The sequence below is a fragment of the Kitasatospora sp. NPDC041988 genome (genome assembly GCF_055588525.1).
In genome coordinates, this window is sequence record NZ_JBVJCO010000029.1 from 37,066 (window position 1) to 94,736 (window position 57,671).

At 71.4% G+C, this 57,671-nt stretch carries 44 protein-coding genes, 2 pseudogenes and 1 riboswitch (1 of these 47 running past the window's edge); of the genes and pseudogenes, 18 read left to right on the forward strand and 28 right to left on the reverse strand.

The genetic code is table 11. The features are described 5' to 3' along the window. Positions 1-133: 133 nt before the first annotated feature. The 9 genes and pseudogenes from ACZ6NC_RS26590 to ACZ6NC_RS26630 form a co-directional block, all read right to left on the reverse strand. Positions 134-2,254 carry a right-handed parallel beta-helix repeat-containing protein gene (locus tag ACZ6NC_RS26590; protein WP_465736278.1) on the reverse strand — a complete coding sequence of 707 codons (2,121 nt, stop codon included), beginning with the start codon at positions 2,252-2,254 and terminating at the stop codon, positions 134-136. Positions 2,255-2,647: 393 nt separating this feature from the next. Then, the gene (locus ACZ6NC_RS26595) at positions 2,648-4,750 is read right to left on the reverse strand and encodes a right-handed parallel beta-helix repeat-containing protein (RefSeq protein WP_465736279.1); all 2,103 of its coding nucleotides are present in this window, start codon (positions 4,748-4,750) and stop codon (positions 2,648-2,650) included. Between the two features lie 399 nt (positions 4,751-5,149). Further along, on the reverse strand, positions 5,150-5,839 hold the full coding sequence (locus ACZ6NC_RS26600) for an SDR family oxidoreductase (protein ID WP_465736280.1): 690 nt from the start codon (positions 5,837-5,839) through the stop codon (positions 5,150-5,152). Between the two features lie 13 nt (positions 5,840-5,852). Further along, positions 5,853-6,377 (reverse strand): LOG family protein, encoded by a 525-nt coding sequence (locus tag ACZ6NC_RS26605; RefSeq protein WP_465736281.1) that lies wholly within the window; start codon positions 6,375-6,377, stop codon positions 5,853-5,855. 75 nt (positions 6,378-6,452) lie between these two features. Next, a pseudogene (locus tag ACZ6NC_RS26610) lies at positions 6,453-6,686 on the reverse strand (NUDIX hydrolase); the annotation flags it as partial. A gap of 41 nt (positions 6,687-6,727) precedes the next feature. Then, entirely contained in the window at positions 6,728-7,741 is a 1,014-nt protein-coding gene (locus ACZ6NC_RS26615; RefSeq protein ID WP_465736282.1) for a hypothetical protein, read from the reverse strand. Positions 7,742-7,952: 211 nt separating this feature from the next. After that, positions 7,953-8,501: an NUDIX hydrolase gene (locus ACZ6NC_RS26620; RefSeq protein WP_465736283.1), complete on the reverse strand. Its 549-nt coding sequence runs from the start codon at positions 8,499-8,501 to the stop codon at positions 7,953-7,955. Between the two features lie 128 nt (positions 8,502-8,629). Further along, positions 8,630-9,187, reverse strand: coding sequence for a flavoprotein (locus tag ACZ6NC_RS26625; protein ID WP_465736284.1), 558 nt, complete (start codon positions 9,185-9,187; stop codon positions 8,630-8,632). Further along, a pseudogene (locus ACZ6NC_RS26630) lies at positions 9,184-9,960 on the reverse strand (helix-turn-helix domain-containing protein); the annotation flags it as partial. The gene ACZ6NC_RS26625 and the pseudogene ACZ6NC_RS26630, both read right to left, overlap by 4 nt. A gap of 10 nt (positions 9,961-9,970) precedes the next feature. On the opposite strand from ACZ6NC_RS26630, the gene ACZ6NC_RS26635 reads away from it, so the two are divergent. The 3 genes from ACZ6NC_RS26635 to ACZ6NC_RS26645 all read left to right on the forward strand — a co-directional run bounded on the left by ACZ6NC_RS26635 (position 9,971) and on the right by ACZ6NC_RS26645 (position 11,908). Continuing rightward, positions 9,971-10,708, forward strand: a complete 738-nt coding sequence (locus tag ACZ6NC_RS26635; protein WP_465736285.1) for a dihydrofolate reductase family protein — start codon at positions 9,971-9,973, stop codon at positions 10,706-10,708. Between the two features lie 138 nt (positions 10,709-10,846). Continuing rightward, positions 10,847-11,314, forward strand: coding sequence for an excisionase family DNA-binding protein (locus ACZ6NC_RS26640; RefSeq protein WP_465736286.1), 468 nt, complete (start codon positions 10,847-10,849; stop codon positions 11,312-11,314). A gap of 3 nt (positions 11,315-11,317) precedes the next feature. Continuing rightward, the gene (locus tag ACZ6NC_RS26645) at positions 11,318-11,908 is read left to right on the forward strand and encodes a PIN domain-containing protein (protein WP_465736287.1); all 591 of its coding nucleotides are present in this window, start codon (positions 11,318-11,320) and stop codon (positions 11,906-11,908) included. Between the two features lie 151 nt (positions 11,909-12,059). On the opposite strand, the gene mnmA is transcribed toward ACZ6NC_RS26645, so the two are convergent. Further along, positions 12,060-13,196 carry a tRNA 2-thiouridine(34) synthase MnmA gene (gene mnmA, locus ACZ6NC_RS26650; protein WP_465736288.1) on the reverse strand — a complete coding sequence of 379 codons (1,137 nt, stop codon included), beginning with the start codon at positions 13,194-13,196 and terminating at the stop codon, positions 12,060-12,062. A 45-nt stretch (positions 13,197-13,241) separates the two neighbouring features. Beyond that, on the reverse strand, positions 13,242-14,429 hold the full coding sequence (locus tag ACZ6NC_RS26655; RefSeq protein ID WP_465736289.1) for a cysteine desulfurase family protein: 1,188 nt from the start codon (positions 14,427-14,429) through the stop codon (positions 13,242-13,244). A gap of 206 nt (positions 14,430-14,635) precedes the next feature. On the opposite strand from ACZ6NC_RS26655, the gene ACZ6NC_RS26660 reads away from it, so the two are divergent. After that, positions 14,636-15,391, forward strand: coding sequence for an IclR family transcriptional regulator (locus tag ACZ6NC_RS26660; RefSeq protein WP_465736290.1), 756 nt, complete (start codon positions 14,636-14,638; stop codon positions 15,389-15,391). On the opposite strand, the gene ACZ6NC_RS26665 is transcribed toward ACZ6NC_RS26660, so the two are convergent. The 8 genes from ACZ6NC_RS26665 to ACZ6NC_RS26700 all read right to left on the reverse strand — a co-directional run bounded on the left by ACZ6NC_RS26665 (position 15,327) and on the right by ACZ6NC_RS26700 (position 24,652). Further along, the gene (locus tag ACZ6NC_RS26665) at positions 15,327-15,986 is read right to left on the reverse strand and encodes a trimeric intracellular cation channel family protein (RefSeq protein WP_465736291.1); all 660 of its coding nucleotides are present in this window, start codon (positions 15,984-15,986) and stop codon (positions 15,327-15,329) included. The genes ACZ6NC_RS26660 and ACZ6NC_RS26665 overlap by 65 nt on opposite strands. 200 nt (positions 15,987-16,186) lie before the next feature. Continuing rightward, on the reverse strand, positions 16,187-17,257 hold the full coding sequence (locus tag ACZ6NC_RS26670) for an ABC transporter ATP-binding protein (protein ID WP_465736292.1): 1,071 nt from the start codon (positions 17,255-17,257) through the stop codon (positions 16,187-16,189). A gap of 34 nt (positions 17,258-17,291) precedes the next feature. Next, complete coding sequence (locus ACZ6NC_RS26675) at positions 17,292-18,359, reverse strand: ABC transporter ATP-binding protein (protein ID WP_465736293.1); 1,068 nt, start codon at positions 18,357-18,359, stop codon at positions 17,292-17,294. Further along, positions 18,356-19,366 (reverse strand): ABC transporter permease, encoded by a 1,011-nt coding sequence (locus ACZ6NC_RS26680; protein ID WP_465736294.1) that lies wholly within the window; start codon positions 19,364-19,366, stop codon positions 18,356-18,358. The genes ACZ6NC_RS26675 and ACZ6NC_RS26680 overlap by 4 nt, the downstream gene beginning before the upstream one ends. Positions 19,367-19,464: 98 nt before the next feature. Further along, on the reverse strand, positions 19,465-21,231 hold the full coding sequence (locus ACZ6NC_RS26685; RefSeq protein WP_465736295.1) for an ABC transporter substrate-binding protein: 1,767 nt from the start codon (positions 21,229-21,231) through the stop codon (positions 19,465-19,467). A gap of 54 nt (positions 21,232-21,285) precedes the next feature. Then, positions 21,286-22,275 carry an ABC transporter permease gene (locus tag ACZ6NC_RS26690; RefSeq protein WP_465736296.1) on the reverse strand — a complete coding sequence of 330 codons (990 nt, stop codon included), beginning with the start codon at positions 22,273-22,275 and terminating at the stop codon, positions 21,286-21,288. A 455-nt stretch (positions 22,276-22,730) separates the two neighbouring features. Further along, a complete protein-coding gene (locus ACZ6NC_RS26695) occupies positions 22,731-23,669 on the reverse strand; it encodes an enhanced serine sensitivity protein SseB C-terminal domain-containing protein (RefSeq protein ID WP_465736297.1) in 939 nt (312 codons plus the stop codon). 179 nt (positions 23,670-23,848) lie between these two features. Continuing rightward, positions 23,849-24,652 (reverse strand): enhanced serine sensitivity protein SseB, encoded by an 804-nt coding sequence (locus ACZ6NC_RS26700; RefSeq protein WP_465736298.1) that lies wholly within the window; start codon positions 24,650-24,652, stop codon positions 23,849-23,851. A gap of 148 nt (positions 24,653-24,800) precedes the next feature. Further along, a riboswitch (glycine riboswitch) is annotated at positions 24,801-24,907 on the forward strand. 232 nt (positions 24,908-25,139) lie between these two features. Here ACZ6NC_RS26700 and gcvT point away from each other — a divergent pair. The 4 genes from gcvT to ACZ6NC_RS26720 all read left to right on the forward strand — a co-directional run bounded on the left by gcvT (position 25,140) and on the right by ACZ6NC_RS26720 (position 29,642). Next, positions 25,140-26,261, forward strand: coding sequence for a glycine cleavage system aminomethyltransferase GcvT (gene gcvT / locus ACZ6NC_RS26705; protein ID WP_465736299.1), 1,122 nt, complete (start codon positions 25,140-25,142; stop codon positions 26,259-26,261). An 89-nt stretch (positions 26,262-26,350) separates the two neighbouring features. Continuing rightward, the gene (gcvH, locus tag ACZ6NC_RS26710; protein WP_396320912.1) at positions 26,351-26,728 is read left to right on the forward strand and encodes a glycine cleavage system protein GcvH; all 378 of its coding nucleotides are present in this window, start codon (positions 26,351-26,353) and stop codon (positions 26,726-26,728) included. A 132-nt stretch (positions 26,729-26,860) separates the two neighbouring features. Next, positions 26,861-28,129: a serine hydroxymethyltransferase gene (gene glyA / locus ACZ6NC_RS26715; RefSeq protein WP_465736300.1), complete on the forward strand. Its 1,269-nt coding sequence runs from the start codon at positions 26,861-26,863 to the stop codon at positions 28,127-28,129. A 145-nt stretch (positions 28,130-28,274) separates the two neighbouring features. Then, positions 28,275-29,642 (forward strand): L-serine ammonia-lyase, encoded by a 1,368-nt coding sequence (locus tag ACZ6NC_RS26720; protein WP_465736301.1) that lies wholly within the window; start codon positions 28,275-28,277, stop codon positions 29,640-29,642. 89 nt (positions 29,643-29,731) lie between these two features. On the opposite strand, the gene ACZ6NC_RS26725 is transcribed toward ACZ6NC_RS26720, so the two are convergent. Next, a complete protein-coding gene (locus ACZ6NC_RS26725) occupies positions 29,732-30,349 on the reverse strand; it encodes a MerR family transcriptional regulator (RefSeq protein WP_465736302.1) in 618 nt (205 codons plus the stop codon). A gap of 95 nt (positions 30,350-30,444) precedes the next feature. Between ACZ6NC_RS26725 and ACZ6NC_RS26730 the strand changes: the two genes are divergently transcribed. Beyond that, positions 30,445-30,852 (forward strand): DUF3291 domain-containing protein, encoded by a 408-nt coding sequence (locus ACZ6NC_RS26730; protein ID WP_465736303.1) that lies wholly within the window; start codon positions 30,445-30,447, stop codon positions 30,850-30,852. 12 nt (positions 30,853-30,864) lie between these two features. On the opposite strand, the gene ACZ6NC_RS26735 is transcribed toward ACZ6NC_RS26730, so the two are convergent. Next, positions 30,865-31,596: a S1 family peptidase gene (locus ACZ6NC_RS26735; protein ID WP_465736304.1), complete on the reverse strand. Its 732-nt coding sequence runs from the start codon at positions 31,594-31,596 to the stop codon at positions 30,865-30,867. Positions 31,597-31,922: 326 nt separating this feature from the next. Here ACZ6NC_RS26735 and ACZ6NC_RS26740 point away from each other — a divergent pair, with 326 nt between their 5' ends. Then, the gene (locus ACZ6NC_RS26740; RefSeq protein ID WP_465736305.1) at positions 31,923-33,179 is read left to right on the forward strand and encodes a helix-turn-helix domain-containing protein; all 1,257 of its coding nucleotides are present in this window, start codon (positions 31,923-31,925) and stop codon (positions 33,177-33,179) included. 103 nt (positions 33,180-33,282) lie between these two features. Here the strand turns inward: ACZ6NC_RS26740 and ACZ6NC_RS26745 are convergent, their stop codons facing one another. Next, positions 33,283-34,782 (reverse strand): MFS transporter, encoded by a 1,500-nt coding sequence (locus tag ACZ6NC_RS26745; protein WP_465736306.1) that lies wholly within the window; start codon positions 34,780-34,782, stop codon positions 33,283-33,285. A gap of 133 nt (positions 34,783-34,915) precedes the next feature. On the opposite strand from ACZ6NC_RS26745, the gene ACZ6NC_RS26750 reads away from it, so the two are divergent. After that, the gene (locus ACZ6NC_RS26750; RefSeq protein WP_465736307.1) at positions 34,916-35,650 is read left to right on the forward strand and encodes a TetR/AcrR family transcriptional regulator; all 735 of its coding nucleotides are present in this window, start codon (positions 34,916-34,918) and stop codon (positions 35,648-35,650) included. A 58-nt stretch (positions 35,651-35,708) separates the two neighbouring features. Here the strand turns inward: ACZ6NC_RS26750 and ACZ6NC_RS26755 are convergent, their stop codons facing one another. The 5 genes from ACZ6NC_RS26755 to ACZ6NC_RS26775 all read right to left on the reverse strand — a co-directional run bounded on the left by ACZ6NC_RS26755 (position 35,709) and on the right by ACZ6NC_RS26775 (position 41,627). Then, on the reverse strand, positions 35,709-36,143 hold the full coding sequence (locus ACZ6NC_RS26755; RefSeq protein WP_465736308.1) for a MarR family transcriptional regulator: 435 nt from the start codon (positions 36,141-36,143) through the stop codon (positions 35,709-35,711). A gap of 561 nt (positions 36,144-36,704) precedes the next feature. Next, positions 36,705-37,262 (reverse strand): ATP-binding protein, encoded by a 558-nt coding sequence (locus ACZ6NC_RS26760; RefSeq protein ID WP_465736309.1) that lies wholly within the window; start codon positions 37,260-37,262, stop codon positions 36,705-36,707. A 117-nt stretch (positions 37,263-37,379) separates the two neighbouring features. Further along, positions 37,380-38,639: a L,D-transpeptidase gene (locus ACZ6NC_RS26765; RefSeq protein WP_465736310.1), complete on the reverse strand. Its 1,260-nt coding sequence runs from the start codon at positions 38,637-38,639 to the stop codon at positions 37,380-37,382. A gap of 238 nt (positions 38,640-38,877) precedes the next feature. Continuing rightward, positions 38,878-40,170, reverse strand: a complete 1,293-nt coding sequence (locus ACZ6NC_RS26770; RefSeq protein WP_465736311.1) for a L,D-transpeptidase — start codon at positions 40,168-40,170, stop codon at positions 38,878-38,880. A 218-nt stretch (positions 40,171-40,388) separates the two neighbouring features. Then, positions 40,389-41,627: a L,D-transpeptidase gene (locus ACZ6NC_RS26775; RefSeq protein ID WP_465736312.1), complete on the reverse strand. Its 1,239-nt coding sequence runs from the start codon at positions 41,625-41,627 to the stop codon at positions 40,389-40,391. A gap of 411 nt (positions 41,628-42,038) precedes the next feature. Here ACZ6NC_RS26775 and glgX point away from each other — a divergent pair, with 411 nt between their 5' ends. The 4 genes from glgX (at position 42,039) to ACZ6NC_RS26795 (ending at position 48,929) form a co-directional block, all read left to right on the forward strand. After that, a complete protein-coding gene (glgX, locus tag ACZ6NC_RS26780) occupies positions 42,039-44,252 on the forward strand; it encodes a glycogen debranching protein GlgX (RefSeq protein WP_465736313.1) in 2,214 nt (737 codons plus the stop codon). A 97-nt stretch (positions 44,253-44,349) separates the two neighbouring features. Further along, positions 44,350-46,191: an ABC transporter ATP-binding protein gene (locus tag ACZ6NC_RS26785; protein WP_465736314.1), complete on the forward strand. Its 1,842-nt coding sequence runs from the start codon at positions 44,350-44,352 to the stop codon at positions 46,189-46,191. After that, on the forward strand, positions 46,188-48,056 hold the full coding sequence (locus tag ACZ6NC_RS26790) for an ABC transporter ATP-binding protein (protein ID WP_465736315.1): 1,869 nt from the start codon (positions 46,188-46,190) through the stop codon (positions 48,054-48,056). Before ACZ6NC_RS26785 ends, ACZ6NC_RS26790 begins: the two co-directional genes overlap by 4 nt. Positions 48,057-48,176: 120 nt before the next feature. Then, a complete protein-coding gene (locus ACZ6NC_RS26795) occupies positions 48,177-48,929 on the forward strand; it encodes a class I SAM-dependent methyltransferase (protein ID WP_465736316.1) in 753 nt (250 codons plus the stop codon). A gap of 51 nt (positions 48,930-48,980) precedes the next feature. Here ACZ6NC_RS26795 and glgP read toward each other — a convergent pair whose 3' ends face one another. After that, positions 48,981-51,701, reverse strand: a complete 2,721-nt coding sequence (gene glgP, locus ACZ6NC_RS26800; RefSeq protein WP_465736317.1) for an alpha-glucan family phosphorylase — start codon at positions 51,699-51,701, stop codon at positions 48,981-48,983. Between the two features lie 1,086 nt (positions 51,702-52,787). On the opposite strand from glgP, the gene ACZ6NC_RS26805 reads away from it, so the two are divergent. The 3 genes from ACZ6NC_RS26805 to ACZ6NC_RS26815 all read left to right on the forward strand — a co-directional run. After that, entirely contained in the window at positions 52,788-54,743 is a 1,956-nt protein-coding gene (locus ACZ6NC_RS26805) for an alpha-1,4-glucan--maltose-1-phosphate maltosyltransferase (RefSeq protein ID WP_465736336.1), read from the forward strand. Further along, on the forward strand, positions 54,740-56,464 hold the full coding sequence (gene treS, locus ACZ6NC_RS26810; RefSeq protein WP_396320892.1) for a maltose alpha-D-glucosyltransferase: 1,725 nt from the start codon (positions 54,740-54,742) through the stop codon (positions 56,462-56,464). The genes ACZ6NC_RS26805 and treS overlap by 4 nt, the downstream gene beginning before the upstream one ends. Positions 56,465-56,743: 279 nt before the next feature. Continuing rightward, a protein-coding gene (locus ACZ6NC_RS26815; protein ID WP_465736318.1) for a maltokinase N-terminal cap-like domain-containing protein crosses the window boundary here: on the forward strand, positions 56,744-57,671 show its 5' portion. Its footprint extends 560 nt past the window's final position; 928 of the gene's 1,488 nt are visible here — the first part of the coding sequence; it begins with the start codon at positions 56,744-56,746; its stop codon lies off the right edge, out of view.

Genomic DNA, 57,671 nt, shown 5'->3' on the forward strand with positions numbered 1-57,671 from the left:
CGACACAAGGGGGTTCGCCCTTCTTTCCCCCCCCATCTTTCTCTACCCTCTGGTTTTGTTTCTTGGGTCCTCCCTTCCCCCCGCGGGAAAGAGCCCCCCCCCCCCCCCCCCCCCCCCCCCACGGGCGGCGCGATCAGTACGCCTGGAAGCCGAAGAAGTCGACCACGAGGTGCAGCGGCGCACCGCTCGCGTTGTACAGGGAGATCATGCCGTCCTTCACCGGCACCACGACCTGGTTGGGGATGGTCTCCCCGGCCAGGAAGTTGAGGTTCGAGGCGTTCGGCGCCGCATCGCCGTGCGGGTAGACGGTGAGGTGGCCCTCGGCGCCGGGCTCGGTGACCGTGACGTTCAGGGTCGCCGCGGCCAGGTACGGCACGTCGCCGACGTAGACGTCGAGGGTGCCCCAGGCCGGAACGGTGCCCGCCGGACGGTCGCCGTTCTCGCGGTGGGTGTCCTCGCGGGTGTCCATGAACCGCACCGGCCCCGCGGAGTAGTAGGTCAGCCGGCCCTCGGCGGCGTAGTAGCCGGCCAGGTCGGCGATCACGTGCACCGTGCCGCCCGAGGCGTTGAAGAAGGACACCTTGCCGTCCTTCACCGGAACCGTCACCAGGTTCGCGATCGTCCGGCCGGCGGGCCAGTTGAGGTTCGACGCGTTGGGCGCCTTGTCGCCGTGCGGGTAGACGGTGAGGTGGCCGTCCGCCTTCGGCTCGGCGATCGTCACGTTCATCGTCACGGCCGTCACGCCCGTGGCCGGCACCCCGGCCACACCCGCGACCTGAAGATCCACCGTCCCACCGGCCGGAACCGCCTGCGCACTCGGTACGCCGACCGGCTCCCGGGTGTCCAGCAGCCGCGCCGGACCCTGCGGGTGGAAGAGATCGCCCTTGGCGCTGTAGTAGCCCGCCAGGTCGGCGATCACGTGCACCGTGCCGCCGGAGGCGTTGAAGAAGGACACCTTGCCGTCGTTCACCGGGACCGTCACCAGGTTCGGAATCGTCCGGCCGGCAGCCCAGTTGAGGTTCGAGGCGGTCGGCGCGACGTCACCGTGCGGGTAGACCGTGAGGTGGCCGGCCTGCGTCGGCTCGGTGACCGTGACGTTCATCGTCACCGCCGTCACGCCCGTGGCCGGCACTCCGGCCACACCCGCGACCTGAAGATCGACCGTCCCACCGGCCGGAACCGCCTGCGCACTCGGTACGCCGACCTGCTCCCGGGTGTCCAGCAGCCGCGCCGGACCAGCCGGGGTGAACAGGCTGCCGAAGGTCAGGGACTCGTACGCGCCCCGGTCGCGGAAGCCGCTGCCGGTGCCCGTGTTGGGCACGGTCGGGTCGTCGGCGGGCGCCTTGCCCCAGTAGTCGGTCTTCAGCATGCCCGGCGCGCTCTCGTCGGCCGAGTCGACCAGATGGTCGAGCGGCGCGTCCGGGCCCTTGTGGACCCAGGTCGACGCGACGAAGTCGTGCGCGCCCTGACCGCTCGCCGCCGTGAACTCCGGCTGGGCGGCGTACGTGGCGCCGGCCCAGCTGTAGGCGGCGGCGCCGCTGATCGGGTCGACGACGTTGTAGTCCACCTTGGTGCCGGCGACGGCGCCCGCGGCGACGGTGATCCCGGCGGCCCGTGCGGTGTTCTCCCCGCACGACGTCGTGCCGGCCTGCGCGGTGTTCACCACGTTGTTCTCCACGACGGCACCGCCCGAGGCGCCGTTGAGCGTGATGCCCGCGAAGCACTCCGTGCGGACGTTGTTGCTCACCACGACGGTGTCGGGGGCGCCGTCGACCAGGATCCCGGGTCCGTCGGGGCTGCCGCCGGTGTCGATGATGTTCGTGCTCAGCACGGTCCCGGTGGAACCGCCGTCGACCCGGAAGGCCGGGCCGCGCAGATTGTGGAGGAAGCCGCCGGCGAAGGTGACCTGGCCGGAGCCGTTGGTGATGTGCACACCGCTGCCGCCGGAGCCCCAGACGCCCGTGAAGGACACGTCGTGGCCGCCGTCGACCACCACGACCGGGTTCTGGTACGAGCCGAGGGCCAGGTTCTCGAACCTGATGTGGTCGGCGCCCCGGACCACGACGGCGCTGTCCGGGTGGTTCGGTGCGCCGCCGGTGATGTTGGCGTTGCCGCGCTGCTTGTCCGGGCCGCGGAAGGTGATCGGCGCCGCCGCCGTTCCCGAGCGCGTCACGGTCACCGCGGTGTCGACGTAGCTGCCCGCGGCGATCTCCACGGTCTGCCCCGGCTGGACGACGGCGGCGGCCGCGGACACGTGGCAGAACGGGGCGTTACGGGTGCCGGCGCCGGCGCCGCTGTCCGTGCAGTGGGCCTCGGCCGCGTTGTTGACGTAGAGCGTGGTGACCGCTGCTGCCGCGCCGCCCGCACCGACGGCCGGCAGGCCGATCGTGCCGAGCAGCGTGGCCCCGACGGCCAGGGCTGTGCGAAGTCTGGAAATGGGATGCCCCCCTGGGCGGAAATGCGGACGGTGCCGCGTGCGAGCCCTCGTCGGCCTGGGGTTTCCCGGCGGAGGGCCTGGGTCTCCCGGCGGAGGGTCGATCGGGATCATGTCACAGGGGGTGGGAACCGCACCACGCGGAAATCCGAAGCGGCCCCGGCACCGAGCACGGGGCTCGGTCCGGGGCCGCTGCGGTGCCACGAGGGTCGGTCAGTACGCCTGGTAGCCGAACAGGTCGACGACGAGGTGCAGCGGGGCGCCGCTCGCGTTGTAGAGCGAGATCATCCCGTCCTTGACCGGGACCACGACCTGGTTGGGGATGGTCTCCCCGGGCAGGAAGTTGAGGTTCGAGGCGTTCGGGGCCGGGTCGCCGTGCGGGTACACGGTGAGGTGGCCCTCGGCGCCCGGCTCGGTGACCGTGACGTTCAGGGTCACCGCGGTGACGTTGGGGATGTCACCGACCGGGATGTCCAACGTGCCCCAGGCCGGGACGGTGCCCGCCGGACGCTCGCTGCTCTCCCAGCGGGTGTACTCACGCGTGTCGATCTGCCGCCACGGCCCGACGGGGCGGTAGCTGACCTTGCCCTCGGCGGTGTAGTAGCCGGCGAGGTCCGCGATCAGGTGAACGGTGCCACCCGAGGCGTTGAAGAAGGACACCTTGCCGTCCTTCACCGGGAGCGTCACCAGGTTCGGGATCGTCCGCCCGGCCGTCCAGTTGAGGTTGGAGGCGTTTGGTGCCTTCTCCCCGTGCGGGTAGACCGTCAGGTGGCCGGCCTCCTGCGGCTCGGTCGCCGTCACGTTCATCGTCACCGCGGTCACGCCGGTGGCCGGGATCCCCGCGACGCCGGCGACCGGCAGGTCGACGGTGCCCCACGCCGGCACGGCCTGCGCCGCCGGGACACCGATCGGCTCACGGGTGTCCAGCAGACGGGTCGGGCCCTGGGCGTGGAAGAGGTAGCCCTTGGTGCTGTAGTAGCCGGCGAGGTCCGCGATCAGGTGAACGGTGCCACCCGAGGCGTTGAAGAAGGAGACCTTGCCGTCCTTCACCGGGACCGTCACCAGGTTCGGGATCGTGCGACCCGCCGCCCAGTTGAGGTTGGACGAGGCCGGCGCCTCGTCGCCGTGCGGGTAGACGGTGAGGTGGCCGTCAGCCTGCGGCTCGGTCACGGTCACGTTCATCGTCACCGCGGTCACGCCGGTGGCCGGGATCCCCGCGACGCCCGCGACCGGCAGGTCGACGGTGCCCCACGCCGGGACGGCCTGCGCCGACGGGACACCGATCGGCTCACGGGTGTCCAGCAGACGGGTCGGGCCGGCCGGGGTGAACGCGCTGCCCACGTCGAGGTTCTCGTAGGCGCCGCGGTCGCGGATGCCGCTGCCGGTACCCGTGTTGGGCACCGTCACGTCGTCCGCCGGCACCCAGGCGCCACGGTCGGACGGCAGCATGCCAGGGGCGCTCTCGTCGGCCGAGTCGACCGTGTGGTCCAGCGGCGCGTTCGGGCCCTTCTGGGACCACGACGGCACCACGAAGTCGTGCGCGCCCTGACCGGTGGCCGCGGTGAAGGCGGCCTGGGTGGCGTAGGTGGTGCCGGCCCAGTTGTAGCCGGCGCCACCGCTGCGCGAGTCGACGACGTTGTAGTCCACCTTGGTATCCCGGGTGGAGTTCGCCCCGACGGTGATCCCGGTGGCCCTGGCGGCCTTGTCACCGCAGGACTTGTCGAGGTCCGCGGCGGCGTTCACCACGTTGTTCTCGACCACCGCGCCGGTCGACGCGCCGTCCAGCACGACACCGGGGAAGCAGCGCGTGTTCATGGAGTTGCTCACCACGACGGTGTTCGGGGCGTCCTTGACCAGGATGCCCGTCTCGTCGTCCACGGAGCCGGGCTGCAGGACGTTGGTGGTGACCACCGTTCCGGTGGAACCGCCGTCCACGATGAGCCCCGGGCCCGCCGTGTTGATGTCGCCTCGCCCGAACAGCACCTTGTCGGACCCGTTGGTGATCCGGACGCTGTTGCCTCCGGAGATTCCGATGTTGTCGAACGCCACGTCACGGGCGCCGTCCACCACCACCGACGGCCCCCGGTAGACCGGGGTGATGACCAGGTTCTCGAAGCGGACGTGCTCGGCACCCTTGACGAAGAAACCGTTGACCGGCTTGTCCCAGCTGCCGAACCGGGCGCCGCCACCCGAGGTGTTCTCGTTCTTCTTCGCGCGGAAGGTGACCGGCGCGTCCGCGGTGCCCGACCGGGTGATGGTCAGGGTCTCGTTGTAGGTGCCGTCGGCGATCTCGACGGTCTGCCCCGACTGGACCACGGCCGCCGCCGCACCCACGGTGCAGAACGGCGCCGCCTGGGTGCCGGTGCCGCTGTCGGTGCAGTTGGCGCCCGCGGCGTTGTCGACATAGAGCGTGGTGGCCGCGGCGACCGCGCTGCTCGCTCCGACAGCCGGCAGGCCGACCGTGCCGAGCAGCGTCGCGCCGACGGCCAGCGCTATGCGGGTTCTGGAAATTGGGATGCCCCCCTGGGCGGGAAATGCGGTCGAATGCCGCGTTCATACCCTCGTCAACCTGGGGTTTTCCCGGCGGAGGGCGGAGGGATCATGACACAGGGGGGAAGTCATCGCCAAGGCGGTTTCAGGGGCCCGTCGTAGCACCGCGGAGCAGGAAGTCGGCCGGGCCGACTTCCTGCTCTTCTGCCCTACTTCTCTTGTGCCCTACTTCCCCGGGCGGACGGTGATCTCGGTGATCTCCGCGTCGCGGGAGGCGTCGAGCGCGGCGAGGATCGCCTTCGCCACCGACTCCGGCTCGATCCAGCGGTCCGCGTCGTACGCCTTGCCCTCCTGCTGGTGCACCTTGACCTGCATCGCGGTGGCGGTACGGCCCGGGTAGACCGAGGTGACCCGGACGCCGTTGGCGTGCTCCTCCTGGCGCAGCGAGTCGGCGAGCGCCCTCAGCCCGTGCTTGCTCGCCGCGTACGCCGACCAGTCGGCATGGGCGTTGAGGCCGGCACCGGAGTTCACGAACACCACGTGCCCCTTGACCAGCCGCAGCGAGGGCAGCAGCAGGCGGGTCAGCTCGGCAGGCGCGACCAGGTTGACGTTCAGGGTCTCCTGCCAGGCCTTGACCGGCAGTTCACCGACCTGGCCGAGCTCGACCACGCCCGCCACGTGCAGCAGCGAGTCCAGTTCGACCGGCAGCGCCTGGTGCCCGAAGGCCCAGGAGAGCTTGGCCGGGTCCTTGAGGTCCCCGACCAGCGTCCGGGCGTCGGGGAAGCGCTCGCGCAGCTCGGCGGCCCGACGGGCGTCGCGGGCCAGCAGCCAGAGTTCGTCCCCGCGCCCCGCGAGACGTTCGGCGAGGACGGCGCCGATGCCGGAGCCCGCGCCGGTGATCAGATGTGCAGCCATGGCCCTGATCCTCTCAGGCCTTGAGCTGGTCGAAGACCTGAGCCGGAGTGTCCGCGAAGTTGATCAGCTCCCCGAGCGGGCGCGGCAGGAAGCCCTCGGCGTCCATCCGCTCCAGCTGCGTGCGCAGGCCCGCATAGAACCCCTCGGTGTCGAGGACGATCACCGGCTTGTCGTGCAGCGCGTGCTTCTTCAGCTCCAGCACCTCGGTCACCTCGTCCAGCGTGCCGAGGCCACCGACCAGCACGACGACCGCGTCGGCCCGCATCAGCAGCTGCGCCTTGCGCTCGGCGAGGTCCTTGGTCATCACCAGCTCGTCGGCACCCTCGTACCCCTTGTGCCTGAGCAGCTCGACCAGGACACCGACCAGCTTGCCGCCGGCCGCCTTCACCTCGTCGGCGAGCAGGCCCATCAACCCGGCATTGGAGCCACCCCAGACGAGGGTGTGGCCGCCCTCCCCGAGAAGCCTGGCGAACTCGGCAGCGGGGCCGGTGTAGCGGTCGTCGAGGGAGTACGCGGAGCAGAAGACAGTGATATTCATAGTGCTCCCCGGTCTATCACGCCCCGATGATCCTTCTCACCGGCATTACGCGCCACCGGCCGAACAGGGCGGGCGCCGGCAGCGGAAGACCAGGGCGACGATGCCACGGCTGGTGTTCTTGTACACCCCGGTCAGCCGGTCGACTGCGATCTCGATCCCCGTCTCCTCGTGGACCTCACGCCGCACCCCGTCCTCGATGGACTCGGACAGCTCCAGCACCCCGCCCGGGGGCTCCCAGGTGCCGTTGTCGGCCCGGCGGATCGCCAGCACCCGGCCGTCCTCGCGTACGACGACCCCGGCGACGGACATCGAGTGGAGCGGCGTTGGCTGGTGCTTCCCGGCGTCGTTGCTCATGCGCAGGAGGACAGGAGCCCCGACCCACCGCGGGCATGCCGGTCCGAGAGGACACACAGGACGGCGACCAGACCGGCGGCGAGGCGGTCCGCAGGGGCGGCGGCGGGGGCATCCTCCGGCCGGTGGGACGCCAGGCGGGCGGCGAGCCACCCCGGGGACGCCCAGCCGGCCTGGATGGCCATGGTGGTGACCCGGCGCAGCAGGTCGTCCTCCGGGACGGCGCGGGCGGGCTCCTGGAGGTCGGGCGGCAGATGCTCGGTCATCCGCTCCCAGCCCGTGCGGTCGGACGGCGGCAGCGGTACCGGCGTGGGCTCTTCGCCCGCGCGCGGAGTGGTACCTGTCACCACAACAGCAGCCATCTTCTCTACCTGGTAAGGGACTTCCTGGTTCTGCCCGCACGTGCGGAGCTTCGAGCCTTCACGTGCGGACTTTCCCGACTCCGCACGTGCGGATGTCCGCTCCCCGCAACGCGGTTGCGGCAACACCGCACGTGCGGACTTCGCTGACTCCGCACGTGCGGGCTTACCGGCGTCGCAGCGGAGCAGCTCCTGCTTGACCCGCCGGGCGTCGGCGCGCAGGACGGCGAGGGCGGCGTCCCAGTCGGGGACGCCGCCCAGGGGCATGGTGACGGCGTAGCCGCGCACCCGGGTGCCGGAGGGGCCGTGGATGAGGGCCAGGACCCCGGCGGCCTCGGCGGCCCGGTAGAAGCCGGGGACGGAGTCCTTGGAGACCCGGCAGGCGCGGGAGAACCAGAGGTTGGACGGCGGGCAGTGGAGGTTGGTCCCGTCCGCGTCGGCCTTCTGAGCGGCGTGCATGAGGAAGAGGACGAAGGACGGCCCGAGCGACTTCCAGGGCCCGCCGGTCGGGACGCTCTGCATCCACTGCCCGACCCGGATCCGGAACTCGTTCGCGGGTGGGGTGCCGGTGGGGCGGGCGAGGGCGAGAGCCTCGGTGATGGCGACGTGCACGTTCAGCCTTTCGTGGCCGATATGCGAGCCGGAAGACAGCACGGCTGGCATACTGGCCGAGTTCGGTATGACGCGTGCGCCGGAACCGCCAAGTTGTAGGCGTACGCGTGGAAATGGCCACCGCCCGACTGGGCGGTGGCCATTGCAGTTTACGCCGAGCGAGCAGCAGATTTGACGGACAGTCATAGATTCGCTGCGGTGAGTGCTCGCGCCCGGCGGGCTGCTCGCTACGCGAGGTGGGTTCTCCGCGCCATCAGGCTTTGCCGTGAGCGATCCGGTACGGCCCGAGGTAGAAGGAGAGAGCAGCGTGCGACGGGCCATCCGGGACGCCCCCGCTGGTCAGAAGTCTCACAACCTCGGCCTCCGGCACCCACTCCACCCTCCTCGCTTCGGACACGTCGGCCGGCTCGCCGATCTTCGTGCAGCCGGTGATGTGGAAGGCGGTGAAGTGCATGGTCGAGATTCCGGCAAGGGCGTCGTACTCGGTGAGCGGCTCCACGCGCCCCGGCCGCCAACCGGTCTCTTCTTCGACCTCGCGTCCGATCGCCTCGGCGAGATCCTCACCCGCGTCCGCCCACCCGGCGGGGACCTCCCAGCCCCATCGGCCGGTGATGAACCGGTGCCGGTAGAGCAGCAGGAACTCGCCGGCTTCGTTGGTGACGACCGAGGTCACCGACGGCTTGGGCATGCGAATGACGTGGTGGTCGATCCGGCCGATGCCCGGGATGTCGACGTCGTCGAGCCACACTTCGACCCACGGGGAGTCGTAGACCCGCCGCCGACCGTACGACGTCCACTCCACCCCTTGTCCTCCTCAAAGCACGTGCGAGCCGGTGCTCCGACTGTCTCACGCGCCCCGCGAGCTCTCATACCGGACCGAAGGAAGCCTTCTGCTCCCGGCGGCCTGCTCCGCGAGCAGGCCGCCGGACGTCATGGGTGCTGCTGCTCGGTAATGCGGCGCGCCGCTGGGCGGAGCAGGTCGAGGACATGGGCCCAGCTGTAATTGTCACGGCCGCCGCCGGACTTGGGCTTGTGGGGAATGTAGCCACCGATCAGGACGCCCATCGAGCGGAGCCGGGTCAGGCTCTCCTCGTAGGCCGGGTGGGCGGCCTGGGCGGAGTTGACGTACGGCTGGACAGCCACTGGGATGCCGAGCCCGTACGCCTCACAGAGGATGCCGAGCGCGAGGGTGTCGGAGATGCCGGCGGCCCACTTGTTGATGGTGTTGAACGTGGCCGGGGCCACCGCGATGGCATCGGCCGGGGGCAGCGGCTGCGGGATGCTCGGGGTGCGCCAGGCTGAGCGAATCGGGTAACCGGTCTGGGCTTCGATGGCTTCCTGGTCTATGAAGCCCAGGGCGCTCGGGGTCGCGATCACACCGACCCTCCAGCCCTCGGCCTGGGCAGCGGCGATCAGTTCGCCCACACCGTCCGCGATACCCGAAGCGCAGACGACGACGTAGAGAAACGGCTCGCGATGCTCGGTCAAACCTGAACTCCCAACTCCTGGCAGAAACGGCGAAGCTCCGGGACAGCACCGCACCTGTCGCGGGCTGCCATATCACCAGCCAGCTCCAAGACACTTGGACGTCGGCGGATGTCCTCCAACGCACAGCTCTCGGCGATCCTGAGCGCCTGGTATCCCTCAGCCAGTCTGCCCTGTTGGCTATAGGCACGTGCTGCGTCCACCCAGAGTCCGGCCCGCCGCTCAGGGGCGGGGATTCGGCGGCGCATCAGGGGTTGGGCAGCCTCCAGCGCCGCGCCGGCGTCGCCGAGGACGACAGAAGCGCTGACGTCGTGGAGCGCCACGTTGGTGGGGCTGAAGTTCGCCCAGGAATCCGGGCCATCGAGGTTGACGTAGCGTGCCACCTCCCTGGCCTCGGCGAGGAGTTCAGCAGTCGTCGTGCGGTCGCCACCAGCACTCGCTGCCGTCACACCCCGGAGAAGCATGAGTCCCAGCGCGGCGAGGTACTGGGGTGAGCGGCGGTCGTAGCTGCCAGTGAGCTGGTCAGCGGTGTGCCGGATGAGAGTGATGGCAGGCGGGGTATGCCGATCGCGGGCGAGGACATGTGCCTGGACTCGCACGCTGGAGGCCAGCACCACCGGGTCGGCACTCCGCTCGGCCTCGGCCATGGCTCGGCCGACCGCAAGTCAGGCGTTTCCGTGGTCACCGAGCTTGAGCAGTAGACTCACAGCGGTCTGATAAGCCGTCGCCAGCATGCCCGACAACTCCTGGTCACCACTGCCGGCGACAGCCCGCAGGACGTCCACCATGCTGAGCGCCCCGCTGCAACGGGACACGCACTCGGCAGTCGGACCACTCGCGGCTTCGGCCGCCTTCTGTCTGCCGTATCAGCCGGAGTCTGTGGGTCAGGCTCGGCGGCTGGTCCGCAAAACGCTGACGACGTGGGGGTTGGCCCACCTGGTCGATACAGCCGCGTTGGTCACCAGCGAGTTGGTGACCAACGCGGCGAAGACCGGCTGCTGTCAGCGGATGACGGTCACCGTCGAGCCCATCGCCAAGGCTGCGGTGCGGATCTCGGTGCGTGACGGGTCTCGATCGCTTCCAGTGTTGATCCAGGCCTCGGAGGACGACGAAGGCCACCGAGGCCTGAGCCTCGTCCATCGGCTCACCGGCGGACGATGGGGGGTCACCGTCGAACCGCTCGGCAAGGTCGTCCATGCCGATCAGTCGGTGACTGAGACGCCTACGGGGCGCACCGATGACCGCGACCGGGCTGCCGAGCCCGACGACCTCGGCGGCCGTGGCGTCGAACGCCTCATGGTCGAGGGCGGCGGACAGATCCACACGCAGTTCCTCGCCCAGAACCTCGCCGACGAGGTGCACCTCGCCATCGCCCCGCTGCTGGTCGGCCAGGCCCAGGCTCCGCGCTTCATTCACCCCGCCGAGTACCCCGGCGGGAGCACGAGCCGTATGAAGCTGCTCGACGCCACGACCGTCGGCGACGTCGTCCTCCTGCGGTACGCGCCCAAGCAGCGCACCGCCTGACCGGATCAGGGCCAACGCTCCCCCAGAGGGTGCGAACACCTGACTGTCGTCACACAGAGTCGCGACATACATACAGTTGCGTTTGCTTCGTTTGTTGCGAATACTTCAGTCAGGCGACTCGAATGGGAAGGGGACCCGATGGCCACCACCACGCAGGGCCGCAAGCTGGAGCCAGGCGTCATCAAGGCCCAGGATGCCGAACGAGCACTGCGCCGCATCAACGAGCACCTCGCCCTCACCGAGGGCAGCAACGAAGACATCCAGGTACACCTGGAGATCGGCGCCCAGGATGAGGCACTGGTCCTGCCGCGACCGGCGGCCGAGCTGATCGCTGCCATGCTGGCTGCACTCGCGAGCGGCAAGGGCGTGCAGATCATGCCCTTGGACACAGAGCTCACGACTCAGCAGGCGGCCGACATCCTCAATGTGTCGCGGCCTTACCTCATCGGGCTGCTGGATGACGGAAAGATCCAGTACCGCCGTGTCGGGAGGCACCGGCGCATCCGCGTCGAGGACCTCATGCGTTTCAAGCGCGAGGACGACCAGCGTCGACACGACGCAGCCAATGAACTGGCGCAGCTCGGACAGGATTTGGGGCTTGACTGACCGATGGCCTTCGTCGTCGTGTATGACTCGTGCGTGCTGTACCCGAACGTGGTCCGTGACCTGCTCATTCGAGTGGCACAAGCGGGCATGGTGCAGGCCAAGTGGTCCGAACAGATCCTGGACGAAATGAGCCGTGCCCTGCATGAGCAAAGGGGGACCGAGCCCGACAAGCTGCAGCGCTTACGGCAGCTCATGAATGACTCGATTCGTGACGTCTGCGTCACGGGCTACGAACCTCTCATTGAGATGCTCAAGCTCCCCGACCCGGACGACCGACATGTGCTTGCAGCGGCAATCAGGAGCAAGGCACAGGCGATCGTCACCGACAACCGCAAGGACTTCCCGCCAGCCACACTCGCGGAGTGGGGCGTCGAGCCGAAGAGTGCCGATTCGTTCTTCCTTGACCTGCTTGGTCTCGACGACCGGATCGTCTATGCCTGCGTGCAACAGATCGCAGAGTCGCGCCGCAACCCTCCGGAATCGGTCGATGGCATCCTGGAGCACATGGAGCGATCCGGCCTACGCCGGACTGTCGCTGCCCTGCGCATGGGGCCGGGCTCGATCTCCCAAATGACCGACGAGGCGAACGAATAGCCCTGCAGGCGGCGAACGATCTACCTGCTCGACACCAACGTGGTCACCGAGATCACCACCCGGCCGAAGCCGGGTGGGTCCGAGGGGCCTGGTGTGTGCCATGACGCGGGCGGGCTGGGCGGCGTCCGCCCAGCCCGCCCGTTTCGTCGGACTACGCGTCGACGGTGCGGCGCTCCGTGGTCGCGATGGTGGCGGAGCCGACGACGCGGGTGCCGTCGTAGAGCACCACGGCCTGGCCGGGGGCGATGCCGCGGACCGCGGAGTCGAGCTGGACCCGCAGCTCGCCGTCGACGACCGACGCCGTCACCGGGACCTCCTCGCCGTGGGCGCGGAGTTGGGCGGTGTAGCGGCCGTCGGCGAGCTCCTCGGTGCCGCACCAGCGGGGGCGGATGGCGGTCAACCCGGTCACGTCGAGGCCTTCGACCGGGCCGACGGTCACGGTGTTGTTGACCGGGGAGATGTCGAGGACGTAGCGCGGCTTGCCGTCCGCCGCCGGGCGGCCGATCCGCAGGCCCTTGCGCTGGCCGATGGTGAAGCCGTAGGCGCCGTCGTGCTCGCCGAGCTTGGTGCCGTCGGCGTCGAGGATGTCGCCGGTGGCGGTGCCGAGGTGCTTGGCGAGGAAGCCCTGGGTGTCGCCGTCGGCGATGAAGCAGATGTCGTGGCTGTCGGGCTTCTTGGCGACGGCGAGGCCGCGGCGCTCGGCCTCCTCGCGGATGACGTCCTTGGTGGTGTCGCCGAGCGGGAAGAGCGAGTGGGCGAGCTGGTCGGCGTCGAGCACACCGAGGACGTACGACTGGTCCTTGGCGGCGTCCACGGCGCGGTGCAGCTGACGCTCGCCGGAGGGCAGGTCGACGATCCGGGCGTAGTGGCCGGTGCAGACGGCGTCGAAGCCGAGGGCGATCGCCTTGTCGAGCAGCGCCGCGAACTTGATCTTCTCGTTGCAGCGCAGGCACGGGTTGGGGGTGCGGCCGGCGGCGTACTCGGCGACGAAGTCGTCGATGACGTCCTCGCGGAACCGCTCGGCGAGGTCCCACACGTAGAAGGGGATGCCGATGACGTCGGCGGCGCGGCGGGCGTCGCGGGAGTCCTCGATGGTGCAGCAGCCGCGGGCGCCGGTGCGGAAGGACTGCGGGTTGGCCGACAGGGCCAGGTGCACGCCGGTCACCTCATGGCCCGCTTCGGCGGCGCGAGCGGCGGCGACGGCGGAGTCCACCCCTCCGGACATCGCCGCGAGCACACGCAGGCGGCCAGTGGACGGGGCGGTCGGGGCACCGGGGAAGTCAGTCATGATGCCAACAAGAGTACGTGAGCGGCACAGGCGCTCGGCCGGGATTTACCGGGCCCGGGCCGCCGCCGCGAGTCCCGCGTTGCGGGCCCGCTGGACGGCCGGGGCGATGGCCTCGGCCAAGGCGGAGACGTCCTCCCGGCTCGACGTGTGGCCGAGCGAGAAGCGGAGCGAGGCACGGGCCAGCAGCGGGTCGACGCCCATCGCCAGCAGGACGTGGCTGGGCTGCGGGACGCCGGCGGAGCAGGCCGAGCCGGTGGAGCACTCGATGCCCTGGGCGTCGAGCAGCATCAGCAACGCGTCGCCCTCGCAGCCGGGGAAGGAGAAGTGCGCGTTGGCGGGCAGCCGGCCCTCGGTGGCCGGGTCGCCGTTGAGGATCGCGTCGGGGACGGCGGCCAGCACGGCGGCGACCAGTTCGTCCCGGAGCGCACCCAGCACGACGGCGTGCTCGGCCCGCCGCTCGACCGCCAGGGCCGCCGCGGCCGCGAAGCCCGCGGCGGCGGGCGCGTCCAGCGTGCCGGAGCGGACGTCGCGCTCCTGGCCGCCGCCGTGCAGCAGCGGGACGGGGGTGGCGCCGCGCGAGAGCAGCAGGGCTCCGATGCCGTAGGGGCCGCCGATCTTGTGGCCGGTGACGGTGAGCGCGGTGAGCCCGGACTCGGCGAAGGAGACGGGGACCTGGCCGAGCGCCTGGACGGCGTCGGCGTGCATCGGGATGCCGTACTCGGCGGCCACGGCGGCGAGTTCGACGACGGGCTGGACGGTGCCGACCTCGTTGTTGGCCCACATCACGGTGACCAGCGCCACGGACGCCGGGTCGCGTTCGATCGCCTCGCGCAGTGCGGCCGGGTGCACCCGGCCGAGGTCGTCCACCGGCAGGTACTCGACGGTGGCGCCCTCGTGCTCGGAGAGCCAGTGCACGGCGTCCAGCACGGCGTGGTGCTCGACGGGGCTGCTGAGCACCCTGGTCCGGGCCGGGTCGGCGTCGCGGCGGGCCCAGTAGAGGCCCTTGACGGCGAGGTTGTCGGACTCGGTACCGCCGCCGGTGAGGACGATCTCGCTGGGGCGGGCGCCCAGCGACTCGGCGAGCGACTCGCGGGCCTCCTCGACGACGCGGCGGGCCCGGCGGCCGGATGCGTGCAGGGAGGAGGCGTTGCCGACGACCCCGAGGTGTGCCGTCATCGCGGCGATCGCCTCGGGCAGCATCGGCGTGGTCGCCGCATGGTCCAGGTATGGCATAACCACACGATTGTAGAGGGCGGCCGGCCACCGCTCGGGCCACCGGTGCAATCCGGCCACCGGGCACCGGTGACGGGCCCCCCGCCCGCCGGACACCCGCGTCCGGGGCCGGTTTGGCCGGCCGCCGGGGCGACCGGTTAGCCTGGCGGCCCACCGCACAAGAGGCCGGACGGGACAGGGCTACACGGGACAGGACTGGGGGCGCGATGTCGCAGTCGGTCGATCGCGCGCTGACCCTCCTCGGATCCCTCGGCGACGGTCCGGTGACCCTCGAACAGGCCGCGAACAGCATCGGCGTGCACAAGTCCACCGCGCTGCGGCTGCTGCGCACGCTGGAGGAGCACGGCTTCGTCCACCGCCAGTCCGACCGGCGCTACCGGCTCGGCGGCCGGCTCCTGTCGCTCGCCCACCGGGCGCTGGAGGAGATCGACGTCCGCCAGATCGCGGCGCCCTACCTGGCCGCTCTCAACCGGCGCTTCGGCGTGACCGTCCAGCTGGCCGTCCTGCAGGACGGCGAGGTGCTCTACCTGGACGAGGTGGCAGGCCGCTGGCACCCCGGGGCCGGCCGGGCGTCCCGGATCGGGCGGCGGGCCCCGGCGGCCGGCACCGCGATCGGCCGGGTGCTGCTGGCCGGACTGCCCGAGGACGGCGTCCGCGAGGACGAGCTGCCGGCGGAGCTGGCCAAGGTCCGCCGGCAGGGCTGGGCGGCGGAGTCGGCCGAGCACCGGGAGCCGGTGGCCTGTGTGGCCGCGCCGGTGGCGGGCAGTGCCGGGCGGCCGGTGGCCGCGTGCGCGGTGAGCGCCCCGACCTACGAGATGGCCCCGTTCGAGCTGGTCCGGCTGCTGCCGGAGCTGCTCTGCACGGCCGAGGCGATCTCGCTGGCGTACGGCGGTTCGCCTACTCCTCGCTGGTGCGAGAACCGTTGCGGTGCCAGGCCCGCGGCGCACGCCAACCGTATTTGAGGGCGAGCATCCGGAGCAGGAAGGCGGTCAGCGCGGCGGCCGTGCCGGTGAACGCGGTGAGCCGGTCGAGACCGATCAGCACCACCACCAGCGCGGAGCCGACCAGCGCCGGGACGGCGTAGATCTCCCGGTCCCAGCGGAGCAGCGAGGGGATCTCGCCGGCCAGGACGTCGCGCATCACGCCGCCGCCGGCGGCCGTCACCATGCCGAGCGCCACCGCGGCCACCGCGCCGAGGCCGTAGTCGTGCGCCTTGGCCGTGCCGGTGACGCAGAACAGGCCGAGGCCGAGCGCGTCGAGGGTCTGCACGGCGCGGTTGATCCGTTCGACCTCGGGGTGGAGGAAGAACACGACCAGCCCGGCCACCAGCGGCGTGACGAAGTAGCCGAGGTTCGTGAAGGCGGCCACGGGGGTGGCTCCGATGACGAGGTCACGCATCACCCCGCCGCCGAGGGCGGTGACCTCCGCCAGCACACAGATCCCGAAGATGTCCATGTTCTTGCGGACGGCGAGCAGCCCTCCGGAGAGGGCGAAGGCGAAGATGCCGATCAGGTCCAGCGACTGCTGGACGCCGGAGGGGAAGATCTGCGAGGTCACCGGACAACTATGGACCAGCGGAACCTTCCCCTCCGCATCGCGTCAGGCGGAGGCGAGCTGCTAACCCTCGGCGCCGCCGCCCGACGGCGCGTTCTCGGGCTGTGCTAGTCGTTCCCGCGCCGCTCCGGGCTGCGCTAGTCGTTCCCCTCGCGCCGCTCGGGGCTGCGCTACTTGCTCCCCTCGCGCCGCTCGGGGCTGCGCTAGTCGTTCCCCTCGCTTCGCTCGGGGAAGTGGCACGCCACCTGGTGCCCCGTCTTCAGCGCGGTCAGCGGCGGCTCCTGGGTGGCGCAGACGTCCTGGGCCTTCCAGCAGCGGGTGCGGAACCGGCAGCCGGACGGCGGGTTGATCGGGGACGGCACGTCGCCCTTGAGCAGGATCCGCTCGCGGCCGCCCTGCTGCCGGCGGCGCGGGTCGGGGACCGGCACGGCGGACATCAGCGCGTTGGTGTACGGGTGCATCGGGCTCGTGTAGAGGGAGTCCCGGTCGGCGATCTCGACGATCTTGCCGAGGTACATCACGGCGACCCGGTCGGAGACGTGCCGGACCACCGAGAGGTCGTGCGCGATGATCAGGTAGGTCAGGCCGAGCTCGCGCTGGAGGTCGTCCAGCAGGTTGACCACCTGCGCCTGGATGGAGACGTCGAGCGCGGAGACCGGCTCGTCGGCGACGACCATCTTGGGCCGCAGGGCGAGCGCCCGCGCGATGCCGATGCGCTGGCGCTGGCCGCCGGAGAACTCGTGCGGGTACCGGTTGTAGTGCTCGGGGCTGAGCCCGCACAGCTCCAGCAGCTCCTGGACGGCCTTCTTGACCCCGCCGGCCGGCTCGGCCTTCTGCAGCTTGAACGGTGCGCCGACGATGGTGCCGACGGTGTGCCGGGGGTTCAGCGAGGAGTACGGGTCCTGGAAGATCATCTGGATGTCGCGGCGCAGCGGCCGCATCGCACCGGTGCCCAGGTGGGTGATGTCGGTGCCCTCGAACTCGATCTTCCCGCCGGTGGGTTCGTCGAGCCGGGTGACGAGCCGCCCCATGGTCGACTTGCCGCAGCCGGACTCGCCGACCACGCCGAGGGTCTCCCCCGCGTTGACGGTGAAGTCGATGCCGTCGACGGCCCGCACCGCACCGGTCTGGCGGCGCAGCAGCCCGCCGTGGATCGGGAAGTGCCGCGTCAGTCCGGTCACCCGGAGCAGCGGCTCGCGGTCGGGAGCGGGCGCGGGCGAAGGCGCCGGCACCTTGTTCGAAGGCGAGGGGGCTGCCGCCTGGGTCTCCGTCATCGGTTCTCTCCAGAAAGGTGGTACGAGGCCGGGCTCACAGCCGGGGCGCGATCTCTTCGGTGAAGATGCGGTGCCGGTCGGCGGCGGCGAGGTGGCAGGCCGCGTGGTGTCCGGGCGCGGCCTCGGTCAGCACGGGGGTCTCGCTCGTGGAGCGGCCGTCGGTCAGCCCGGCGTACGGGCAGCGCGGGTGGAAGGCGCAGCCGGAGGGCACGTTGATCAGGCTGGGCGGGGTGCCCTTGACCGGGACGAGCCGTTCCTGGAGCTCGCGGTCGAGGCGCGGCATCGAGCCCAGCAGGCCCCAGGTGTAGGGGTGTTCGGGCGCGTCGAAGAGGGTGTCGGCGGGGCCGCGCTCGATGCACTTGCCGCCGTACATGACCAGGATGTCGTCGGCGAGTTCGGCGACCACCCCGAGGTCGTGGGTGATGATGATGACGGCCGAGCCGAACTCCTGCTGGAGGTCGCGGATGAGGTCCAGGATCTGCGCCTGGACGGTGACGTCCAGGGCGGTGGTGGGCTCGTCGGCGATCAGCAGCGAGGGGTCGTTGACCAGCGCCATGGCGATCATGGCGCGCTGGCGCATGCCGCCGGAGAACTGGTGCGGGTAGTCGTCGACCCGGCGGTCGGGCTGCGGGATGCCGACCCGGTCGAGCATCTCGACCGCGCGGGCCCGGGCCTGCTTCTTGCTGGCCTGCGGGTGGTGCACCCGGTAGGCCTCGATGATCTGCGCGCCGACCGTGTAGTACGGGTGCATCGCGGTCAGCGGGTCCTGGAAGATCATCGCCATCTCGCGGCCGCGCAGCTGCCGGACCCGCTCGGGACCGGCCGCGATCAGGTCCTCGCCGTCGAGGCGGATCTCGCCGCTGATCCGGGCCCGCTTGGAGCGGTGCAGGCCCATGATGCCGAGCGAGGTGACGGACTTGCCGGAGCCGGACTCGCCGACGATGCCGAGGGTCCGGCCCTTGTGCAGGTCGAAGCTGACCCCGTCGACCGAGCGGACCAGGCCGTCGTCGGTGTCGAAGTGGATCCGCAGGTCCCGGACGGAGAGGAACGGGTCCCCCGTCGGGGCGGCCACGGGCGCCGGGGTCTTCTGGAGCTCGGTCACGACAGCCTCACCCGGGGGTCGACAGCGGCGTACAGGAGGTCAACCACGAGGTTGCAGAGAACGATGAAGAATGCGGCGAGCAGGGTGACGCCGAGGATCTTCGGCAGGTCGTTGTCGGCGATCGCGGAGACCGCGAAGGCGCCGACGCCCTGGAGCGAGAAGACCTGCTCGGTGATGAGCGCGCCGCCGAGGAGCAGGCCGAGGTCCATACCGAAGATGGTGACGACCGGGGTGAGCGCGGAGCGCAGTCCGTGCTTGACGACGACCTTGCGCTCGACCAGGCCCTTGGCCCGGGCGGTGCGGATGTAGTCCTCGCTCATCGTCTCCAGCATTCCGGCGCGGGTGAGCCGGGCGTAGAGCGCGGAGTAGAGGAAGGCCAGCGAGATCCAGGGGAGGATCAGGTTGCGGGCCCACATCAGCGGGTCGTCGGTGAAGTTGACGTACTGCAGGTTGTCCAGGATCGGCCACTCGTAGCTGAAGAGCGTGAGCAGCAGCGCGCCGGTGAAGAAGACGGGCAGCGAGACGCCGGCGAGGGCGATGCCCATGGAGAGCCGGTCGAAGATCGAGCGCGGCTTGAGCGCGGAGATGACGCCGGTGGTGACGCCGGAGACCAGCCAGAGCACGGCCGCGCCGATGGCCAGCGAGAGCGTGATCGGGATGCGCTTGGTCAGCTCGGGCCAGACCTCAAGGTGGTTCTTGAAGGAGTAGCCGAAGCAGGGCACGTGGCAGGTGGCCGCGTCCGGGCCGAACTTGTACTCGGCCCCGGTGACCAGCGCCTTCAGGAAGCGCCCGTACTGGACGTAGATCGGCTGGTCGAACCCGAGGTTCTTCTTGATCGCCGCGATGGCCTCGGGGGACGGGTTCTTCCCGATGTACTGCGTGGCCAGCTGGTCGGTCGTCTCGCCGGCCAGGCGCGGCAGCAGGAAGAAGATCGCGAAGGTGACCGCGCTGACCACCAGCAGCAGCACCACGGCCGCGAGCGTCCTGCGGAGGATGTAGGCAAACACAGTTGGGCGGCTCCGGCGGCCCGCCGCCGTCCGGGATCTTCCGGACGGCGGCGGGCGCCGCTGCCTTCACCTGCCTTCAGGGATACGGAGCCAGGCTCTTACTTGGTCGTACCGATGTTCAGGTAGTCGTACTCACCCGAGAAGGCCGAGGTGGAGACGACGTTGGTGGCGGTGTCCGATCGGTACAGGAACACCTTGAAGTAGGTCAGCGGGACGTAGACCGCGCTCTCCATGACCTTCTTGTCGATCTCCGCGTAGATCTTCTCGCGGGCCGCCTTGTCGGTGTTGACCGCGGCGTCGTCGATCAGCTTGTTGATCGCGGGGTCGTTCAGCGAGGCCAGGTTGTTGTTGCCGGCCTCCTTGATGGCGCGGCCGTCGACGATCTGCTGCAGGAAGCCGTAGCCGGTCGGCCAGTCGGCGCCCCACTGCATCATCATCAGGCCGATGTTCTTCTCCTTGTTCTTCGCCGGCACGCCGACGTTGTCGGAGAGGTACTTGCCCTGCGGGAACTGCTGGATCTCGGCGTTGATGCCGACCTTCTTCAGCGCGGCCTGGATCGAGGTCGCGGCGGCGATCTCGGTGGCCCGCTCGGTACGGGCGGACAGGACGGTGGAGAAGCCCTCCGGCTTGCCACAGGCCTTGAGGGCCTCCTTGGCCTTGGCCTCGTCGCCCTTGTTGTCCTTGGTCTCGTACAGGTTGATGTCCTGGTGGCCCGGGATGTCCGCCGGGAGCACCGAGTTGGCGATCTGGCCGCGGATCGGGCCGCCGATCGCGGTCTGCACCGAGACCTTGTCGATCGCGAACTGGACGGCCTTGCGGCAGTCGACGTTGTCGAACGGCGCGACGTGGCTGTCGATCGCGGTGTAGACCAGGCGGCCGCCGTACGCGTTGTCGGTCTTGGCCTTCAGCTTCGGGTTCTGCAGGATCTGCGCCTGGGTCTGCGGGTCGACGCCGCCGCCGACGAGGTCCACCTGGGCGTTGCCGGCCAGCAGGTCCTTGTCGATGGTGGACTGCTCGATGTTCATCTTGAGCAGGATCTTGTCCGCGAGCTGCTTGCGGATCGGGTCGCTCTTCGCGTCCCAGTTGGTGTTCGGCACCAGCGTGAGCTGCTTGCCGTCCTCGTAGGACTCGAACTTGTAGGAGCCCGAGGCGAGCGGGTGCTTGACGTAGTCGGCGCCCTTGTCCTTGTCCTTCGGGACCGGGACGGTCTGCGGGGCGGAGACCAGGTAGTCGAAGTCCGCGAAGGCGTGCTTCAGGTGGAAGACCACGGTCTGGTCGTCCGGCGTCTCGATCGACTTCAGGTCACCGGACGGGTCCTTGTAGGGGCCCTCGTACGGGGTCGGGTTGTCGACCAGCAGCTCCTTGAAGTACGTCGGGCCGTTGGAGAACACGTCCGGCGCCCAGTTGGAGCGCTCCACCGCGTACTTGACGTCCTTGGACGTGATCGCGCTGCCGTCCTCGTACTTCAGGCCCGCGCGCAGCTTGTACGTCCAGGTCAGGCCGTCCGCGCTGGGCTGGCCCATCGACTCGGCGAGGTCCGGGACCAGCTTGTTGCCCTCGTCGCCGGGGCCCGGGGCGAAGGTGGTCAGCGGACGCCCGTACAGACGCGAGAAGTTGTAGATGTACGCGTAGTACGTGTTGCCGGGGTCGAGCGAGTCCGGCGTGCCCTTCATCTCGTAGGTGACCGTCCCGCCCTTCTTGTCCGAGGCGTTGACGATGCCCTTGGTGGCCGCGTCGGCGCCGGCGGAGGCGGCGGAGGACGAGTTGCTGTCCCCGCTCTTGGACGAGCTGGACGAACAGCCGGTGACGACCAGGACAGTGGCGGCGGCCACTGCGGTCAGCGCGACGGTACGGGACCTGCGCATGGTGGGATCAACCCCTTGAGGAGTGGTGGCGGATCGGAGGGTCCTGACTGGAGGTCAGTTGCTCTTGGGATCGAGGGCGTCACGCAGCCCGTCGCCGAGCAGGTTGAAGGCGAGCACCGTGAGGAAGATCGCCATACCGGGGACCACCATGTACTGGGGGTCCACCTGGTAGTACTTGATCGCGTCGTTGAGCATCCCGCCCCAGGAGGCCTGCGGGGCCTGGATGCCGACGCCGAGGAAGCTGAGGCCCGCCTCGAAGAGGATGTTGGTCGGGATCAGCAGGGTCGAGTAGACCAGGATCGGACCGACCAGGTTGGGCAGCAGCTCCTTGAACAGGATGAACGGCCCACGGGCGCCCAGGCTTCGGGCTGCGTAGACGAACTCGCGCTCGCGCAGCGAGAGGGTCTGGCCACGCACGATCCGGCCCATGTAGGGCCAGTTGAAGAAGCCGATCACGAAGATCAGCACCATGATGTGCAGCGGGAGGCCGTGCAGGCCGAAGGCGCCGCCCTGGAGCGAGGCGGAGATCGCGATGGCGAAGAGCAGCAGCGGGAAGGCGAGGAAGACGTCCATCACCCGGCTGATCAGGTTGTCGACCCAGCCGCCGTAGTAGCCGGCCATCACGCCGAGCACGGTGCCGATGGTGTTGGAGAGCAGGGTCGCCCCGAAGGCGACGAGCAGCGAGACCCAGGAGCCCTCGATGACGCGGGCGAGCAGGTCACGGCCCTGGAGCGGGTCGACGCCGAGCGGGTGGTCCGCGCTCATGCCGCCCCAGTCCCCGAAGGGCAGGCCGCCGAGGTTGGCGTCCAGGAGGTCCTGGTTGAGCGCGTCGGGGTCCAGGCCGAAGACCGACTCGATCGGCTTGGCCAGCACGGCGAGCAGGATGAGCAGGATCACCACGACGCCGCCGGCGACGGCGGCCTTGTCCCGCTTGAAGCGGGTCCAGGCGATCTGGCCGAGCGAGCGGCCCTCGATCTTCTTGGCCGGGCTCGCGGCGGCGTCTGCCTCCGGCGTGTCCCCGGCGGTCTTGATGGGTGCGGTCATGGTCAGTTCGGTCCCCTCGCCGACGGTGGCCGGCCCACGGGTGCCGGTCGCCGGGATCGGCGGTACGGCTGGTGCGGACGTGCGGAGGTACAGGGCGGTGTTCGCAGCGGTACGACGTGCGGTACTGCGTGCTCGGGTACTGCTGCCACGCGGGATGGGCATCGCGTGGATCAAGCTGTCCGCCTGCGCGTTCGCCTTTGTGAGGCGCCAACCACGCGCGGTGCGTTTGCAGAACTCTCTGCCATCCGAACTGGCTTGCGCCAGCCCTGACAACCGACAGATGCCCAACTGTGATCTGCGGACATGCACCTCTCGATCTTCGGCATATCGGTCTTCACACAGCTGTAACAGTCATGTCAAGATGCCTGCCAGCGCGAACGGGAAGTTCGTCCGGAAAACACCGAAACCGGTCCGACGGATCGTCAAACCGGTTTCGGTGATAGGCGTTTACCGCGTCAGCGGGTGGGGTAGCCGGGCCACGGCTGCTGCGGTGGCGGCTGGCCCTGCCAGCCCGGGCCGGGCGGCTGGGTGCCGTAGCCATACCCCGGCCCCGCCTGCGAGGCGTACGGCGGCGGGGGCACCGGCGGGTACGGCCCGGTCGGCGGCCGGCCCTGGGCGCCCGCCTCGCGGTCGTAGAACGGCCGGGCGTTGGCCCGCATCCAGAGCGCCACCGGGTCGTACTCGTCCCCCATCGCCACCGTGGAGACGGCCAGCCCCTCCGGCGCGACCGCGATCGCCCGCTGCATCAGCGCCCGGACGGCCTCCACCGTGGGCGGCGAACTCTCGTACAGCTCAAGACCGATGGCCAGGTACGGTTCGCCCACGGAGGGCTGCACCCAGGCCCGGCGCAGCGCCTTGACCGCCCGCACCTCGCCCGCCTGGCGCTCCAGCAGCGCGAAGAACTGCTGGGCCGGCAACTGCGGCTCACTCAGCTTCAGCGGCCCGGCCGGCAGCCGGTCCAGGCCGGCCGCGATCCGCCGCAGGTCCGCCCAGGGCACGCCGACCCCGCCACCGGGGGCGTGCGGGTTCAGCCAGAGGCCCCAGCGGGTCCGGTACAGCGAGGCGGCGATCTCGCGCCCCGAGATCACCTCGTGCGCCCGCGCCCAGCCGGACGCCGCAAGCTGCTCGGGCGAGGTGACCGCCGGCGCGTAGCCGTGGCCGCTGATCTCCATGTTCCCGTACTGGGCGTCCGGGCTGCCCGGCGTCCCGTGCCAGAGCAGCATCAGCACCTGACCCTCGGCCAGGGCGTGCAGCAGCGCCTCGTACGCCTCCCAGCGTTCCGGCGCGACCTCGCGCAGGGCGTGCTCCAGCGCTCTCGGATCCGCGCCGGGGCGCCCGGCGGGTGCCTGGCCCCAGGGCCCCGGTGCACCGCCCGCTACCGCTCCCGCACTCATGCGCCCACCTCGCTGCGCCTCTTCTTCTCTCACCTGCCGCCGGCCCGACGGGTGTCTGCACGCACCCTATGGGGCGCCACCGACCACCGCCACGCCGACGTGCCTGCCGTGGGCCCCTCCGGCCCGATGGCGGGCTGCCCGACGGCGGGCGGGGAGGGGCGCGTCGCTTTCGCGGCGGGTCACATCCGTGTGTAGAACGGCTGGACCCGGTTGAGCAACCACTCGACCACGGGGTCCTCCGCGAGGTCGAGCAGCACGAGGTGGACGCCGCCGGGCAGCGGCGCGGTTCCCAGCGCCCGGCCGAGCGCCTCGTTCACGGCGGCCGGTTCGGCCGGGGCCAGCTGGTCGAGCTGGACGCCGACGAACATCACGGTGGGCTCGCCCTCGACGCTGGCCAGCGCCCGCCGCGCGGTCAACACCCCGGGCAGCGCCGACAGCTCGTTCCGGCAGGCGGCCAGGAAGGCCTCCGGGTCCTCGCCCGGCACCGGCTCGCGCAGCGCCACCCGGCCGCCGGACGGCGCGGCGGCGTCCTCGGCGGTCTCCCAACGGGCCTCACGCGGCCCGCGCCGCAGCTCGGCCACGCCCTGTGGCGGCACCGGGATGCCGACCGGAGCCTCCGGGTTCACCGCGATGCCCACGCCCAGCGGCAGCCCGCGGGCGAACTCCCAGACCGGCGCGACCGCGAACGCCATCCCCGGCGCCTGCTGGAGGAACACCTCCTGCGAGGAGAAGACCGGCACGTACGGGTCGCCGGCCAGCTCGACGGTCGGCAGGTCCAGCGCCTGCCCCTGCGGGTCGGCCCCGGCCGGCAGCGGGATCCACACCTGGCTGCGGGCCAGCACCTCGAACACGCGCGGGGTCGCGCCCGGATCGCCGAGCGCGGCGGTGAGCACCTGCTCCAGCTCGTTGGCCGGCCATCCGCCGCCGGGCGGCGCCGACTCCGGGCCACCCCACCCCTGCTGCTGCTCCACCGGGTACCCCATGCGCCCCTTGTACCGCCTCACTGGCTCGTCGACGCGTGCAGCCTAGCGGGCCGCCCGGGGCCCCTCTCCCACACGGGCGCCGGACGTGCCATGATGTCCGCGGCTCCGCGTTCTCGCAGGGGCCGCCCCTAACTCCATACCGGCCGCTCGAACCCGCGCGGGAGAGTCCGGAGTGCCGCCGAAAGGCGGCCGAGCCGGCGCCGAAGGAGCAAGTCCTCCCCGGAATCTCTCAGGCACCCCTACCGCACGGATTAGGCACATCTGGAAAGCGGCGCACGGCCCGGTCGCGCGCCCACCCACGGTGCAAGCCGCCATGCTGTCCTGTTAGCTGTAAGAGCTGCGGGCCCGCGTGCGGTGAAGCTCTCAGGTACGACGACAGATGGGGAGACCCCGCCGCCGCATGCCCGCGCGCAGGCCAGGTCCCTCACCGAGCGGGACCGGTCCGGCGTGCGCACCCCTGAGTGCCCAGACCGAGGAGTTCCAGGCCATGTCGTCCCTCCGCCTCACCGCGCTCGACGCGCTGCACCGCGCCCTCGGCGCGACCATGACCGACTTCGCCGGCTGGGACATGCCGCTGCGTTACGGCAGCGAGCGCGAGGAGCACCTCGCCGTCCGCACCAAGGCCGGTCTCTTCGACCTCTCCCACATGGGCGAGATCACCGTCACCGGCCCGCAGGCCGGCGAGATGCTGGACCACGCGCTGGTCGGCTTCGTCTCCGCGTTGGGCGTCCTGCGCGCCCGCTACACCATGATCTGCGCCGAGGACGGCGGCATCCTGGACGACCTGATCGTCTACCGCCTGCGCGAGGACGCCTTCCTGGTCGTCGCCAACGCCTCCAACGCCCAGCTGGTCCTCGACGAGCTGATCGCCCGCGCGAAGGGCTACGACGCCGTCGTCACCGACGACCGCGACACCTACGCGCTGATCGCCGTCCAGGGCCCGGAGGCCACCGCGATCCTCACCGCCACCACCGACGCCGACCTGCCCGGCCTGAAGTACTACGCGATCCTCCCGGCCCAGGTGGCCGGCCGCGACGTGCTGCTCGCCCGCACCGGCTACACCGGCGAGGACGGCTTCGAGATCTTCTGCAACCCGGGCGACGCCGAGCAGATCTGGCAGGCGCTGACCGAGGCCGGCTCCGACCGCGGGCTCGTCCCCTGCGGCCTCTCCTGCCGCGACACGCTGCGCCTGGAGGCCGGCATGCCGCTGTATGGGCACGAGCTCTCCACCGACCTGACCCCGTTCGACGCCGGCCTCGGCCGGGTGGTCCGCTTCGACAAGACCACCAACGAGGGCACGTTCGTCGGCCGCAAGGCGCTGGAGAAGGCCGCCGCCGAGGCCGAGGCCAACCCGCCGCGGGTGCTGGTCGGCCTGGTCTCCGAGGGCAAGCGGGTGCCGCGCGCCGAGTACACCGTGGTCTCCGCCGACGGCACCCCGATCGGCCGGATCACCTCCGGCGCGCCCTCCCCCACCCTGGGCAAGCCGATCGCGATCGCCTACGTGGACGCGGCGCACGCCACCCCCGGCACCACCGTCGCGGTGGACGTCCGCGGCAAGCACGAGCCGGTCCAGGTCGTGGCGCTGCCCTTCTACAAGCGCGCCCGCTGACCTCTTCCCCTCCCGCTTTCCCCAGCCGAGGCATGCCCGGCCGCCGGGCCGCTTCGTCGTACCCGCTTCCCATCCTGGAGAATGACGCCATGAGCAACCCCCAGCACCTGCAGTACACCAAGGAGCACGAGTGGCTGACCGCCGCCGAGGACGGTGTCTCCACGGTCGGCATCACCGCCCACGCGGCCGACGCCCTCGGTGACATCGTCTACGTGCAGCTGCCCGAGGTCGGCGAGACCGTGACCGCCGGTGAGACCTGTGGCGAGCTCGAGTCCACCAAGTCGGTCAGCGACCTGTACTCGCCGGTGACCGGTGAGATCACCGAGGTCAACCAGGACGTCCTGGACGACAACTCGCTGGTCAACAGCGCCCCCTTCGAGGGTGGCTGGCTGTTCAAGGTGCGCGTCGAGTCGACCGACGAGCTGCTGAGCGCCGCCGAGTACGACGCCCTCACCAACCCGGCCTGAGCCACCCGCCGGGGCGGCCGCAGCGCGGCGGCCGCCCCGCCTGGCCTCCTCCGCCCTCCCGTCGCCCGCCGCCACCCTTCCAAGGGCGCGACACGCGCGGCACCTCCGTCTCTTCTTTGGGAAGACCACACCATGACGGTTCTCAACCAGTCCCTGCACTCGCTCGACCCCGAGATCGCCGCCGCGGTCGACGCCGAGCTGCACCGCCAGCAGACCACCCTGGAAATGATCGCCTCCGAGAACTTCGCCCCGGTGGCGGTCATGGAGGCCCAGGGCTCGGTGCTGACCAACAAGTACGCCGAGGGCTACCCCGGCCGCCGCTACTACGGCGGCTGCGAGCACGTCGACGTGGTCGAGCAGATCGCGATCGACCGGATCAAGGCCCTGTTCGGTGCCGAGCACGCCAACGTCCAGCCGCACTCCGGCGCGCAGGCCAACGCCGCCGCGATGTTCGCGCTGATCCAGCCGGGTGACACCATCCTGGGCCTGAGCCTGGCCCACGGCGGTCACCTGACCCACGGCATGAAGATCAACTTCTCCGGCAAGCTCTACAACGTGGCCGCGTACCACGTCGACGACAAGACCGGCCAGGTCGACATGGCCGAGGTCGAGCGCCTCGCCAAGGAGCACCAGCCGAAGCTGATCATCGCCGGCTGGTCCGCCTACCCGCGCCAGCTGGACTTCGCCGAGTTCCGCCGCATCGCCGACGAGGTCGGTGCCCTGCTGATGGTCGACATGGCGCACTTCGCCGGCCTGGTCGCCGCGGGCCTGCACCCCAACCCGGTGCCGTACGCGGACGTGGTCACCACCACCACCCACAAGACCCTGGGCGGCCCGCGCGGCGGCGTCATCCTCTCCAAGGCCGAGTGGGCCAAGAAGATCAACTCCGCGGTCTTCCCCGGCCAGCAGGGCGGCCCGCTGGAGCACGTCATCGCCGGCAAGGCCGTCGCCTTCAAGGTCGCCGCCACGGAGGAGTTCAAGGAGCGCCAGCAGCGCACCCTGGACGGCGCCCGGATCCTCGCCGAGCGTCTGCTCCAGGCCGACGTCGCCGAGGCCGGTGCGTCCGTGCTCTCCGGCGGCACCGACGTCCACCTGGTCCTGGTCGACCTGCGCAACAGCCAGCTCGACGGCCAGCAGGCCGAGGACCGCCTCCACGAGGTCGGCATCACGGTCAACCGCAACGCCATCCCGAACGACCCGCGCCCGCCGATGGTCACCTCCGGCCTGCGGATCGGCACCCCGGCCCTCGCCACCCGCGGCTTCCAGGCCGAGGACTTCCGCGAGGTCGCCGACATCATCGCCGAGGCGCTCAAGCCCGCCTTCGACGAGACCGTCGCCGCCGCGCTGAAGGCCCGGGTCACCGCCCTCGCCGAGAAGTACCCGCTGTACCCGAACCTGTAATTCAGTCGTAGGTGACCGGCCTCACCCCGCCGGGCCACCTGGGATTCCGGGGCACCGCGCACACTGGACAGTGCGCGCGGTGCCCCGTTCCGTGCCGGCACCCCGCCTGCTTGTCCTTCCACGAGACCAGACAAGGACGTCCTCCGTGGCCATCAGCGTCTTCGACCTCTTCTCCATCGGCATCGGCCCGTCGAGCTCCCACACCGTCGGCCCGATGCGCGCCGCCCGGATGTTCGCCCGCCGCCTGAAGTCCGAGGGCCTGCTGACGGACGTGGCGAGCGTGCGCGCCGAGCTGTTCGGCTCGCTGGGCGCCACCGGCCACGGCCACGGGACCCCCAAGGCCGTCCTGCTGGGCCTGGAGAACAACTCCCCGCGCACCGTCGACGTCGACAAGGCCGACGCGGACGTCGAGCGGATCACCGCCGAGAAGCGGCTGAACCTGCTCGGCAGCCACGCCATCGACTTCGACCCCGACAGCCAGCTGATCCTGCACCGGCGCCGCTCGCTGCCGTACCACGCCAACGGCATGACCCTCTGGGCCTACGCCGCCGACGGCTCCCCACTGCTGGAGAAGACGTACTACTCGGTCGGCGGCGGCTTCGTCGTCGACGAGGACGCGATCGGCGCCGACCGGGTCAAGCCCGACGACACCGCGCTGAAGTACCCCTTCCGCACCGGCGACGAACTGCTCCGGCTCAGCCGGGAGACCGGCCTCTCCATCTCCGGCCTGATGCTGGAGAACGAGAAGGCCTGGCGGACGGAGGAGGAGATCCGGGCCGGCCTGCTGGAGATCTGGCGGGTCATGCAGGAGTGCGTCCGGGCCGGCATGTCCCGCGAGGGCATCCTCCCCGGCGGCCTCAAGGTCCGCCGCCGCGCCGCCTCCGGCGCCCGCGCCCTGCGCGCCGAGGGCATCGGCCCGGCCAACGCGATGGAGTGGGTCACCCTCTACGCGATGGCCGTCAACGAGGAGAACGCCTCCGGCCGCCGCGTCGTCACCGCGCCCACCAACGGCGCGGCCGGCATCATCCCCGCCGTCCTGCACTACTACCTGAACTTCATCCCCGGCGCGGACGACGAAGGCATCGTCCGCTTCCTCCTCGCCGCCGGTGCGATCGGCATGCTCTTCAAGGAGAACGCCTCCATCTCCGGCGCCGAGGTCGGCTGCCAGGGCGAGGTCGGCTCCGCCTGCTCGATGGCGGCCGGCGGCCTCGCCGAGGTCCTCGGCGGCACCCCCGAGCAGGTCGAGAACGCCGCCGAGATCGGCATCGAGCACAACCTCGGCCTCACCTGCGACCCGGTCGGCGGCCTGGTCCAGATCCCCTGCATCGAGCGCAACGGCATGGCCTCCGTGAAGGCCGTCACCGCGGCCCGGATGGCCCTGCGCGGCGACGGCCGCCACCACGTCTCCCTCGACAAGGCGATCAAGACCATGAAGGAGACCGGCGCGGACATGAAGATCAAGTACAAGGAGACCTCGCGCGGCGGCCTCGCGGTCAACGTCATCGAGTGCTGATCCCGCTGCGATAGGCAGGCCAGAGCCCCCGGAACGCGATCGATCGTTCCGGGGGCTCTGGCGTACCAGGGCTCAGGCGCGCAGGTGGTTCAGGTGTTCCGCTTCGCCGACTCGTTCTCCTGGGCCAGCCGGCGCAGCGCGAGGAGGGCCGGCTCCAGGAGGACGGTGAGGACGAGGGCGCGTTCGGCCTGTTCGAGCGGGTCCTCGGTGTCGGCGATCCGGTCGAGGTCGACCACGGCGATCCGTTCGGCGAGTTCGGCGTACCGGAGCAGGGACCTCCGGTCGACCGGCTCGCCGAGGGAGCGCAGGCTCTCCAGAGTCTCCCCCAGCGCTCCACGGGCCGGGGCATGCTCGGACACCTCCCAGCCCAGCTCCGCGATCAGCGCGTCCACCTCGGCCGCACCGGGCGCGGGGGCCGGCTCCTCGTCGTCGTCGACCGGCCGGGCGCCCATGACCAGGCCGAGCACCTCGTGCCGTTCGGCCTGGTGCGCCGAGACCGCCCCCAGCACCGCCTTGGTCTCGCTCACACTGAGACCCCGGACCCCGATCAACGCCCGGACCAGCCCGAGCCGGCGCAGATGGGTCTCGTCGTACTCGGCCTGGGTCGCGGCGACGGAACGGCCCGGCGGCAGCAGCCCCTCCCGCAGGTAGTACTTGATCGTCGCGATCGGGACCTCGCTGCGGCGGCTCAACTCCGAAATGCGCACGGCACCCTGCCTTTCTCCGGCTCCCTCTGGTCATTGGATACCTTCACTGTCTAACATAGATAGTGCCACTACCCAATAACGGAGGCGGATCAGCCATGCCCACACTCCCCTGGATCACCCCGAATCCGGCCACCCCCGGCACCCGTGCCGTCGTCATGGCCTCCCGCTTCGAGGTCCGCTCGCTCGCCGACGTCCCGCGCTTCTTCCTGAAATCGCTCACCGTCTGGCGCCAGCTGCGCACCTCCCCCGGCGCCCTCGGCGCCTCCCTGATCACCCAGCCCCTGAAACGGACCTTCTACACCCTCTCCGCCTGGGAGAGCCGCGACGATCTCGACGCCTTCGCCTCCGCCGAGCCGCACCGCTCGGTGATGAGAGGCCTCCGCTCGACCACCAAGGAATCCACCTTCACCTTCTGGGAGACCCCGGTGGAACAGCTCCCGCTCCACTGGCCCGACGCCCACCGCCGGCTGGCCGAACAGCGGGCCCGCCAGGCGGCGGGGTGAATCCGTCCAGCCCTAGCGGAGGATCTCCGCCGGGACGTCGGTGGCACGGGTGAAGACGGAGACCGGCTGCTGGGAGTCGCAGAACTTGTTGCCGGTCGTGACGATGCCGATCACCACACCGTTCACGACCAGCGGCCCGCCGGAGTCGCCCTTGCAGACGCTGTCGGCCCTCCCCGGCCTGGGCACGCCGCAGACCTTGAGGCTCGGGGTGTCGGCGGGCCAGGTGTAGGCCTCGCAGTCGGCCAGCGGCGCGAGGGTGAGCGCGGCCCGCTTGAGGTGCGTGCCCGGGCCGCCGTCGCCGGTGCGGCCGTAGCCGTAGACGGTGGCCGTGCCGCCGTTGCGGTACAGCCCCTCGTCGCGCTGCCCCGCCACCCGGACGGTGCGCTGGGGAAGCGGCCGGTCCAGGGTGAGGACGGCCGAGTCGTGCTGGAGGCCCGTGGTGTAGCGGGGGTCGAGCTTGAAGCCCTTCACGTGCCGCACCTGCCCGCCGGAGCCCGTCAGGTCGGTCCGGCCGGCGATCACCCGCAGCGTGCTCGGGTCGCCGGCCTCGGCGACGCAGTGGCCGGCGGTGAGCACCTTGGTGGGCGCGATCAGGGCGCCCGTGCACCACTGTTCGCCGGTGGCGGTCTCCAGCGCCACGACGAACGGGTGGGCCGAGGTGGTGGTGTCGGATCCGCCGTGCACGGCGGCGGCCGGCCCGGCGGCGACCGCCAGCAGAGCGGCGGCGGCGAACGGGATGCTCATGTGGCGTCGCTTCGGCGTACGCATACGGATGGACTCGCTTTCGCTGAGAAATGACGGGTGGGAAGCACTGCCGGGGATCACTGCTGCGGGGTGGCACTGCCGAGGGTCACGGCCGAAGGGCGTCGGCGGGCGTCGGCCGCCAGGTGCCGACGGACGGGCCGTGGACGAAGGCCAGTACGGGCTGCCGCTGACCGCAGACTGGCTCCCGGTCCGTCCCGGCCGCCAGCCCTGCCGGGCAGTTCGGGACGCTGGAACGCCGACAGGTACCGTGAGCTGCGGATTCGGGGGAGCCTGGAACGCCGTACCGGGACGAGGGGGATGCGAACATGAGCGTGGAGACCGAGGAATTCGCGGCGATGCTGCGCGAGCTGAAGGACCGTTCGGGCCGCAGTTACGGCACGCTCGCGACCCGGCTGCACGTCAGCACCTCGACGCTCCACCGGTACTGCAACGGCGCCGCCGTCCCCAACGAGTACGCGCCGGTGGAGCGGCTCGCGCGGGTCTGCGGGGCGAGCGCCGACGAACTGGTCGAGCTCCACCGTCGCTGGATCCTGGCGGACGCGGCCCGCCGCCGGGAGCCGTCCGGCCCGCCCGCATCCGTCGCCGGGCCCGCGCCCGAACCGGCCCCCGCACCAATCCCGGCACCGGAAGCCGAGCCCGCGCCCACGCCGCAGCCGCAGCCGCAGCCGGCCGAGGACGACCGGCGACGCCGTCGGCTGCCGAACACCCGGATCCTCCTGAGCGCCGCCGCCGTGGCCGTCGTCGCCGTGGCCGCGATCCCGGTCCTCGATCTGGCGGGTCGCACCGACACCCCGGCCGCGAGCCCGCAGCCGTCGGCCACCACCGCCTCCACCCCGGCCGCCCCCGCCCCTGCCACGCCGGCCACCACTCCGGCATCCACCCCGACGTCCACCCCGACGTCCACCGGGCCGGCCTCGTCGGCGCCCGAGGACGACACACCGCCCTTCCACGTCAACGTCCTGACGGACAACTGGGGCAGCCCCTGCGGCCAGTGGTTCCTGAGCCCCCGTGCCCCGCGCGCCGTGGCAGCGCCCCCGGCGAACCAGCGGATGGAGAGCTGGGCCGCCGACCAGCAGGCCCTCCCCGGCGGGCATCTGCGGCTGCAACTGACGGCACAGGGCGAGAACGCCAAGCCCGTCGTCCTGAGCGCCCTCTACGTGGAGGTGGTCAGCACCCGGCCGGCCCCGAAGTGGAACGCCTACACCCCGGAGTCCGGCTGCGGCGGCGAGATCACCCCATCGGCCTTCGCCGTCGACCTGGACTCCACGGCCCCGCGCCCGGTGCCCGTCCCGGCTCTGGAGGGCGCCGTCAAGGGCAAGACCTCGAACTTCCCCTACTCGGTGTCGGCCACCGATCCGCAGGTGCTGAACATCGACGCCCGCACCACCTCCCAGGACGTCAGCTGGAACCTCGTCCTGGCCTGGAGCAGCGGCGACCGCCACGGCACCTTTCCCGTCAACGACCACGGCAAGCCCTTCCGCACCGTCGGCCTGAAGGGCGCGCCGGGGTACTTCTACAAGGACGAGCGCACCGGCTGGGCCCCTACCCCCGTCGACGAGTGACCGGCTGACCGGGGGCTGCCGGAGGCGCGGCCCTCAGAGGCGGTCGACGACGAAGGCCGGCACCCCGGGGAGGGGGTGCCGGCCTTCGTCGTCCGGGCGGGGGTCAGGCGGCGAGCTCCGCCTCCTCGGCGGCGGCCTGCGCGGCCTCGGGCTTGCCGTTCCGCATGACCAGGGTGGCCAGGACGGCCGCGGCCAGGATGCTGACCGCGCTGATGGTGAAGGTGGTGGACATCGAGGAGGTGAAGGCCTCCCGGGCGGCGTGGACGAGGCCCGCGTCGCCGTTGGCGGCGGCCAGCGCGTCGCCGATCGAGCGCTTGGCCTGCTCCGACGAACCGGCCGGCATCTCCTGGGCGAAGCGGCTGGAGAGCAGCGAGCCGAGGATGGCGATGCCGAGCGCGGTGCCGGCCTGCTGGATGGTGTCGTTGAGGGCGGAGCCGACGCCGGCCTTGTCGGCCGGGATGGTGCCCATCAGGGCGCCGACGGCGGCCGGCATGGCGAGGCCGGCGCCGAGGCCGAGCAGGCCGAGGGCGACGGCCGGGACGGTGAAGCCGCTGTCGGCGGTGACGGTGGTGAGGATGGCGAACGAGGAGGCCATGATCAACATGCCGACCAGGATGAGGACCCGGTTGCCGATCTTCGCGGCGAGGCCGGCGCCGGCGCCGTTGCCGATGAGGGCGGCGACGGCCAGCGGGACGAACGCGAGGCCGGCCTTGACGGGCGAGTAGCCGAGGACGAACTGCAGGTACTGGGTGAGGACGAGGAGCAGGCCGCCGTTGCCGATCTGGACGAGGGTCAGCGAGAGTGAGCCGCCGCTGAAGTTGCGGTGCTTGAAGAGGACCAGCGGGACCATCGGCGACTCGGTGACGTTCTCCCAGATCACGAACCCGCCGAGGGCGACGACGGCGACCGTCAGGGTGATCAGCGACTTGCCCTCGAAGGCGCCGTGCTGCGGGATCTCGATGATCCACCAGATCAGGGCGGTCATACCGGCGGCGGAGAGGATCGCACCCAGCGGGTCCGGCTTCTGCCACGGGCCCTTGGACTCGGGCATGAGGGTGAGGCCGGCCAGGACGGCGAGGACGACGACCGGGACGTTGATGAAGAAGATCGAGTGCCAGGAGAAGTGGTCGATCAGGAAGCCGCCGAGCACCGGGCTGCCGACCAGGCCGAGCATGGACACCGAGCCCCAGGCCGCCATGGCCTTGCTGCGCTCGTCCTCCTCGAAGACGGTGATCAGGATCGACAGGGTGGACGGCATGATCAGCGCACCGCCGACGCCCATCGCGATCCGGGAGGCGATGACCTCACCGGGGTTGGTGCAGAAGGTCGCGGCCAGTGAGGCGGCTCCGAAGAGCAGCAGGCCGATGATCATCACCTTGCGGCGGCCGAAGCGGTCCCCGAGGCTGCCCGAGGTGAGAAGGAGTCCGGCGAACACCAGGACGTAGGAGTCCAGGATCCACTGGATGTCCTGGGTGCTGGCGCCGATGTCCTCCGTCATGGAGGGGACGGCGACGGTGAGCGCCATGCTGTCGATCACCAGGACCAGCGTGCTGAGGCAGAGCACGACGAGGATCCACCAGCGACGTGGGTTGCGGGTTTCCATGGGTCTTTCCCTTTCGGCTTGCGCACGCTGTTCCTTCGATGCGCACACTGTACGCAGAGCGGAACGGTGTGCGCAAGCCCTCACGCATGTACGCTGGATGCGCACGGTGTACGCAGGAGAGTGGAGGAAGGCCATGCCCCCGAAGACGAAGCAGAACCCGGTCGCGTCCGTCTGGACCCGGCAGCAGCGCGAGCCCGACCAGCCCGCACTGAGCAGGGCGGCCATCGTCCGCGAGGCGATCGCCATGCTGGACGCCGACGGCATCGAGGCGCTCTCCATGCGCAAGCTCGGCGCCCGCCTGAACGCGGGCGCGACCTCGCTCTACCGGCACGTGGCCACCAAGGACGAGCTGATGGAGCTCGCGGTGGACGAGGTCTTCGGCGAGTTCGTCCTCCCGCCCGTGGACAGCCCCGACTGGCGGGCCGCCACCGTCGCGGCCGCCCAGTCCTTCCGCGCCACCGCGCTGGCCCACCCGTGGCTGTCCTCGGTCCTCGGCACGGCGGGCCTCGCCCACCTCGGCCCCAACCTGATGTCCTTCTCCGAGCGGCTCGCCGCGCTCTTCATCTCCTTCGGCTTCCCCGAGCCGAACCGGGCGATCGACACGGTACTGACGTACGTCATCGGCATGACCACGACGGAGACGGCCTGGCTCACCACCGTCGCCCGCTCCGGGGAGAGCGAGGCGGAGTTCATCGCCCGCCTCATGCCCGCAGCCCAGGAGGCCGCCGCCGGCCACGAGCACCTGCCCGATTCCTACGCCGCCGCCGCGGCCGCGGCCGTCGACCCCGTCGAGATCCGCGACGCCAAGTTCGCCTACGGCCTGGAGGTCGTCCTGGACGGCCTGGCCCTGCGCCTCCCGGGTGCGTGACCCGGGCCGCAGGTGACGCCCCCCGGCCGACTTCCTGTGCGGCGGGCTCCGGGAGCGGCTACGCGGCCGGCCGGCCGCCGGCGTTCCGGATCATCTGCCGCGACACCTTCGGGACGGTGACGTGGTCGGCGTCGTCGACGCCGCGGTGGGCCTGCTCGCGCGTGGCCGGGGCGCACTGCCGGAGGTCGGCGCGGGCCGCCTCGCCCGACTCGGTGATCCACAGCCGCCCCTCACCGTCCCCCGCGAGCCAGCCGAGCTCCAGCAGGGCCTCGGCCTCGGCCCCGAGGTCGTCCTCGGGGCCGAGGTGGGAACGCAGGGCCCGCCGGAGCTCGGCCACGGTCATGCCGCGGCCGTCGGGCGAGAGGTCGTGCTTCGACAGGTGGCGCAGCAGCCAGAACTGCGGCCGACTGAAGCCGAAGTCCGCCTGCCGGGCCCGGTCGAACGCGACAAGGGCCTCGTGGGCCTGCTGGTTCCGAGCCTGCTGGTTCGTCATGAACTTCCCCCCTGGACGATCGCTTGCCAGGGGCACCGTAAAACCAGAAGCCCACGTGAAGTCAACGAGATTACGTCCGGTCACGGACCCGGCACGGCGCCCGACGGCTTCTGCTCGAACCCGACAGCCCTTGATCGACCACCTGCCCGCCGGCGGCCGGCCGCAGTGGTGCGCCGCCATGCCGCCCGCACCCGGGCCGGTTTGCATCGATCATGAATAATCTCAGGCACAAGCGTTAACCTATGCAAAATCCAAAGGCGAACCAGGTTACAAACCTTGTAATCCAAGATTCCCGGTTTGCCCACATGCTGAGATTCGTGCGATAGTCAAGGAGTCCAAGCGCGGACGACAGCGAGATGATCTCGCCTCCGCCGTGGGCACCGAGACTACGGCTGGCCCGACCTGGCACAGCCGTCGCCCATCGCGCGGCACGCACCCCCTTGGCCGGCGCGATGACTTGCAGGGGCCCCCAGCTGCCGGACCACGGCGCCGTCGGGGGCCCTGCGTGTTTTCCGGGCCCGGCACCTCCGCCAAGAGCCCCCGGCGCGCCCGCCAAGAGCCTCAGTGCCGCTCGCGGACCTTCAGCTCGAACCAGACGCCCTTGCCTCGCGGCAGCAGGTCCGCGCCCCAGCGGTCGGAGAGGTCGTCGACGACCTTGAGGCCGCGCCCGCGCTCGTTGACCGGCAGCGGCTCGGCCAGGATCAGACAGGGCAGGGAGCGCGAGGAGTCCCGTACCTCGACCCGCAGCCAGCCCGGCTTGCGCGTCACCTGGAGGCCGATGGTGCGCCCGGCCGCGTGCCGCACCGCGTTGGCGACCAGCTCGCTGGTGAGCAGTTCGCCGACCTCCAACTGCTGGTGCAGGTCCCAGGATTCGAGGACCGAGAGCACCAGCCGACGGGCCACCGGACCGGACTCCGGGCGGGACGGCAACCGCACCTCGCCCGGCTCCGACTGATCGCAAAGCCTGCCGGAATACATCTGCTCCAGCTCCTCCGAGCTGAGCCGCTCCAGGGCCGCGAGCATGTCCTGGAAGCACATCCACGACGCGTCAGCAACCAAGCTGGACCCAGGAAGTGATGACTGATCTGTTTCGCCCCAACCCGCCATGCGACCCATCATTGCGGAACGCAAGCAGCCGCGTACGGACAATGAGCAAACGATCACGACCCGATCGGCATATGCCGGGTGCAACCCGGACCGGCCCGCCGTCAAGCCCGGGTTGCCGCGAACCGGCTCCTACCAGGCGCTCCAGGTCAGGTTCCAGCCGCTGAGGCCGTTGTCCGGCTCCACCTGGCCGCGCGAAGAATTCTTCACGGTCACGATGTCGCCGATCAGCGAGTCGTCGTAGAACTTGCCCGCCGAGGTGGAGCCGCCGCCGCCCTTGACGTCCTTGAGGCCGACGCAGCCGTGGCTGACGTTGTCCTCGCCGAAGGCGTCGCTCCAGTAGTTTCCGTGCACGTACGTGCCGGACGTGGTCAGCCTCATCGAGTGCGGCACCTGCAGGTCGTACGGCGCGCCGGTCATGCCGGGCATGCTGCTGGACTGCATCCGCACCACGCCCTCCTTGGACATCACGACCATCGTGCCGTTCCAGGTCGGGTGCTCCGGCGAGCCGGAGGTGATGGCGATGGTGGAGGTCTGGCCGTTGTTGACCACCGTCATCTCGTGGGTCTTGGCGTCAACCGTCGAGACCTGCGATCGCCCGATCGTGAAGGGCTCGTCCCGGTCCACGCCGCCGTACACCCCGGGGGCGATCTCCACGCTCTTCAGGCGGTAGTGGACGGTGACCTTGGTGCCGGGCTTCCAGTACGCCTCGGGGCGGAAGTCCAGCCGCCGGTTGCCGAACCAGTGGCCCTTCACCACCGTGCCGTTGTCGGTCTCGACGGAGATGCCCTTGGCGACGTCGTCCTTGTTCTTCACGTCCTTGTCGAAGTCGACCGAGACGATCATGCCGACGCCGTAGGTGGCGTTGTCCTCGATGTTGTCGCTCGCCTTCGCCTCGCGCTCGGGCGTCAGCGTGGTGAAGCTGCTGTCCGCCGAGGCGACCACGCCGTTGGCGTCCGCGGCCATCGCGCTCACCTGGTAGGCGGTGCCGACCGCGAGGCCGGCGGCCGGGGTCCAGCTGCTCCCGTCGGCGGCGATCGTGCCGGCCACCTCCTTGCCGGTCTTGTCGCTCACCTTGACCGTGGTGAGCTTGCCGCCCGCCACCGCGACCTTCAGCGCACCGCTCGGCGCGACGTCCACCGAGCCGCTCTTCGGCTGGATGTCCACCACCGCCGCCGAGGTCTTCGGCGTCGCGGCCGCCGGAGCCGTGCCGGGCGCGGAAGCCGCCCCGGACGCGGCCGCCGAGGCGGTCGACGCGGCCCCCGCGGCCGCGCCGCCCCCCAGCTCGGCCTTGGCCGCGCTCCCACTGCCGCCACCGCCGCCACAGGCGCTGGTCAGCACCATCGCGCCGCCGAGAAGGCCGGCGGCCACCACCTTGCGTATCGACCTCACGTCGACTCCCTCCCTCGATCCCGTCCCTGGTTCCGGCGGGATCCGACTGATACACGCCGCAGCCAAAGGAAAGGTTGCGCCATTCGAGGGGCAATTACCCCATGAACGACGACCGGCCCGACCCCAACGAGTGAGGATCGGGCCGGTCGTTATCGAACCGGGACTAGCAGGGCTGCTACCGGGGTAGAGCGTGTCGCCGGGACTGCCGGTCGGGCCGCCGAACGGGCCGCCGGTTCTGCTACCAGTTCGCCCAGGCGATGTTCCAGCCGCCCAGCCCGTTGTCGGGCGAGACGGTCTTCTCCTTGGTGTTCACGATGGTCACGACGTCGCCGATGATCGAGTCGTTGAAGAACTTGCCCGCCACCGAGGTGTCGCTGCCGCCCTTCACGTCCGCCATCGAGATGCAGCCGTGGCTCGCGTTGGTCTTGCCGAAGGGGCTGGCCCAGTAGTTGCCGTGCACGAAGGTGCCGGAGGTGGTCAGCCGCATGGCGTGCGGCACGTCCTGGATGTCGTACTCGCCGCCGAGACCGACGGTCTGCGAGTTCATCCGGGTGACCTTGTCCTTGGACATGATCACCATGGTGCCGCCCCAGGACGGCGTCGCGTCCGCCCCGAGGGTGACCGGCACGGTCGTGCTCTGGCCGCCCCGGACGATCGTCATCTGGTGGGTCTTGGCGTCCGCGGTGGCGACCTGCGAGCGGCCGATGGTGAACGGCTCGTCCTTGTCCACGTCACCGTAGATGCCCGGCGCGACCTCGACGTTCTTCAGCCGGTACTTGATGGTGACCTTGGTATCCGGCTTCCAGTACTCGGCCGGACGGAAGTCCACCCGGCGGTTGCCGAACCAGTGGCCCTTCACCTCGGTGGCGACACCGTCGCCGGTCTCGAAGGTGATCCCCTTGACCACCGCGTCCTTGTTCTTGACGTCCTTGTTGAACTCCACCGAGACGATCATGCCGACGCCGTAGGTGGCGTTGTCGGCGATGTTGTCGTTGGTGGAGATCTTCTTGTCGGGCGTCAGCGTGGTGAACGAGGTCGTCGACGCGGTCACCAGACCCTCGGCATCCTTGGCCTGCGCGTTCACCTTGTAGACCATGCCGACGGCCAGCGCGGCGCTCGGCTTCCAGCCGGTGCCGTCCGCCGTCATCGCCCCCGCGACCGGCTTGCCCTCCTTGTCGGTCACCTCGACCGTGGTGAGCTTGCCGTTGGCCACCGACACGTTCAGCCCGTTGGTCGGCGAGACGTCCTGGGCGCCGTCCTTCGGATCGACGGTCAGCACCGCGGCCGAGGGCTTCGGCGCCGCCGAGCTCTGACCCGGCGCCGGGGCGCCGGTGGCCCCCGCCGTCGCGGCCGCGTCACCGCCGCCGGTCCCGCTGTCACCGCCCTTGTCGTCGTTGCATGCCGCGGTGAACAGCAGCGCCCCGCCCATCGCCAGTGCCACCGCACTGCGGCGCAGGCCACGGCTACGACGGTTCTTGGTGGTGGTGGTGGTGGTGCGTATTGCGGCCTCGGCCGCCAAAACCGGCTTCACGGTTTCTCCCCTCCCGGTGTCCATCCTGATGGACGCGCATCGACCCGGACGGGTTGCACCTGACCGGCGATCTTTCGCGCCGAGCTTCGGCACGAAAAGCAGGATAGCTAAGCCGAATGAGTGAATCCTGGGGGGAGGTCCGTGGACCAGAGGTGGACTTGGGGTGAAGGGAGGGCCCAGGGCGGAGGACTCGGACCGGGGCGGAGGGCCCGGCGGGCTCAGTGCGTCCCGTGCGGGACGGCGCTGCCGGCCAGCCACTGGTCCCAGGGCAGGTTCCAGCCGTTCAGGCCGTTGTTCGGCGGGACGACGTCCCCCGTGGAGGCCTTCACCTCCAGCACGTCCCCCGGGACGGTGTGCTCGAACAACCACCCCGCCGGGGTCTCCTTGCTCGCCCCGCCCTTGGCGTCCGCCAGGCCGATGCAGCCGTGGCTGGTGTTCGCGGTGCCGAACACCTCCGGGTCGGCCCAGTAGTTGCCGTGGATGAACGTGCCCGAGTTGGTCAGCCGCATCGCGTGCGGGACGTCCTTGATGTCGTACTCGTCGCCCATCCCGACGGTCTTCGAGTTCATCCTGGTCACCTTGTACTTCTCGGAGACCACCAGCACCCCCCGGTACGTCGAGTGCTTCGGATCGCCGCCGGACACCTTCAGGGCCTTCACCACCCGGCCGCCCTGGCCGGCCCGCACGGTCAGGGTGTGGGCGTCCAGGTCCACGGTGGAGACCTGGGCCCGGCCGATCGTGAAGCGGACGTCCTTCGTCTGGGTGCCGAACTCGCCCGGCGCGCCCTGCACCTCCTTCAGCCGCAGCGCCACCGACACCCTGGTGCCCGCCGCCCAGTACTTCTGCGGGCGCAGGTCCAGCCGCTGGTTGCCGAACCAGTGCGCGGCCACCTCCACGGGCGGGTCGGCGGTCACCGCGACCGCCCTCTCGACGGCCGCCCGGTCGGTGATCGGCCGGCTGAAGCGCAGCGAGACCGGCATGCCGACGCCGACCGTGGAGCCGTCCTCCGGGGTGAAGAAGGCGACGAAGGTGTGGGCGCGGGCAGCGGTCGAGAAGTCGGTGTGCTGGGCCGCCTTCTGGCCCTGCTCGTCCTCGGCCACCGCATCCAGGGTGTACGCGGTGCCCAGCGGCAGCAGGCCGTCCGGCATCCAGGTCGAGCCGTCCTCGGAGATCGTCCCCGCCACCTCGGTGCCCTTGGTGTCGGCCAGCCGGACCGAGACCAGCCTGCCCTGGGCCACCGTGACCCGGACGGGGCCCTCCGGCGGCACGTCCTGCGTGTCGTCCGCGGGCAGCGCGGTGATGGCCGCCCGCGAGGCGGGCGGCGGCGCCGGGCGGCCCGGGCCCGGCGAGGCCGCGTCACCGCTCTCCGGGGCGCCGCCGGAGCAGCCCGTCAGCACCGCCAGGCACCAGGCCAACGCCCCCGCGCGCCGTGCCCAAACCCGTCCTCGCGGCCGCATTCCGGGGCCTCCCACCATTTCCGTCCGATACCCCCCACAACGAGGGCGATCCCGGCAGGACACGCCTCCACACCCGGAATCCCCACCCCATCGGCCTACCGCCCCCGCAGCGACATCCCGGGGGCAGGCGCCCGGTTCGCCGGGCTCCGGCGCCCCACTCCCCTGGCCGCCGCACCGCCCCACCGGCCGCCCCTCACCACCCGCTCGCCACACCCGAGCCGCAAGCCTCCGTTCAGCTGGCGTACGCGCCCCACTCCCCCGGCCGCCGCACCGCCCCACCGGCCGCCCCTCACCACCCGCTCGCCACACCCGAGCCGCAAGCCTCCGTTCAGCGGGCTTCCGGGCCGTGGGATCAGGGAAAGAGAAGGTGAACGGGGTCCGGGACACCCCGGGTCCAGGGAGGGTACGGCCATGGCGTCAGGGCAGGAGCTGGAAGCCGGAGTGCGGCCGCGCGGCGGGCCGACCGCCGAGCCGCCGTGGCCCGGCAGCTGGCAGCCGCTCGGCGCCCGCTTCCGGACGGACGCCCAGGGGCGGCAGGGCACCAACTTCGCGCTCTGGGCGGCCGGCGCCGAGGCCGTCGACCTCTGCCTCTTCGACGAGGACGGCCTGGAGAGCAGACACCGCCTCACCGAGCAGAACTTCCAGACCTGGCACGGCTTCCTGCCCGGCGTCCGCCCCGGCACCCGGTACGGCTTCCGCGTGCACGGCCGCTGGGACCCGTGGACGGGCGCCCGCTGGAACCCGGCGAAGCTGCTGCTCGACCCGTACGCCCGCGCCGTCGACGGCTGTTACACCTCGCACGACGCGGTCTGCGCCGCCGTCCGCAACTGGCCCGAGGCGGACGTCGCCGACACCGTCCGGGACAACCGCGACTCGTCCCGGTACGTGCCCAGATCGGTGGTCGTCCAGGACGACGACGACTGGTACGACGACCACCGCCCCAAGACCCCGTGGGCCGAGACCGTCCTCTACGAGCTGCACGTGCGCGGCTTCACCATGCGCCACCCGGAGATCCCGCCGCACCTGCGCGGCACCTACGCCGGCCTCGCCCACCCCGCCGCGATCGCCCACCTCACGGCCCTCGGTGTCACCGCCGTCGAGCTGCTGCCCGTCCACCAGCACGCCAGCGAGGACCACCTCCAGGCGCGCGGGCTGGTCAACTACTGGGGCTACAACACGGTCGGCTTCTTCGCCCCGCACGCCGGCTACTCCTCCTCGGGCGGCCGCGGCGGCCAGGTCGGCGAGTTCAAGCGGATGGTGCGCGCGCTGCACGCCGCCGGTATCGAGGTGATCCTCGACGTGGTCTACAACCACACCGCGGAGGCCGCCGAACTCGGCCCCTCCCTCTCCTTCCGCGGCATCGACAACGCCGGCTACTACCGCCTCCCGCTGAACCGCCCGCGCGGCTACGCCGACTACACCGGCTGCGGCAACACCCTGGACACCCGCCGGCCGCACGTCGTGCGGCTGGTCACCGACTCGCTGCGGTACTGGGTGACGGAGATGGGCGTGGACGGCTTCCGCTTCGACCTCGCGGCCGCCCTCGCCCGCGGCAACGACGGCGTCGACATGGACCACCCGTTCCTCGCCGCCGTCTCGCAGGACCCGGTACTCAGCCGGGTGAAGCTGATCGCCGAACCGTGGGACGTCGGTGCGGGCGGCTACCAGGTGGGCGGCTTCCCGCCGCTGTGGGCCGAGTGGAACGACAAGTACCGCGACACCGTACGGGACTTCTGGCGCGGGGCCCGACCGGACGTGCGCGAGCTGGGCTACCGGCTCTCCGGCTCCTCGGACCTCTACCAGCGCGGCGGGCGGCGCCCGTACGCGTCGGTCAACTTCGTCACCGCGCACGACGGTTTCACCCTGCGCGACCTCGTCTCCTACAACCGCAAGCACAACGAGGCCAACGGCGAGGCCAACCGGGACGGCACCGACGACAACCGCTCGTGGAACCACGGCGCCGAGGGCGAGAGCGCCGACCCGGCCGTCAACGCCCTGCGGCTGCGCCAACTCCGCAACCTGATGGCCACGCTGCTGCTCTCCACCGGCGTACCGATGATCACCGCCGGGGACGAGTTCGGCCGCACCCAGGGCGGCAACAACAACGCCTACTGCCAGGACAGCGAGGTCAGTTGGCTCGACTGGTCGCTGCTCGACGACCCGCGCTGGGCCGGGCTGCGCGACCTCACCGCCCGTCTGGTCCGGCTCCGCCGCGCCCACCCGGTGCTGCGCCAGCGGGCGTTCTTCTCCGGCCGGGCCGCCGTGCCCGGCGGCCAGCCCGACCTGGCCTGGTTCACCGCGCGCGGCAAGGAGATGACCGAGGCGGACTGGTTCGGTCCGACGGCCTGCCTCGGCATGCTGCTCTCCGGCGCCGCGATGTCCGAACGCGACCAGTACGGCAACCCGTTGCGTGACGACAGCTTCCTGCTGCTGCTCAACGCCGGCCCCGACGCCGTCCCCTTCACCCTCCCCGGCGAACCCTGGGCCGCACCCGACGCGCAGTACACCACCGTCCTGGACACCGCCGCGGACGAGAGCGGCAACGGCACCCACAGCCACCGCCCGCAGGACGCCGTCACCCTGGCCGGGCGCTCGCTGCGACTGCTGCGCACGCCCGCCGCCTGACATCCACCGGAACGCCCCCGCGCGGGTGGCCGATTCTCGCCGACAGGTGCGAAAAACCGGATGAGAAATGACGGGCGCCCGGCCTACCCTCACGGCGATGGCCGAGAACCAAACCCCCGCCCCCGCGCCCGCCCGCCGGTCGACCGTCCGCTCACTGCTTCGCCTGTGGCCGTACGCCCGCGTGATCCGCTGGCGGCTGGCCGCCTCGGTCGGCTCCGCCCTGCTCGCCTCGATCAGCCTGCTGGCCGTACCGACCGTGCTCGGCAGGATCGTCGACGGGCCGATCGCCGACCACGACGTCGACGCGCTCTGGCCGCTGATCGCCCTGCTGCTGGCGCTCGGCCTCTTCGAGGCGGGCCTGTTCTACGCCCGACGGGTGATTCTGGCCAGACCGCTCGCCGGGGTGGAGACCGCGATGCGCGGGGACCTCTTCGCCCGCCTCCAGCGGCTGCCGGTCTCCTTCCACGACCGCTGGGGCTCCGGCCAGCTGCTCTCCCGGGCCACCGCCGACATGTTCACCATGCGGCTGTTCCTGACCTTCCCGCTGGTCTTCCTGATCGTGAACTCGGTGACCTTCCTGGCCGGCACCGCGCTGATGTTCACCCAGGACTGGCGGCTCGCCCTGATCGTGCTGCTGCCCGCCGCGCCGCTGACGGTGCTCACCCGGCGGTTCGAGGCCGGCTACTCGGGCGCCGCCCGCCGCGCCCAGGACCAGAACGGCGACCTCGCCACCGTGATCGAGGAGTCCGTCCTCGGCATCCGCATCCTCAAGGCCTTCGGCCGCCACCGCTCGATGGCCGAGCGCTTCCACGGGCAGGCGCACCAGCTGCGCCGCACCGAGCTGCGCAAGGCCGGCCTGCTGGCCAACCTCTGGGCGGTCATCGTCGGGCTGCCCGAGCTGGCGCTCGGCTGCGCGCTCGCGGCCGGCTGCTACCTGGTCGCGCACGACGAGCTGAGCGCCGGCACCCTGGTCGCCTTCCTCTCCACCGCGCTCTCGCTGCGCTGGCCGGTGGAGTCGCTCGGCTGGCTGCTCGCCTACGCCAACGAGGCCGCCACCGCCACCGACCGCTTCTTCGAGGTGCTGGACGAGAAGCTGCCGGACGACGAAGCGCCGACCGCCAGGACAACCGACAGCGGCACACCCGATGGCGGGGCACCGGCCGCGCCCGCGGGCGCCCCCGACGGCATCCGCCTCACCGGCGTCCGCTTCCGCTACCCGGACGCCCCGCCCGACACCCCCGAGCTGCTCCGCGGCATCGACCTGCACATCCGCAGCGGCGAGACGATGGCCCTGGTCGGCGCCACCGGCAGCGGCAAGACCACGCTCACCGCCCTGCTCCCCCGGCTGTACGAGGCCACCGGCGGCACCATCACCCTGGACGGGCGGGACATCCGCGAGCTGTCCCGGGAGCGGCTGCGCGAGCTGGTCGCCGTCGCCTTCGAGGAGCCCACCCTGTTCTCCGCCACCGTCCGGGAGAACGTCCTGATGGGGGCGCCCGACGCCGACGCCGGCCGGCTGACCGCCGCACTCGCCACCGCTCAGGCCGGCTTCGTCGAAACGCTGCCCGACGGCGTGGAGACGGAGGTCGGCGAGCAGGGCCTGAGCCTGTCCGGCGGCCAGCGCCAGCGCCTCGCCCTGGCCCGCGCCGTGGTCGGCGACCCCGCCTTCCTGGTGCTGGACGACCCGCTCTCCGCGCTGGACGTGCACACCGAGGCGCTGGTCGAACAGGCGCTGCGGCAGGTGCTCGGCTCGACCACCGCGCTGGTGGTGGCCCACCGGCCGAGCACCGTGCTGCTCGCCGACCGGGTCGCCGTCCTGGCGGACGGCCGGATCGAGGCCGTCGGCACCCACCAGGAGCTGCTGCGCGGCTCGGCACGCTACCGCGAACTGATGTCGGGCGAGGCCGCCCTCGTACCGGAGGGGAGCCCCGCCCGATGACCACCACGATCGAGCCCGCCGAGAAGGCCACCACGAAGGCCGCCGCCAAGGCCACGGCCGAGGACCGGGACGAGCTCCCGCCGCCGCCGGCCGACGAGGAGGACATCCCCGTCCCGCCGGGCGCACCCCGCGCGCTGCTGCGCTCGCTGCTCGGCCCGCACCGGGCCCGGATCGCCATCGCCATGGTGGTGATCCTGGTCCAGCAGGCGGCCCTGCAGTCCGGTCCGCTGCTGGTGGCGATCGCGATGGACCGGGGCATCCCGGCGCTGCGCGACCACGACGCCGGCCCGCTGATCGCGGTGATCGCCGCCTATCTCTCCTTCGCCCTGCTGAGCACCCTGCTGCAGTGGGCGTTCATCAAGATCAGCGCCCGGATCAACCAGGACATCCTGCTGGAGCTGCGCGGCCGGATCTTCCGCCACGCCCAGCGGCTCAGCCTGGACTTCCACGAGCGCTACACCTCGGGCCGGATCATCTCCCGCGCCACCAGCGACGTGGACGCGCTGCGCGAGCTGCTCTCCGAGGGCCTCCAGGAGCTGCTGACGGTCTTCCTCTCGGTCTGTTACATCTCGGTGCTGCTGCTGGTCATGGACTGGCGGCTCGGCCTGGTCTCCCTGGCCTCCTTCGTGCCGCTCTTCCTGATCGCCCGTTCGTTCCGGAGCCGCTCGCGCCGGGTCTACCGCCGCTCGCGCACCTCGGCCGCCTCGCTGATCGTGCGGTTCACCGAGACGATGAACGGCATCCGCCCGGTGCAGGCTTTCCGCCGCGAGCGGGCCAACGACGCCGCTTTCGGCGTGGTGAACCGGCAGTCGGCCGCCGCCACCGCCGACGGCCTGCTGGAGATCGCCCGGTATGTCGGCCTCTCCCGCACCACCGCCAACGTCTGGACCACCGGTGTCGTCCTGCTCGGTGCCTTCCTGGTCACCGACGGCACGGTGGAGCTGGGCGTGCTCACCGGCTTCGTGCTCTACCTGCGCCGGCTGTACGACCCGATCGACCAGCTGGCGATGTTCCTCAACAGCTACCAGTCGGCGGCCGCCGCGCTGGAGAAGATCGCCGGCCTGCTCGCCCATGAGCCGACCGTCGCCGAGCCGGCCGAGCCGATGTCGCTGCCGAAGTCCCGCACCAAGGGGCGGGAGGTGCACTTCGAGAAGGCCCGGTTCGGCTACCGCACGGGCAAGGAGGTGCTGCCCGCCTTCGACCTGGTGCTGCCGGCCGGGCAGACGGTGGCGGTGGTCGGCGCGACCGGCGCGGGCAAGTCGACCGTCGCCAAGCTGCTGGCCCGCTTCTACGACCCGACCGGCGGGCGGATCTCCCTGGACGGTGTGGACCTGCGCGACCTCGCCACGCCCGAGCTGCGCCGCGGGGTGGTGATGGTGACCCAGGAGTCCTTCCTGTTCTCCGGCACCGTCGCCGAGAACATCGCGATCGGCAGGGCCGGCGCCGGCCGCGAGGAGGTCGAGCAGGCCGCCCGGGCGATTGGCGCGTACGAGTTCATCGCCGCGCTGCCGGAGGGCTTCGACACCGACGTGCGCAAGCGCGGTGGCCGGATCTCGGCCGGCCAGCGCCAGCTGGTCGCCTTCGCCCGCGCCCTGCTGGCGGACCCGGCGGTGCTGATCCTGGACGAGGCGACCAGCTCGCTCGACGTGCCGGGCGAGCAGGCCGTCCAGCGGGCGATGCGGACGGTGCTGGCCGGACGGACGGCGGTGATCATCGCCCACCGGCTCTCCACGGTGGAGATCGCCGACCGGGTGCTGGTGATGGACCAGGGCCGGATCGTCGAGGACGGCACCCCGGAGGAGCTGATCGCGGGCTCCGGCCGGTTCGCCGAACTGCACCAGGCCTGGCGGGACAGCCTGGTCTGACCACCCTCCTCGCAGGTAATAGCCTCTAGGCCATTTCATCCATTACCGAAAGGGCCTAGAGTCGATTCCGCGCCTCACCGGCGCACGCCCAGGCCCGGGTCCAGGAGCGAGGGAGCGGACATGACCGACCGGAACCACTGGCAGAACTGGCAGCGCAGCTGGGACCGCCAGCAGGAGTGGTACCTGCCCGACCGCGAGGAGCGGTTCCGCGCGATGCTCGACGTGGTCGAGGCCGTCACCGGCCCCGCACCGCGCGTCCTCGACCTGGCCTGCGGCACCGGCAGCATCACCGAGCGGCTGCTCGCCCGGCTGCCCGGCGCGGTCAGCGTCGGCGTCGACCAGGACCCGGCCCTGATGGCCATCGCCCGCGGCCTCTTCGCCGGCGAGCCCCGCTTCACCCTCGTCACCGCCGACCTCAAGGACCCGCACTGGGCCGAGCAGCTCCCGCCCGGCCCGTTCGACGCCGTCGTCACCGCCACCGCCCTGCACTGGCTGCCAGCAACCGACCTGGTCCGGCTCTACGGGGACCTCGCCCGGCTGGTCCGCCCCGGCGGCGTCCTCCTCAACGCCGACCACGCCCCCGAGGAGTCGATCCCGCTGCTCACCGCCGCGGACGAGGCCTTCCAGCAGCGGCGCCAGGCCCGCGAGAAGGCCGAGGGCGTCCTCGACTGGGCAGAGTGGTGGGCCGAGGCCGAGGCCGACCCGCTGCTCGCCGAGCACGTCGCCGCCCGCAAGGCGATCTACGGCTCGCACACCGCCGGCGCGTCGCACCCGGCCGGCTGGCACACCGCCCGGCTGGTCGAGGCCGGGTTCCGCGAGGCCGGGGTGGCCTGGCGCTCCGTCACCGACGCCCTGGTCGCCGCCGTCCGCTGAAGACGCGGGTGGGGAGGGCCGACCGACGGCCCTCCCCACCTCACCGGGCACTCAGCGCAGCAGACCCGCGTCCATCCCCGCCGACTCGGCCGGCAGCGCGACCAGGCCCAGCTCGGCCGGCGAGGCCAGCCGCGGATGGGCCGGCAGCACCCGGACGGTGTACCCGAACGGGCCCGTCCGGCAGAGCTCCAGCGAGCCCTCGTACCGGGTGTGCCCGTCGAGGTCCGGCCCGCCGACCGGCTTCAGGGCGAGCAGGCAGGCGTCCGAGATGCCGTCCGACTCGTCCACCCGCCCGGAGAGCGCCTGCACCTCGACATCGCCGGGCGCCAGCGTGCCGAGCGCGACCTGCACCCGTAGCGCCAGCGAACTGCCCAGCTCCTGTGCCTCGTCCGGGCAGTCCGCCTCGACGTGCTCGACCCGGACGGCCGGCCAGGCCTCCCGCACCCGGGCCTTCCAGACGGCCAGCTCGCGCGCCCCGGCGTACGGACCCGTGCCCTGCCCACTCGGCGGGCCCGGCACCGCCGCCGCCAGCTCCCGCTGGGCCTGTGCGGCCGGTGTGTACAGCCGCTCGACGTACTCGCGGACCATCCGCCCGGCCAGCACCTTGGGCCCGAGGGTGACCAGGGTGTGCCGGACCATGGCGATCCAGCGGTGCGGCAGCCCGTCCGCGCCCCGGTCGTAGAACCGGGCGGCCACCTGGTGCTCGATCAGGTCGTACAGCGCGGCGGACTCGATGTCGTCCCGCCGCTCGGCCTCACTGCTCTCCGGGTCGAGGACGCCGCCGGTCTCGTCGGCGGTGGGAATCGCCCAGCCGTTCTGGCCGTCGTACCACTCGTCCCACCAGCCGTCCAGGACGGACAGGTTGAGGCAGCCGTTGAGCGCGGCCTTCATCCCCGAGGTGCCGCAGGCCTCCAGCGGGCGGAGCGGGTTGTTCAGCCAGACGTCGCAGCCCGGGTAGAGGTGCCGGGCCATCGCCATGTCGTAGTCCGGCAGGAAGACGATCCGGTGCCGGACGGCCGGGTCGTCGGCGAAGGCCACCATCTGCTGGATCAGCCGCTTGCCGCCGTCGTCGGCCGGGTGGGCCTTGCCGGCGACGACGATCTGCACCGGCCGGGTGGGGTGCAGCAGCAGGGCGCGCAGCCGCTCCTGGTCACGCAGCATCAGGGTGAGCCGCTTGTAGGAGGGCACCCGGCGGGCGAAGCCGATGGTCAGCACGTCCGGGTCGAGCACCGCGGAGACCCAGCCCAGCTCGGCCTCGCCGGCGCCGCGCTGGTGCCAGGAGGCGCGCAGCCGGCGGCGGGCCTCGTCCACCAGCTGGGCCCGCAGGGTGCGGCGCAGCTCCCAGATCTCGGTGTTGCCGATCCGCTCCAGCCCCGTCCAGCGCTTGGCGTCGCCGGTGGTCATGGCGGACTCGGCGCGGTCGGCGCCGATCTCGGCGGCGCCGAGCCGGACGACCGCCGGGTCGATCCAGGTGGCGGCGTGCACGCCGTTGGTGACGGAGGTGATCGGTACGTCGGCGGAGTCGAAGCCCGGCCAGAGGCCGTTGAACATCGACCGGCTGACCTCGCCGTGCAGGGTGGAGACACCGTTGGCACGCTGGGCGAGCCGCAGGCCCATGGCGGCCATGTTGAACAGCTTCGGGTCCCCGCCGCGCCAGGTCTCGGCGCCGAGCGCGAGCACCTGCTCGACCGGGACGCCTGGCAGTGCGGCGTCGCCGCCGAAGTGCCGGGCGACCAAGTCCCGGTCGAAGCGGTCGATGCCGGCCGGGACAGGGGTGTGGGTGGTGAACAGGGTGCCGGCGCGGACGGCCTCCAGGGCGGCGGCGAAGTCGAGGCCGGGGCCGGCCGCGCCGTCGGCGATCAGCTCGCGGATCCGCTCGACGCCGAGGAAGCCTGCATGGCCCTCGTTGGTGTGGAAGACCTCCGGGGCGGGGTGCCCGGTGAGCCGGCAGTAGGCGCGCACCGCGCGGACGCCGCCGATGCCGAGCAGCATCTCCTGGAGTAGCCGGTGCTCGCTGCCGCCGCCGTAGAGGCGGTCGGTGACATCGCGCTCGGCGGGCGAGTTGGCCTCGATGTCGGAGTCGAGCAGCAGCAGCGGGACGCGGCCGACCTGGGCCTTCCAGACGTGTGCGGCCAGGGTGCGGCCGCCGGGCAGTGCGAGGTCGACCCGGCAGGGCGTGCCGTCGCTCTCCCGGAGCAGGGTGACGGCCAGTTCGTCCGGGTCGAGGAGCGGGTAGCGCTCCTGCTGCCAGCCGTCCCGGTTGAGGGACTGCCGGAAGTAGCCGTGCCGGTAGAACAGCCCGACGCCGACGAGCGGCACACCGAGGTCGCTGGCGGCCTTGAGGTGGTCGCCGGCCAGGATGCCGAGCCCGCCGGAGTACTGGGGCAGAGCCGCGGCGATGCCGTACTCGGGCGAGAAGTAGGCGATGGCGGTGGGCTGCGGGGCACCGGCGGCCTCCTGGTCGAGGCCGTGCCGGTCCGCCTGGTACCAGCGCGGACCGGACAGGTACTCCCGCAGGTCGTCGGCGAGGTCGCCGAGCCTGCGCAGGAACCGCCGGTCGGCGGCGAGCGCGGCGAGCCGGGCGGCCGGGACCTCCCCCAGCAGGCGCACCGGGTCCTCACCGGTCGCGGCCCAGACCTCCGGGTCCACGGACCGGAAGAGGTCCCTGGTCTCGGGGTGCCAGGACCAGCGCAGGTTGAGGGCCAGCTCGTGCAACGGCTGGAGTTGTTCGGGCAGGACGGTGCGGACGGTGAATCTGCGGATTGCCTTCACGGCGTGAAGCGTAGCCCCGGCGGCCGTCATGACGGTGCGTCAAGTGGGCTATTGGGCCTCCGTTCGGCCTATTGGTGAGATCGCATTCGGCGCATTGGGCTGCACGGGGGGCGCGCGAGGCGCACTTTCCGGGGGAACGCGCTACCAATACGTGAACATCGCGGAACAGCTCCATTTCCAGCCGTGGATCCGCCCCCACAAAGGTCCGAAACTACTGTCGTACCGCTGCGAAAGTCTTGTCCCCGGTGCGACTATGAACCAAGGTCGTTGATGCTGTGGGGAGTGCGGCGACGGGTGGCGCCCCCCTTGAAGCAGCATGTCCGAATCCTTTTCGCGTTGATCGTTCCTCAACCTCCTTAGCCCATTCGGCGCTCACGGCGTACCGATGCGTGTCCTCGAACTCGGCCTGCTCGTTCACGGGTGGGTTGGGTCGCCCAGGGGTGTGCCCCGAGAGGCGTGCGCCGGGACGCGCGCGGGCTCTCGGGCTCCCCGTCACGGGCTTGGCGGGCGCGGGGCAGGTTGCCGGGGACGGCGGCGCGGGCAGGCTTCCGGTCGCACGGCCTCCCCACCCAGCAGTCCTCCCGGTACTCCCCCCGGCCCGTGCGGCCCGCGGGAGCTGCCGCCGATCTCGGGCAGGAGCTTGGCATGCACGGCGACACGCGGGACCAGTCCACACCGGTGGCCGACACCCTCGACGCAGCGGTCGCGGAATCCGCCGGACGGATGGATTCTGACACCCGGACAGACGCGCCGATGCCGGCGCCCCGGGGTTCCCGGGCTATCCGTACGGAGCAGCCGGCCGAACCGGCCCGACAACCCGGGGCCGAGGAGAGCCGGCCCGCGGCACCGCGCAAGCGCACCACCACCCGGCGCAGCGCCACCGCGACCACGGCCGCCACCGCGAAGGTCGGCGCCACGGAGGCCGCCACCAAGGCCACCGCCGCGAAGGCCACCCCCGGGGCCGACGCCGGGGCCGACGTCACCGAGGCCGCCACCGCGCCCCGCAAGGCCCCCACCCGAACGGCGACCGCCCGGACCGCGACTGCCCGCAAGCCCTCCGCCCGCAAGACGACAGAGAGCGACACCGTGATCGGCCGCATCCCCGTCCTGGACGTCAGCCCCCTCGTAGACTCCGGCCGCCGCCCGGCCAAGGCCGTGACCGGCGAGACCTTCCTGGTCACCGCCACGGTGTTCCGCGAGGGCCACGACGCGGTGAACGCCAACGTGGTCCTGCGCGACCCGCGCGGCCGCAGCGGCCCGTGGACGCCGATGCGAGAACTCGCCGAGGGCACCGACCGCTGGGGCGCGTACGTCACCCCGACCGCGCCCGGCCGCTGGTCCTACCTGGTGGAGGCGTGGAGCGACCCGCTGGCCACCTGGCGCAGGACCGCCGCGGTGAAGCTGCCCGCCGGGATCGACACCGCGCTGGTCCTGGAGGAGGGCGCGCTGCTGCTGGAGCGGGCCGCCGGCGGCGTGCCGAAGAAGGAGGGCCGGGCGCACATCCTGACCGCGGTGGACGCGCTGCGCGACACCGGCCTGCCGCCGCTCTCCCGGCTGGCCGCCGCCCTCGCCCCCGAGGTGCTGGACCTGCTGGCCCGCTACCCGCTGCGCGAACTGGTGAGCGCCTCCCGCCCGCTGCCGCTCCAGGTCGACCGCGAGCGGGCCCTGTACGGCTCCTGGTACGAGTTCTTCCCCCGCTCGGAGGGCGCGGTGGTGGACCCGTCCGGCGTGGAGCCGCCGCGCTCGGGCACCCTGCGCACCGCCGCCGAGCGATTGCCGGCCGTCGCCGCGATGGGCTTCGACGTGGTCTACCTGCCACCGGTCCACCCGATCGGCCGGGCCTACCGCAAGGGCCCGGACAACACCCTGACGGCGGGCCCGCACGACGTCGGCTCGCCGTGGGCGATCGGCTCGCCGGAGGGCGGACACGACGCCGTCCACCCGGACCTCGGCACCATCGAGGACTTCGACCACTTCGTCGCCGAGGCCGAGGCGCTGCACCTGGAGGTGGCGCTGGACTTCGCGCTGCAGTGCTCGCCGGACCACCCGTGGGTGAACAAGCACCCCGAATGGTTCAGCCACCGCGCCGACGGCTCCATCGCCTACGCCGAGAACCCGCCGAAGAAGTACCAGGACATCTATCCGATCAACTTCGACCAGGACATGGACGGAATCGTCAAGGAAACCATCCGCGTCCTCCGATTCTGGATGTCCCACGGGGTACGGATCTTCCGGGTCGACAACCCGCACACCAAGCCGGTGCTGTTCTGGGAGAAGGTACTCGCCGACATCGCCCGCACCGACCCCGATGTCGTGTTCCTGGCGGAGGCGTTCACCCGCCCCGCGATGATGCGGACCCTGGGGAAGATCGGTTTCCACCAGTCGTACACGTACTTCACCTGGCGCACCACCAAGCAGGAACTCACCGACTACCTCACCGAGCTCAGTGGTGACACCGCTGCCTACATGCGGCCCAACTTCTTCGCCAACACACCGGACATCCTGCACGCCTACCTGCAGACCGGCGGCCGGGCCGCGTTCGCGATCCGCGCCGTCCTGGCCGCCACCCTCTCCCCCAGCTACGGCGTCTACGCCGGCTACGAGCTGTTCGAGGACGAGCCGGCCCACCCGGGCTCCGAGGAGTACCTGCACTCGGAGAAGTACGAGCTGCGCCCGCGGGACTGGAGCCGCACCGACACCCTGGCCCCGCTGCTCACCGTGCTGAACCGCCTCCGCCGCCGGCACCCCGCCCTCCAGCAGCTGCGCGGCCTGCGCTTCCACCCCACCGACAACGACCAGGTGCTCGCCTTCTCCAAGACCGCCACCACGGCCGACGGCCTCACCGACCACGTCGTCACGGTGGTCAACCTCGACCCGCACCACGTCCAGGAGGCCACCGTCACCCTCGACGGCGACGGGCCCTTCACGGTGCACGACGAGCTCACCGGCGCCGCCTACACCTGGGGCCGGCACAACTACGTCCGGCTCGATCCCTCAGCCGAGCCGGCTCACCTCCTCACGGTTCGGAGGAACCCAGCGTGACAGTGAACGAGCCCGTCCCCGACACCTTCCCCGAGACCTCGAAGAAGAACCTTGACCCCGAGTGGTTCAAGCGTGCGGTCTTCTACGAGGTACTGGTGCGGTCCTTCCAGGACAGCAACGGCGACGGGATCGGGGACCTCAGGGGGCTCACGTCCAAGCTCGACTACCTCCAGTGGCTCGGGGTCGACTGCCTCTGGCTGCCACCGTTCTTCGCCTCCCCCCTGCGCGACGGCGGGTACGACGTGGCCGACTACAAGTCGGTCCTGCCGGAGTTCGGCGACCTCGCCGACTTCATGGAGTTCGTGGACGCCGCGCACGCCCGTGGCATGCGCGTGATCATCGACTTCGTCATGAACCACACCAGCGACCAGCACCCGTGGTTCCAGGCCTCCCGGGAGGACCCGGACGGCCCGTACGGCGACTTCTACATGTGGGCCGACGACGACAAGCAGTACCCCGACGCCCGGATCATCTTCGTCGACACCGAGACCTCCAACTGGACGTACGACCCGGTGCGCAAGCAGTACTACTGGCACCGGTTCTTCTCCCACCAGCCGGACCTCAACTACGACAACCCCCGGGTCCAGGACGAGATGATCGCCGGGCTCCGGTTCTGGCTCGACCTCGGCATCGACGGCTTCCGGCTGGACGCCGTGCCGTACCTGTTCGCCCGCGAGGGCACCAACTGCGAGAACCTCCCGGAGACGCACGAGTTCCTCCAGCGGGTCCGCAAGGAGATCGACGCCGACTACCCCGACACCGTGCTGCTCGCCGAGGCCAACCAGTGGCCGGAGGACGTCGTCGACTACTTCGGCGACTTCTCCTCCGGCGGCGACGAGTGCCACATGGCGTTCCACTTCCCGGTGATGCCACGGATCTTCATGGCCGTGCGCCGGGAGTCCCGCTACCCGGTGTCGGAGATCCTCGCCAAGACGCCGCGCATCCCGCACGGCTGCCAGTGGGGCATCTTCCTGCGCAACCACGACGAGCTGACCCTGGAGATGGTCACCGACGAGGAGCGCGACTACATGTACGCGGAGTACGCCAAGGACCCCCGGATGCGCGCCAACGTGGGCATCCGCCGCCGGCTGGCCCCGCTGCTGGAGAACGACCGCAACCAGATCGAGCTGTTCACCGCCCTGCTGCTCTCCCTCCCCGGCTCGCCGGTGCTCTACTACGGGGACGAGATCGGCATGGGCGACAACATCTGGCTGGGCGACCGGGACGGCGTGCGCACGCCGATGCAGTGGACCCCGGACCGCAACGCGGGTTTCTCCTCCGCCGACCCGGGCAGGCTCAGTCTGCCGCCCATCATGGATCCGGTGTACGGCTATCAGGTGACCAACGTCGAAGCGCAGCAGAGCAGTTCGAGTTCGCTGCTGCACTGGACGCGTCGCATGATCGAGATCCGCAAGCTCAACCCGGCCTTCGGCCTGGGCACGTACACCGAACTGCCGTCCAGCAACCCTGCGGTACTGGCCTTCGTGCGCGAGCACGAGGGGGACCTGGTCATGTGCGTGAACAACTTCTCGCGGTTCGCGCAGCCGACCGAGCTGGACCTGCGGCAGTACGGCGGGCGGTATCCGGTCGAGCTGATCGGCGGGGTGCGCTTCCCCTCGATCGGTGAGTGGCCGTACCTGCTCACCCTCGCCGGCCACGGCTTCTACTGGTTCCAGCTCCGCCAGCCCCCGCGGCTGAGCGGGACCAGGCGATCGAAGTAACGATCCATCAGGCGCCGCGTCCCGGCTCTCCGGCGCACCGACGCCACCCGCACCACCAAACCCTCCGGGGGCGCGAGTTGAACCCCCCGCGCCCCCGGAGGTCTCTGCACCACATCTCTGCACCACGCGTACGGAGAACAGCCCAACGGCCACCCACACGAAGGCGTGACACCTGAGCACCGCTCGCGTGCCGTCGCCGCCGCGCCGCCGAAATCCGGAAGACTGACGGACCCGGCCAGACCCGTCGGGCAGTCCGCCCGCTTCCGGGGAAAGGGAGTCATGTCCGAAACCTCCCGTTCTCAAGCCCATGTGCACCGCGACACCCCCACCGGCCCCGCGCCGGTGGGCACCCGCGGTGCCGGGGCCCGGAGAACCGCTCTGGGGGTCAGCGAACTCGTCCAGGCGGCCCTGCCGCTGATCGCCGAGTGGCTCCCCACCCAGCGCTGGTACGCCGGAAAGGGACGGCCCATCACCGGCCTCACCCCGGTGGTCGGCACCCCGCTCCAGGTCGGCGACCCGGCCCTGCTCCACCTGCTGCTGCGGGTCGAGCACGCCACCACCGCCGGCGCGCCGCACGGGGACATCTACCAACTGCTGCTCGGCATCCGCTCCCAGGGGCCCGCCGGCATCGAGCCCACCGCGGTGCTCGGCCGGCTCACCCAGGGCCCCTACGACGGCGCGGCGCTCTACGACGCGGTGCACGACCCCGAGCTGACCGGGCGGCTGCTCGAACACCTGGCCACCGGCGACCGGTTCGGCTCGCTGTCGTTCCGCCGCACGCCCGGCTCCGGGCTGCCCGCCACCCTGCCCGGGCGAGCCTCCACCGCCGAGCAGTCCAACAGCTCGGTCATCTACGGCACCTCGTACATCCTCAAGCTGTTCCGCCGCATCCACCCCGGCACCAACCCCGACCTGGAGCTCTCGCTGGCGCTCTCCCGGGCCGGCTCCACCCGGATCCCCCGGGTCGCCGCCTGGTTCGAGAGCCGGCTGGAACGCGCCGAGCCGGCCACCCTCGGGCTGCTCCAGCGCTACCTGCCGGAGGCCGAGGACGGCTGGGAGCTGGCACTCGACCAGGTCGGCCGGCTCAAGGGCGACCCGTCGCCCGGCAACTTCGCCATCGAGGCGCACCGGCTCGGCCGGGCCACCGCCGAGGTACACCGGGTACTGGCCCGCTCGATGCCGGTCGCCCGGCTGGACCGCACCCAGA

What these genes read in the sequence shown, in the direction of transcription:
- ACZ6NC_RS26600 (WP_465736280.1), bottom strand. Translation starts at nt 5,839, where the DNA reads ATGGCTGCACATCTGATCACCGGCGCGGGCTCCGGCATCGGCGCCGTC.
- ACZ6NC_RS26605 (WP_465736281.1), bottom strand. Translation starts at nt 6,377, where the DNA reads ATGAATATCACTGTCTTCTGCTCCGCGTACTCCCTCGACGACCGCTAC.
- ACZ6NC_RS26635 (WP_465736285.1), top strand. Translation starts at nt 9,971, where the DNA reads ATGCTGAGCGCCCCGCTGCAACGGGACACGCACTCGGCAGTCGGACCA.
- ACZ6NC_RS26640 (WP_465736286.1), top strand. Translation starts at nt 10,847, where the DNA reads ATGGCCACCACCACGCAGGGCCGCAAGCTGGAGCCAGGCGTCATCAAG.
- ACZ6NC_RS26645 (WP_465736287.1), top strand. Translation starts at nt 11,318, where the DNA reads ATGGCCTTCGTCGTCGTGTATGACTCGTGCGTGCTGTACCCGAACGTG.
- mnmA (WP_465736288.1), bottom strand. Translation starts at nt 13,196, where the DNA reads ATGACTGACTTCCCCGGTGCCCCGACCGCCCCGTCCACTGGCCGCCTG.
- ACZ6NC_RS26655 (WP_465736289.1), bottom strand. Translation starts at nt 14,429, where the DNA reads ATGCCATACCTGGACCATGCGGCGACCACGCCGATGCTGCCCGAGGCG.
- ACZ6NC_RS26660 (WP_465736290.1), top strand. Translation starts at nt 14,636, where the DNA reads ATGTCGCAGTCGGTCGATCGCGCGCTGACCCTCCTCGGATCCCTCGGC.
- ACZ6NC_RS26670 (WP_465736292.1), bottom strand. Translation starts at nt 17,257, where the DNA reads ATGACGGAGACCCAGGCGGCAGCCCCCTCGCCTTCGAACAAGGTGCCG.
- ACZ6NC_RS26685 (WP_465736295.1), bottom strand. Translation starts at nt 21,231, where the DNA reads ATGCGCAGGTCCCGTACCGTCGCGCTGACCGCAGTGGCCGCCGCCACT.
- ACZ6NC_RS26690 (WP_465736296.1), bottom strand. Translation starts at nt 22,275, where the DNA reads ATGACCGCACCCATCAAGACCGCCGGGGACACGCCGGAGGCAGACGCC.
- ACZ6NC_RS26695 (WP_465736297.1), bottom strand. Translation starts at nt 23,669, where the DNA reads ATGAGTGCGGGAGCGGTAGCGGGCGGTGCACCGGGGCCCTGGGGCCAG.
- ACZ6NC_RS26700 (WP_465736298.1), bottom strand. Translation starts at nt 24,652, where the DNA reads ATGGGGTACCCGGTGGAGCAGCAGCAGGGGTGGGGTGGCCCGGAGTCG.
- gcvT (WP_465736299.1), top strand. Translation starts at nt 25,140, where the DNA reads ATGTCGTCCCTCCGCCTCACCGCGCTCGACGCGCTGCACCGCGCCCTC.
- gcvH (WP_396320912.1), top strand. Translation starts at nt 26,351, where the DNA reads ATGAGCAACCCCCAGCACCTGCAGTACACCAAGGAGCACGAGTGGCTG.
- glyA (WP_465736300.1), top strand. Translation starts at nt 26,861, where the DNA reads ATGACGGTTCTCAACCAGTCCCTGCACTCGCTCGACCCCGAGATCGCC.
- ACZ6NC_RS26730 (WP_465736303.1), top strand. Translation starts at nt 30,445, where the DNA reads ATGCCCACACTCCCCTGGATCACCCCGAATCCGGCCACCCCCGGCACC.
- ACZ6NC_RS26735 (WP_465736304.1), bottom strand. Translation starts at nt 31,596, where the DNA reads ATGAGCATCCCGTTCGCCGCCGCCGCTCTGCTGGCGGTCGCCGCCGGG.
- ACZ6NC_RS26740 (WP_465736305.1), top strand. Translation starts at nt 31,923, where the DNA reads ATGAGCGTGGAGACCGAGGAATTCGCGGCGATGCTGCGCGAGCTGAAG.
- ACZ6NC_RS26745 (WP_465736306.1), bottom strand. Translation starts at nt 34,782, where the DNA reads ATGGAAACCCGCAACCCACGTCGCTGGTGGATCCTCGTCGTGCTCTGC.
- ACZ6NC_RS26750 (WP_465736307.1), top strand. Translation starts at nt 34,916, where the DNA reads ATGCCCCCGAAGACGAAGCAGAACCCGGTCGCGTCCGTCTGGACCCGG.
- ACZ6NC_RS26755 (WP_465736308.1), bottom strand. Translation starts at nt 36,143, where the DNA reads ATGACGAACCAGCAGGCTCGGAACCAGCAGGCCCACGAGGCCCTTGTC.
- ACZ6NC_RS26760 (WP_465736309.1), bottom strand. Translation starts at nt 37,262, where the DNA reads ATGATGGGTCGCATGGCGGGTTGGGGCGAAACAGATCAGTCATCACTT.
- ACZ6NC_RS26775 (WP_465736312.1), bottom strand. Translation starts at nt 41,627, where the DNA reads ATGCGGCCGCGAGGACGGGTTTGGGCACGGCGCGCGGGGGCGTTGGCC.
- glgX (WP_465736313.1), top strand. Translation starts at nt 42,039, where the DNA reads ATGGCGTCAGGGCAGGAGCTGGAAGCCGGAGTGCGGCCGCGCGGCGGG.
- ACZ6NC_RS26785 (WP_465736314.1), top strand. Translation starts at nt 44,350, where the DNA reads ATGGCCGAGAACCAAACCCCCGCCCCCGCGCCCGCCCGCCGGTCGACC.
- ACZ6NC_RS26790 (WP_465736315.1), top strand. Translation starts at nt 46,188, where the DNA reads ATGACCACCACGATCGAGCCCGCCGAGAAGGCCACCACGAAGGCCGCC.
- ACZ6NC_RS26795 (WP_465736316.1), top strand. Translation starts at nt 48,177, where the DNA reads ATGACCGACCGGAACCACTGGCAGAACTGGCAGCGCAGCTGGGACCGC.